General features: G+C 47.5%; 45 protein-coding genes. 10 read left to right on the top strand and 35 right to left on the bottom strand.

What is annotated here, in order from left to right:
• Nucleotides 1–161 precede the first annotated feature (161 nt).
• A complete protein-coding gene (locus BIZ37_RS06970; protein WP_187460887.1) occupies nucleotides 162–1,043 on the top strand; it encodes a hypothetical protein in 882 nt (293 codons plus the stop codon).
• A 66-nt stretch (nucleotides 1,044–1,109) separates the two neighbouring features.
• On the opposite strand, the gene ppsA is transcribed toward BIZ37_RS06970, so the two are convergent.
• Nucleotides 1,110–3,476, bottom strand: a complete 2,367-nt coding sequence (gene ppsA / locus BIZ37_RS06965) for a phosphoenolpyruvate synthase (protein WP_187460886.1) — start codon at nucleotides 3,474–3,476, stop codon at nucleotides 1,110–1,112.
• Nucleotides 3,477–4,231: 755 nt separating this feature from the next.
• On the opposite strand from ppsA, the gene BIZ37_RS06960 reads away from it, so the two are divergent.
• Both BIZ37_RS06960 and BIZ37_RS06955 read left to right on the top strand, forming a co-directional pair.
• Nucleotides 4,232–5,065 (top strand): pyruvate, water dikinase regulatory protein, encoded by an 834-nt coding sequence (locus BIZ37_RS06960; protein ID WP_187460885.1) that lies wholly within the window; start codon nucleotides 4,232–4,234, stop codon nucleotides 5,063–5,065.
• 245 nt (nucleotides 5,066–5,310) lie between these two features.
• Entirely contained in the window at nucleotides 5,311–5,991 is a 681-nt protein-coding gene (locus BIZ37_RS06955) for a hypothetical protein (protein WP_187460884.1), read from the top strand.
• Between the two features lie 254 nt (nucleotides 5,992–6,245).
• Here BIZ37_RS06955 and fruA read toward each other — a convergent pair whose 3' ends face one another.
• From fruA to fruB, 3 genes are read right to left on the bottom strand one after another with little or no spacing between them, the layout of a single operon-like run.
• Nucleotides 6,246–7,988, bottom strand: coding sequence for a PTS fructose transporter subunit IIBC (fruA, locus tag BIZ37_RS06950; protein WP_187460883.1), 1,743 nt, complete (start codon nucleotides 7,986–7,988; stop codon nucleotides 6,246–6,248).
• A 21-nt stretch (nucleotides 7,989–8,009) separates the two neighbouring features.
• Entirely contained in the window at nucleotides 8,010–8,969 is a 960-nt protein-coding gene (pfkB, locus tag BIZ37_RS06945; protein ID WP_187460882.1) for a 1-phosphofructokinase, read from the bottom strand.
• 2 nt (nucleotides 8,970–8,971) lie between these two features.
• Nucleotides 8,972–10,090, bottom strand: a complete 1,119-nt coding sequence (gene fruB, locus BIZ37_RS06940) for a fused PTS fructose transporter subunit IIA/HPr protein (protein ID WP_187460881.1) — start codon at nucleotides 10,088–10,090, stop codon at nucleotides 8,972–8,974.
• Nucleotides 10,091–10,475: 385 nt separating this feature from the next.
• Between fruB and cra the strand changes: the two genes are divergently transcribed.
• Nucleotides 10,476–11,474 (top strand): catabolite repressor/activator, encoded by a 999-nt coding sequence (cra, locus tag BIZ37_RS06935; protein WP_187460880.1) that lies wholly within the window; start codon nucleotides 10,476–10,478, stop codon nucleotides 11,472–11,474.
• Nucleotides 11,475–11,549: 75 nt separating this feature from the next.
• On the opposite strand, the gene BIZ37_RS06930 is transcribed toward cra, so the two are convergent.
• The 14 genes from BIZ37_RS06930 to BIZ37_RS06865 form a co-directional block, all read right to left on the bottom strand.
• Entirely contained in the window at nucleotides 11,550–13,106 is a 1,557-nt protein-coding gene (locus BIZ37_RS06930) for a GTPase family protein (protein ID WP_187460879.1), read from the bottom strand.
• Nucleotides 13,087–14,220 (bottom strand): YcjF family protein, encoded by a 1,134-nt coding sequence (locus BIZ37_RS06925; protein ID WP_187460878.1) that lies wholly within the window; start codon nucleotides 14,218–14,220, stop codon nucleotides 13,087–13,089. The genes BIZ37_RS06930 and BIZ37_RS06925 overlap by 20 nt, the downstream gene beginning before the upstream one ends.
• Nucleotides 14,221–14,363: 143 nt before the next feature.
• Nucleotides 14,364–15,314, bottom strand: a complete 951-nt coding sequence (locus BIZ37_RS06920) for an NAD(P)-dependent oxidoreductase (protein ID WP_255526693.1) — start codon at nucleotides 15,312–15,314, stop codon at nucleotides 14,364–14,366.
• Between the two features lie 135 nt (nucleotides 15,315–15,449).
• A complete protein-coding gene (locus tag BIZ37_RS06915; RefSeq protein ID WP_187460877.1) occupies nucleotides 15,450–16,580 on the bottom strand; it encodes an AI-2E family transporter in 1,131 nt (376 codons plus the stop codon).
• Nucleotides 16,573–17,244: a potassium channel family protein gene (locus BIZ37_RS06910; RefSeq protein ID WP_187460876.1), complete on the bottom strand. Its 672-nt coding sequence runs from the start codon at nucleotides 17,242–17,244 to the stop codon at nucleotides 16,573–16,575. The genes BIZ37_RS06915 and BIZ37_RS06910 overlap by 8 nt, the downstream gene beginning before the upstream one ends.
• Nucleotides 17,245–17,253: 9 nt before the next feature.
• Nucleotides 17,254–18,177, bottom strand: coding sequence for an HlyD family secretion protein (locus tag BIZ37_RS06905; RefSeq protein ID WP_187460875.1), 924 nt, complete (start codon nucleotides 18,175–18,177; stop codon nucleotides 17,254–17,256).
• 8 nt (nucleotides 18,178–18,185) lie between these two features.
• Nucleotides 18,186–18,395: a DUF1656 domain-containing protein gene (locus BIZ37_RS06900; RefSeq protein ID WP_187460874.1), complete on the bottom strand. Its 210-nt coding sequence runs from the start codon at nucleotides 18,393–18,395 to the stop codon at nucleotides 18,186–18,188.
• Nucleotides 18,396–19,997, bottom strand: coding sequence for a TolC family protein (locus BIZ37_RS06895; RefSeq protein WP_370577316.1), 1,602 nt, complete (start codon nucleotides 19,995–19,997; stop codon nucleotides 18,396–18,398).
• 58 nt (nucleotides 19,998–20,055) lie between these two features.
• Nucleotides 20,056–22,278 (bottom strand): FUSC family protein, encoded by a 2,223-nt coding sequence (locus BIZ37_RS06890; protein WP_187460889.1) that lies wholly within the window; start codon nucleotides 22,276–22,278, stop codon nucleotides 20,056–20,058.
• 238 nt (nucleotides 22,279–22,516) lie between these two features.
• Nucleotides 22,517–23,149 (bottom strand): HAD family hydrolase, encoded by a 633-nt coding sequence (locus tag BIZ37_RS06885; protein ID WP_187460873.1) that lies wholly within the window; start codon nucleotides 23,147–23,149, stop codon nucleotides 22,517–22,519.
• 67 nt (nucleotides 23,150–23,216) lie between these two features.
• A complete protein-coding gene (locus BIZ37_RS06880) occupies nucleotides 23,217–24,554 on the bottom strand; it encodes an amidohydrolase (RefSeq protein WP_107298357.1) in 1,338 nt (445 codons plus the stop codon).
• A 37-nt stretch (nucleotides 24,555–24,591) separates the two neighbouring features.
• A complete protein-coding gene (locus BIZ37_RS06875; protein WP_187460872.1) occupies nucleotides 24,592–25,695 on the bottom strand; it encodes a lipocalin-like domain-containing protein in 1,104 nt (367 codons plus the stop codon).
• Complete coding sequence (locus tag BIZ37_RS06870) at nucleotides 25,695–28,160, bottom strand: ABC transporter permease (RefSeq protein ID WP_187460871.1); 2,466 nt, start codon at nucleotides 28,158–28,160, stop codon at nucleotides 25,695–25,697. Before BIZ37_RS06870 ends, BIZ37_RS06875 begins: the two co-directional genes overlap by 1 nt.
• Nucleotides 28,141–28,812 carry an ABC transporter ATP-binding protein gene (locus BIZ37_RS06865; protein ID WP_187460870.1) on the bottom strand — a complete coding sequence of 224 codons (672 nt, stop codon included), beginning with the start codon at nucleotides 28,810–28,812 and terminating at the stop codon, nucleotides 28,141–28,143. Before BIZ37_RS06865 ends, BIZ37_RS06870 begins: the two co-directional genes overlap by 20 nt.
• A gap of 258 nt (nucleotides 28,813–29,070) precedes the next feature.
• Between BIZ37_RS06865 and BIZ37_RS06860 the strand changes: the two genes are divergently transcribed.
• A complete protein-coding gene (locus BIZ37_RS06860) occupies nucleotides 29,071–30,534 on the top strand; it encodes a DUF2867 domain-containing protein (RefSeq protein WP_187460869.1) in 1,464 nt (487 codons plus the stop codon).
• A gap of 55 nt (nucleotides 30,535–30,589) precedes the next feature.
• On the opposite strand, the gene BIZ37_RS06855 is transcribed toward BIZ37_RS06860, so the two are convergent.
• The 9 genes from BIZ37_RS06855 to rsuA form a co-directional block, all read right to left on the bottom strand.
• On the bottom strand, nucleotides 30,590–31,594 hold the full coding sequence (locus BIZ37_RS06855) for a substrate-binding domain-containing protein (RefSeq protein WP_187460868.1): 1,005 nt from the start codon (nucleotides 31,592–31,594) through the stop codon (nucleotides 30,590–30,592).
• Nucleotides 31,587–32,354 carry an MBL fold metallo-hydrolase gene (locus BIZ37_RS06850; RefSeq protein ID WP_187460867.1) on the bottom strand — a complete coding sequence of 256 codons (768 nt, stop codon included), beginning with the start codon at nucleotides 32,352–32,354 and terminating at the stop codon, nucleotides 31,587–31,589. The genes BIZ37_RS06855 and BIZ37_RS06850 overlap by 8 nt, the downstream gene beginning before the upstream one ends.
• Nucleotides 32,344–33,384 (bottom strand): ABC transporter ATP-binding protein, encoded by a 1,041-nt coding sequence (locus BIZ37_RS06845; protein WP_187460866.1) that lies wholly within the window; start codon nucleotides 33,382–33,384, stop codon nucleotides 32,344–32,346. Before BIZ37_RS06845 ends, BIZ37_RS06850 begins: the two co-directional genes overlap by 11 nt.
• A gap of 13 nt (nucleotides 33,385–33,397) precedes the next feature.
• Nucleotides 33,398–34,210 carry a carbohydrate ABC transporter permease gene (locus tag BIZ37_RS06840; protein WP_187460865.1) on the bottom strand — a complete coding sequence of 271 codons (813 nt, stop codon included), beginning with the start codon at nucleotides 34,208–34,210 and terminating at the stop codon, nucleotides 33,398–33,400.
• Complete coding sequence (locus BIZ37_RS06835; RefSeq protein ID WP_187460864.1) at nucleotides 34,207–35,076, bottom strand: carbohydrate ABC transporter permease; 870 nt, start codon at nucleotides 35,074–35,076, stop codon at nucleotides 34,207–34,209. The genes BIZ37_RS06840 and BIZ37_RS06835 overlap by 4 nt, the downstream gene beginning before the upstream one ends.
• Before the next feature lie 63 nt (nucleotides 35,077–35,139).
• Entirely contained in the window at nucleotides 35,140–36,360 is a 1,221-nt protein-coding gene (locus BIZ37_RS06830) for an extracellular solute-binding protein (RefSeq protein WP_187460863.1), read from the bottom strand.
• A 222-nt stretch (nucleotides 36,361–36,582) separates the two neighbouring features.
• Nucleotides 36,583–37,248, bottom strand: coding sequence for a DUF2913 family protein (locus BIZ37_RS06825; protein WP_107298368.1), 666 nt, complete (start codon nucleotides 37,246–37,248; stop codon nucleotides 36,583–36,585).
• Between the two features lie 9 nt (nucleotides 37,249–37,257).
• Complete coding sequence (locus tag BIZ37_RS06820) at nucleotides 37,258–38,448, bottom strand: Bcr/CflA family multidrug efflux MFS transporter (protein ID WP_187460862.1); 1,191 nt, start codon at nucleotides 38,446–38,448, stop codon at nucleotides 37,258–37,260.
• A 192-nt stretch (nucleotides 38,449–38,640) separates the two neighbouring features.
• The gene (gene rsuA, locus BIZ37_RS06815) at nucleotides 38,641–39,336 is read right to left on the bottom strand and encodes a 16S rRNA pseudouridine(516) synthase RsuA (RefSeq protein WP_187460861.1); all 696 of its coding nucleotides are present in this window, start codon (nucleotides 39,334–39,336) and stop codon (nucleotides 38,641–38,643) included.
• A 298-nt stretch (nucleotides 39,337–39,634) separates the two neighbouring features.
• On the opposite strand from rsuA, the gene BIZ37_RS06810 reads away from it, so the two are divergent.
• The 3 genes from BIZ37_RS06810 to traF all read left to right on the top strand — a co-directional run bounded on the left by BIZ37_RS06810 (nucleotide 39,635) and on the right by traF (nucleotide 43,341).
• On the top strand, nucleotides 39,635–40,129 hold the full coding sequence (locus BIZ37_RS06810; protein WP_187460860.1) for an N-acetyltransferase: 495 nt from the start codon (nucleotides 39,635–39,637) through the stop codon (nucleotides 40,127–40,129).
• A gap of 112 nt (nucleotides 40,130–40,241) precedes the next feature.
• Nucleotides 40,242–41,987, top strand: coding sequence for a DEAD/DEAH box helicase (locus BIZ37_RS06805; protein ID WP_187460859.1), 1,746 nt, complete (start codon nucleotides 40,242–40,244; stop codon nucleotides 41,985–41,987).
• A gap of 202 nt (nucleotides 41,988–42,189) precedes the next feature.
• A complete protein-coding gene (traF, locus tag BIZ37_RS06800) occupies nucleotides 42,190–43,341 on the top strand; it encodes a conjugal transfer protein TraF (protein WP_187460858.1) in 1,152 nt (383 codons plus the stop codon).
• A 69-nt stretch (nucleotides 43,342–43,410) separates the two neighbouring features.
• Here the strand turns inward: traF and BIZ37_RS06795 are convergent, their stop codons facing one another.
• Nucleotides 43,411–45,558 (bottom strand): TonB-dependent hemoglobin/transferrin/lactoferrin family receptor, encoded by a 2,148-nt coding sequence (locus tag BIZ37_RS06795; RefSeq protein ID WP_187460857.1) that lies wholly within the window; start codon nucleotides 45,556–45,558, stop codon nucleotides 43,411–43,413.
• A gap of 360 nt (nucleotides 45,559–45,918) precedes the next feature.
• Here BIZ37_RS06795 and rplY point away from each other — a divergent pair, with 360 nt between their 5' ends.
• A complete protein-coding gene (gene rplY / locus BIZ37_RS06790) occupies nucleotides 45,919–46,197 on the top strand; it encodes a 50S ribosomal protein L25 (protein ID WP_107298375.1) in 279 nt (92 codons plus the stop codon).
• Between the two features lie 158 nt (nucleotides 46,198–46,355).
• Here the strand turns inward: rplY and BIZ37_RS06785 are convergent, their stop codons facing one another.
• The 4 genes from BIZ37_RS06785 to BIZ37_RS06770 all read right to left on the bottom strand — a co-directional run bounded on the left by BIZ37_RS06785 (nucleotide 46,356) and on the right by BIZ37_RS06770 (nucleotide 50,072).
• Nucleotides 46,356–47,582, bottom strand: coding sequence for an ABC transporter permease (locus BIZ37_RS06785; protein WP_187460856.1), 1,227 nt, complete (start codon nucleotides 47,580–47,582; stop codon nucleotides 46,356–46,358).
• Nucleotides 47,579–48,280 (bottom strand): ABC transporter ATP-binding protein, encoded by a 702-nt coding sequence (locus BIZ37_RS06780; protein WP_187460855.1) that lies wholly within the window; start codon nucleotides 48,278–48,280, stop codon nucleotides 47,579–47,581. The genes BIZ37_RS06785 and BIZ37_RS06780 overlap by 4 nt, the downstream gene beginning before the upstream one ends.
• Nucleotides 48,280–49,683: an efflux RND transporter periplasmic adaptor subunit gene (locus BIZ37_RS06775; RefSeq protein WP_187460854.1), complete on the bottom strand. Its 1,404-nt coding sequence runs from the start codon at nucleotides 49,681–49,683 to the stop codon at nucleotides 48,280–48,282. Before BIZ37_RS06775 ends, BIZ37_RS06780 begins: the two co-directional genes overlap by 1 nt.
• Before the next feature lie 134 nt (nucleotides 49,684–49,817).
• The gene (locus BIZ37_RS06770; protein WP_107298379.1) at nucleotides 49,818–50,072 is read right to left on the bottom strand and encodes a DUF1289 domain-containing protein; all 255 of its coding nucleotides are present in this window, start codon (nucleotides 50,070–50,072) and stop codon (nucleotides 49,818–49,820) included.
• A gap of 267 nt (nucleotides 50,073–50,339) precedes the next feature.
• On the opposite strand from BIZ37_RS06770, the gene BIZ37_RS06765 reads away from it, so the two are divergent.
• Nucleotides 50,340–50,651: a hypothetical protein gene (locus BIZ37_RS06765; protein ID WP_187460853.1), complete on the top strand. Its 312-nt coding sequence runs from the start codon at nucleotides 50,340–50,342 to the stop codon at nucleotides 50,649–50,651.
• Nucleotides 50,652–50,707: 56 nt separating this feature from the next.
• On the opposite strand, the gene cobT is transcribed toward BIZ37_RS06765, so the two are convergent.
• From cobT to BIZ37_RS06750, 3 genes are read right to left on the bottom strand one after another with little or no spacing between them, the layout of a single operon-like run.
• Nucleotides 50,708–51,736 carry a nicotinate-nucleotide--dimethylbenzimidazole phosphoribosyltransferase gene (cobT, locus tag BIZ37_RS06760; RefSeq protein WP_187460852.1) on the bottom strand — a complete coding sequence of 343 codons (1,029 nt, stop codon included), beginning with the start codon at nucleotides 51,734–51,736 and terminating at the stop codon, nucleotides 50,708–50,710.
• An 18-nt stretch (nucleotides 51,737–51,754) separates the two neighbouring features.
• Nucleotides 51,755–54,133: a DNA polymerase II gene (locus tag BIZ37_RS06755; RefSeq protein ID WP_187460851.1), complete on the bottom strand. Its 2,379-nt coding sequence runs from the start codon at nucleotides 54,131–54,133 to the stop codon at nucleotides 51,755–51,757.
• Between the two features lie 29 nt (nucleotides 54,134–54,162).
• On the bottom strand, nucleotides 54,163–54,933 hold the full coding sequence (locus BIZ37_RS06750; RefSeq protein WP_187460850.1) for a nucleotidyltransferase domain-containing protein: 771 nt from the start codon (nucleotides 54,931–54,933) through the stop codon (nucleotides 54,163–54,165).
• Nucleotides 54,934–55,285 lie beyond the last annotated feature (352 nt).

The following is a 55,285-nucleotide window of genomic DNA, read 5'->3' as shown; positions in this document are numbered from 1 at the left end:
TATAGGAGGAATATGCACTTGACTCGTGAATAAATATTCAAGAAATATCCAAACAAAAATACAATAACTACAATAAAATCAAACCTTTCCGGACGGAAAAAGTTGAAATCCTGCCTTGCCATCGTAGTGAGCTGGCAAGAGAAAGTTACGAAGATGTAGATATGAGAAAGACCAAAGCGATGTTCGTTGACGAGTCACGGGCTTTTCATAATGGAAAATACTCTTATGAAAATTTCGTGTATATAAACGCTAAAACCAAGAGTTTCATCACCTGCCCTATCCATGGCGATTTTGAACAACGCCCTGACGCCCATCTCGCAGGCAGGGGTTGCCCGAAATGTTCAGGTAAAAAGAAGCGGACAAAAGAAGAGTTCGTTGAAAAGGCGCACACTGTTCATCAGAACAAATACAACTACGAGAAGTTCATTTACCTCGGGTCTTTAGAAAAAGGCATTATTATTTGTCCAATACATGGTGAGTTTGAACAGCGACCAAACTCTCATCTCGCAGGTAAAGGCTGCCCACAATGCTCACGGTCTAGTCCGGTGACTCAAGAGCAATTTGTTCAACGTGCCAATGCCATTCACCATGGTAAATACCGATACGATAATTTTGTCTATGCCGGAGCGCTAACCAAGGCAACCATTACTTGCCCATTACATGGGGATTTTGAACAGCGACCAGATACCCACCTTCGTGGTGCAGGCTGCCCTGTATGCGCTAAACATAGCCGTAAAAAAACCACTGATGAGTTTGTGCTCCAAGCACTACGCTCACATCGACAGCGCTATAGTTACGAACATTTCGAATACGTGAATGCCAGAACAAAAGGTAAGATTACCTGCTCGATTCATGGTGTTTTCGAACAGCACCCCTATAACCATTTAGCGGGGAACGGTTGTCCCCATTGCGCATCAGAAAGCCGCCAGTCACCAATAATGAAGCCATTGTCATTGGCAACCTTTAAGCCATTAAAGGATTACCCATTGGTTGCATTGTGTTTAAGGGCTCTGCCATCGCGTTTAATGCAGATAACCACTTAATCTAGAATACCGGCCAATAAAAAAGCTCGCTAAATAGCGAGCTTTTTTATTATTTCAGCCTGTCGATTATGACTGCTCACCCAAGTGCAGCCAGGTCTCAACCACAGTATCAGGGTTCAAGGAAACCGAATCGATCCCCTGCTCCATCAACCATTGTGCTAGGTCATCATGATCGGATGGGCCTTGGCCACAGATACCGACATACTTACCGGCTTTGTTTGCAGCCGTAATCGCCATTGCCAGCATTGCCTTGACGGCTTCATTACGCTCATCAAACATATGGGCAATTTCGCCGGAGTCACGGTCAAGGCCAAGTGTTAGCTGGGTCATGTCGTTTGAGCCGATAGAGAATCCATCAAAATACTTGAGGAAGTCATCAGCCAAAATGGCATTTGATGGCAATTCGCACATCATGATCACCTTAAGGCCATTCTCACCGCGTCGCAGATCGAACTTCGCCAACAGATCAATGACCGAGGCTGCTTCACTGACGGTACGGACAAACGGGATCATGATTTCAACGTTCTTCAATCCCATGGTTTCACGAACGCGCTTGATAGCTTCACACTCAAGGGCAAAGCAATCTTGGAACTGCTCGGAAATATAGCGTGACGCACCACGGAAACCGATCATCGGATTTTCTTCCGTCGGCTCGAAGTTCACACCACCTACCAAGTTACGGTACTCGTTTGACTTGAAGTCAGACATACGCACGATAACGCGTTTTGGCCAGAAGGCCGCAGCCAGGGTTGAAATCCCTTCGGTCAGTTTTTGGATGTAGAACTCAACCGGATCAGGATAACCGACAATACGCTGGTTGATTTCAGCTTTGAGCTCATCCGATTGCTGTTCGTAGTTCAGCAAGGCTTTAGGGTGGATACCGATCATCTTGTTGATGATAAATTCCAACCTTGCCAAACCAACCCCTTCGTTTGGAATACAGGCAAAGTCGAATGCCCTATCCGGGTTACCGACATTCATCATCACTTTAAGTGGCAAGTCTGGCAGATCGTCTACCTCAGAGCGGCGGATTTCAAAGTCCAACTCACCCTCATAGATGTAACCTGTTTCACCTTGGGCACAAGAAACCGTGACTTTCTGACCGGTTTGCAACAGATCAGTCGCGTTTCCACAACCGACAACTGCAGGGATACCCAATTCACGGGCAATAATCGCAGCATGACATGTACGGCCACCACGATTAGTCACAATCGCCGCCGCTTTTTTCATTACTGGCTCCCAATCAGGGTCCGTCATGTCAGCCACCAGCACATCACCAGCTTGGACCTGATCCATCTGAGACAGATCGGACACGACACGAACTTCACCACTACCGATACGTTGACCGATCGCGCGGCCTTCGATAACCGCATGCCCGGTATCGTTGAGGTGGAAGCGTTCCATCACGTTGGCATCGTCGCGTGAACGCACGGTTTCTGGACGGGCCTGAACAATCAGTAGCTCACCAGTGATACCATCTTTTGCCCACTCGATATCCATTGGACGGCCATAGTGCTTCTCGATGATCAGCGCTTGCTTGGCCAAAGACTCAATTTCTTGGTCAGTTAGGGAGAATTGCGTTTGATCTTCCTTGCTGGTATCAAGGATTTCTACCTGCTTGCCCAGCGAAGTGTCTTCGGTGTAAACCATCTTCAATAGTTTAGAGCCGATGGTACGGCGCACTACTGCTGGGTTACCCGCCTGAAGCGTTGGCTTGTGAACATAGAATTCATCAGGGTTTACCGCACCCTGAACAACCATCTCACCGAGCCCCCAAGAGGATGTGATAAATACCACTTGGTCAAAACCAGATTCAGTGTCTAGGGTAAACATGACACCAGATGAGGCTTTATCAGAGCGCACCATGCGTTGGATACCCGCCGATAGAGCAACACCCTTATGATCAAAGCCCTGGTGGACACGGTACGAGATTGCACGGTCATTAAATAGCGAAGCAAAAACGTGTTTAACCGCTTCGATGACCGCATCAATACCACGTACATTGAGGAAGGTTTCTTGCTGGCCTGCAAATGAGGCATCAGGTAGGTCTTCTGCTGTTGCCGATGAGCGAACAGCCACAGACAGCATCTCGTCACCCTGAGCCAGTTCAAGGTAACACTCGCGAATATCCTGTTCCAGATCCTGTGGAAGCGGTGCTTCTAGAACCCAATTGCGGATAGTCTCGCCAGCTTGCTGCAAGGCATTTACATCTTCAACATCAAGTTCATCAAGAAGTGTATAGATACGCTCATTGAGCGAGTTAGCTTCCAAGAACTGATTAAAGGCATGGGATGTGGTCGCATAGCCATTAGGGACTTTTACCCCCGCATTAGCCAGATTCGCCACCATCTCGCCTAGAGATGCATTCTTACCACCGACTTTATCAACATCGTTCATTGACAAAGCATCGTACCAAACAACATTCTGTTGCACGGCAATTCTCCTTATTGGATTCAACAGTTTAAAGCAGGTAACCCATTAGTAAACGATTGCTTTTTGCTGCAAAAAAAAGCGAAAAGTGTCAATTTTCAGAGCAAAACGCTAATCATGTCTCCTTATGTGTACTTTACTGACAAATAATCCGTCAGCTAAGCACAGTTACCCTGTAGGTTTTTGTTATAAATTTAATTGCTAAAATTCTGTCAAATCTTTTTCATTTTCAATTACTTGAAAACGTATATCTATATGCGATACAGCCATATACACACATACATAGACATTTTCTTATTCGAATTACAGATACATCACCCTTAAAGTCATACCCTGTAGCACCGAATTGCTATATTCAGTTTTCCACCTCTCATAAAAATTATCTAGCAAGTTATCAAAAAAATTTGAAGCGCATCAGATTTTTGATCTGGCTCAACATTGGTAGGCTATTTGCAAAAGCTAGAACCAAAACTAACTTAATTATTATATTTCAACATCTTAAACATCAACCAACCCTGAAATCACTAGATAACTCATCAATGATGGATTTATCGACAATTTCAAATTCGGTTAAGGTACCGTTGAAGCTCTGGCTCCCCAAATACAGTTTTGTAAAAACCTCTAAAACAGGATGTGACCAAGACAAAAACAAGATTGCAGCAAAGTGTGACAACAAATCTGGAAACTTGTTTATCAGATGATTATATTGAGTGCACTAATGCTTTTAGCTAAAAATAATTTCAAGGATTAAAATTTTCATGCAATCCAAGTCCAATTTTCGTGACGTGTTTTTCGTATCTGACGGGACAGCTATCACCTCTGAGACCCTTGGCCACGCGGTCCTTGGCCAGTTTGATATCACAACGCGTCAAACCACCCTACCTTTTGTTGAAAGCATTGAGCGTGCCAACAGTGTTAAACAGCAGATTGATAGAGCCTATGAAGAAACCGGAGCGCAACCTTTGGTGTTCTACTCGATCGTCTTACCAGAAGTAAAATCGGTCATCGAGCAGAGCAAGGCCCATTTTTACGATGTGCTCAATGCGCTTGTCGCCCCATTGAGCGAAGATTTACAGATGGCACCGCAGCCTCAACTTCAACGCTCGCATAGCATCGCCAAAGATGCCGATAGCTACCAGGATCGCATTGCAGCCATTGAATATACCCTGGCCCATGACGACGGCGTTTCACTCAATAACCTCGACCAAGCCGACATAATTCTATTGGGTGTCTCGCGTTGTGGCAAAACACCGACCAGCCTCTATCTTGCGATGCAATTTGGTATTCGGGCCGTTAACTACCCGTTCATCGCTGAAGATATGAGTAAACTTCGCTTGCCAAAAGCGATAGAACCCTACCGGTACAAAACCTATGGCCTAACGATTGATACCGAGCGATTGGTTGAGATCCGCCACGAGCGCTACGCCAACAGCCACTACGCCAGTATTGAGCAGTGCGAGAGCGAACTCAGCAAAGTAGAGTCGATGTTCCGCCGTGAGGCAATTCCCTACCTAAATACCAGCCGGTTATCGGTTGAAGAGATTGCCACCCGCCTACTCGACATCAGTGGTCTAAAACGTAAGATGTGCTAACTCTTTTGAGTTAACTGTCTCAGTGGTCATTTATCGGCGAGTATTCTGTTTTTTGCTACTCGCCATTGTTAATGAGGATGAATATCACTATCTTACCGCAAAATCTCAATATTGAGAGCTAAAAAATTACAACTATTCAATCACTTATTAATTTCTTATTTTTCTCCCTATTATTCATCAAAAAATTATCAATTCTTGAAATATGCTTATCCTGAGCTTCAGAAAAATAATAACGAGGTTCCAAGATGATTAGGGTTGCGCTTACAACATTATCAACATTATTTTTATTTGCTTGTGGTGGAGGGTCTTCAAGTGATTCACCTGAACCTACCGTTGTCACAATGGATGAAGTCAGTGTTAGAACACTTGGTATAGATCTTGTCAATATATCTGGCGCGGCTGCAGACTTCTTTGTTAAAGAGTCGAGTGGTTCTAGCCCATTATTTGACGAAAATAACAAAGTTGCATCAGTGCTTAATTTTAGCTCATATTATCATTCTGTTAGTTGGACAACATCAACACCAATGAAACTTGATATTGGTACGACAGATAGCAACAATCAAACATCCAACTCTTTAGAAGAAGACATCCTACTGAATAACAGAGAAAAGTTATGGGCTATCGCTTGGAGCGACGAAGGTAAGTTAACCCTGTCTACAGGCGTTCAAGAACCTTCTCCGGTAGAAGATAAATACCGTCTAAGGGTGTTCGCAACTGAAGATGTTACTGTAACTGTTAATTCTACAGCCTTCTCAGTAACGAATTTATCTAAAGGTAATTTTTCAAACCAATTACTTGTAGATAATTGCAACAAAGAACTTATTCTAAGTGCAAATCAAATAGATATATGTGAGTTAGAAATCGGTAAATCTTATTTACTGATTGTTGATGGGGAAGATGTGCTAGTAGCAGCAGAAGAAAAATAAAACAATAATTTTAAAACAATAACTTTAGGGTAAATTATAAACATAAAATGCGCTTTTTATAACACGCAGGGAAAGCCTACATAATATACGTCTGTCTTAACAGAGATACTAAAAAAATCTTATTTCATGGAAAGATAACTCTGTTAACCTGTTGAAGGTTTTGGGGCAAACGCAAAAAATACCGTAGGCAGCGGTGGCATCAGCCCCGGCATTTATGCCGGGGCTTTCTTTATCTTATTGATGTCACACAATAGTTATTTTGCTTCAGCAACTGCCATTTGCTCTTCGTCAGATTTCTTCAAGAATGCATAGGTCACACCGGTTACCACTGTACCTGCGGCAATAGCGACCAAGTACATCAATACTGGTGTAATCGCATTCGGGATGAACAGTACAAACAGACCACCATGCGGAGCCATCAACTTAGCACCGAATAGCATTGATAGTGCGCCTGTTAGAGCACCACCCGCCATACAGCTTGGGATAACACGCATTGGATCGCGGGCTGCAAACGGAATTGCACCTTCAGAAATGAAGCATAGGCCCAGAACAAAAGAGGCTTTACCTGCTTCTGCTTCACTGGCGTTGAACTTACGCTTCGCGAGGAAAGTTGCCAAGCCCATACCCAGTGCTGGAACCATACCTGCCGCCATTACTGCCGCCATTGGCGCATAAGTCTGAGAGGCTAGCAAGCCAACACCAAAGGTGTATGCCGCCTTGTTAACCGGGCCGCCCAAGTCGAAACACATCATACAGCCAAGAATGATACCCAGTAGTACTGCGTTTGCAGAGCCCATGTTATTCAAGAAATCAGTCAGGCTAGTCATCGCCGTCGATACAGGACCACCGACGACATAAATCATGATTAGGCCGGTGATCAAGCTTGATAGCAAAGGAATGATCAAGATTGGTTTCAACGCTTCCATAGATTGCGGCAATTTAACATGCTCTGCCACAAACTTCGCGCTATAACCAGCCAAGAAACCGGCAACGATACCACCAAGGAAACCAGCACCAGTCGAACTCGCCAACATACCGCCAATCAAACCCGGAGCCAGACCTGGGCGGTCAGCAATCGAGAAAGCAATGAAACCAGCCAGTACTGGAACCATCAAGGCAAACGCTGAGCCACCACCGATAGTCATCAGTGCAGCAGCTAAGGTCCCCTCTTGTTCGAATGCGGTAATACCGAAGACAAATGAAAGTGCAATGGACAGACCACCAGCAACCACGAGTGGCAACATGTGTGATACACCTGTCATCAAGTGTTTGTAAGCTCCGGTTTTCTCTTGCTTAGCTTCACCTTCAGACGAAGAGCCAGCTTGGTGCTGATACGGTACTGCTGTCGCAAATGCTTTTTCAAATTCCTCTGTTGTTTTCTTTAGCGCTGCGCCCGTACTGGTTTTGTACAGCTTCTTGCCAGCAAAGCGAGAAAGATCAACCTCGATGTCAGCGGCAATAATCACCAAATCAGCGGCAGCGATTTCTTCAGCCGTCAGTTGGTTCTTTGCGCCTACAGAGCCACGGGTTTCAACCTTGATTTGATGGCCTTGACGCTTACCTTCCTCTTCCAAAGCTTCTGCAGCCATAAAGGTGTGTGCGACACCAGTTGGGCAAGCAGTGATTGCCACAATTTTCTTGGCAGAAGAATCGTTGCTTTCTACTGCAGAAACAGAGGTGACTTCAGTGAGCACTGTCGCTTGGCTAACAGCTTGTGAAAGAGCGGCTTTCGGATCAGCCAGTACATCTTCGATAGTAATCTGAGACAGCTTTTTGCCTTTGAACCGGGTTGTATCTACCGCTGTATTTGCGGCGACAACAATACAATCAGCGTCATCAATGACGGTTTGGCTTAGTGCCTTTACCGGTACCACTGAAGACTGGCACTCTACTGCTGCTGTCCATTTAAGATCTGCTGCTGCCTTTTCAATCAAGCCAGCGGCAATAATGCTATTTGCGATACCGCTTGGGCACGCTGTTATAACTGCAATTTTCATTTCAACACCCTCTGATCCGAATCAGCTCTTCACGTTATTGACTTGGACATTTTCTTTTACTTTCAGCACTTGGTTGATATCTTCAACCCCGACGCCAACCTGGCTGACTGCCAGTGCCGACAGTGCTGTGGCAAAGCCCAATGTCTCTTCTTTATTCCACTGATTAAGCTGTCCCCAGCACAAACCAGCTACCAATGTATCCCCTGCACCCACGGTGCTCACGACGTCCGTTTTTGGCGGTTTAGAGCGAAGCCACCCTTCGCTGTTTAGCCACATCACACCTTCAGCACCCAGTGAGACCACCACATTGGCTATCCCTTTGGCTGACAGCTGCTCTGCCGTTACCAGCAACTCTTGCTCTGACTTCAGTTCACGGCCAGCCCAGTCGGCCAGTTCTTCGTCGTTAGGTTTCACTAGCCAAGGTGAGGCATCTAACCCTGCAGCCAATGCTGCTTTGCTGCTATCAAAGAAGACTTGTTTGCCGTTATCGTGCAGCCATTGGATCCATGCAGCACATTGTTCAGGGGTAATACCGCGAGGCAGGCTACCGGCAATCACAAATACGTCATGGCTTTCAGCCAGGTTCTTCAGTGTGGTTTCAAAAGAGGCCAAATCCTGTTCGCCCACCTCCACACCGGGGAAGTTGATATCACTGACTCGGCCATCTTGCTCAACCAATTTCACGTTGATACGGCTTGCACCTTTAACACGCACGAAGGCATCTTTGGCGCCCAGTTGTTCGAACAACTGGCAAAATGGCTCTTGGTTATCCGCCCCAAGCAAACCCGTTACAGTCACCTCCGCGCCCAACTCAGCAAGCACCTTGGCAACGTTTACGCCTTTACCTGCGGGGTGCAGTGTTCCAGTATTAACAAGATTGACGGTGCCTGGGTTAAGTGACTCAAGGCTACCTGTTAGGTCCAATGCCGGATTGAGTGTTACCGTGACAACTTTCAGCGGCGAATTGCTTGTATGAGTCATAACTATTTACCCTCGCCAAGGCCGTCAGCAATAGCTTGGCCAATTGCTGCCAAGGCTTCATCAGCGTCATCGCCTTGGGCGGTGAACTGTAATTCGTGACCTTGCTTAACACCCAATGCAATCACTTTCATCAAGCTCTTGGCATTGACCGCTTTGCCTTCGCCGTTAAGGTTGGCAACCAGAATGTTACTGTTAAATTTCTTGGCAACGCTGACCAGCATCGCGCCCGGACGGGCATGCAAGCCGTGTGGGTTGCGGATTTTGAAGACTTCGGTATTACCTTCCAGCGCTTCTTCGGTTAGCAACGTCACGACCTGATCGGCAGCGGCGTTAAACAACTTACCCGCTTGGTTCTTGAATAGCAGTTGTGCCAAATAGTTCATGTTATTCACATGGGCACCATTACACGCAGCCACGAATAGAAGACCTTTTACGGGCGAGCCAGCTTCTTCAAAAGGTTCTGTCGGTGTGACAAATGACAATGCTGTACGGCTTACGTCTTTATGGCTTTTTGCAATCCATAGGCCTTGGCCTAGGTGCGTTGCACCAGAGGCAATCGCATCAGCAACCGTTTCGTTGCTGGCTGATTGGTGATTTTTCACTAGGCCAGCGGCGACTGCGGTCAACTGAACAAGGTCAGTGGCTGGGAAAGCAAGTTGGACGTAACTCTCATCAAAATCAGCTTCTAGTTGCGCTTCACCATTAAGGATGGCAATAAGGCCTTCAGCACTATCACTCGTCTTCAGTTTGTCCTCAACGCCGTCAGCAGAAAGCACCTTCGTCAATTGCTTTAAAATGCCTAGGTGTTCATCAGATTTAGCCGCAATACCGATAGCAAGATAAACCGTTTTGCTATCTCCCCAGTTAACGCCCTGCGGAAAATGATGAACCCTGACACCCGTCTCTTTCACCAAACCTCGGGTGTCGGTTGTCCCGTGTGGGATAGCAATACCGTTGCCAAGGAAGGTTGAGTTCTGCGCTTCACGATCAAGCATGCCGTTGACATAGCCGGTTTCGACCAAACCTTGTTGCTCAAGACCCGCAGCAATCGCCTTGATGGCTTCCTGCTTATCCGCTGCTGATTGTTTAAGCTGAATATCTTTTGTTGAGAGTGACAGCATGTGTTTACTCCAGTTTCGTTAAACCTGGTGAAGACCGATGGCCTTCTCTCCCCGTCTACACAAATATAAACCTAAATGACCAACTTGATACCTTGCTGACTGAATCGATTCAGCTATTGGTCAAAATAAAATTCCAGCACAATCTAGTTCAAAATTATATCGATGCTGAAACCATTCAGCTGACATGCTGAATGGTTTCAGCTAATATTGCAATTGTGCTCTAAAGATCATGAGTGTTTTTATGATCCGCCGCACAAAACAGTGGCTATATCCCTAGGTAATCGGGATATAACGCGCATATTATTCACCGAGCCTGCCTCTTTCTGTTCTGGGTATGAACCAGTAGAATGAAGGCGCCCGCTAACTGTAACCTACAAGAATCACAATGAAGCTAGATGAAATAGCCAAGCTTGCCGGCGTATCGCGCACAACTGCCAGTTACGTGATCAACGGTAAAGCACAGAAGTACCGGATCAGTGAAAAAACCCAGCAAAAAGTCATGGCTGTGGTGAATGAACATAACTTCCGGCCTGACCACGCTGCAACCTCATTGCGCGCCGGCAGTAGCCGATCATTTGGTTTGATCATTCCTGATCTGGAAAACAGCAGTTACGCAAAACTGGCAAAATTGCTGGAGAGTAATGTGCGCAATGCAGGCTACCAGCTGATCATCTCGTGTTCTGATGATGACCCTGACACCGAAATGAAGGTGGCTGAAACCTTACTTAGTCGCCGTATCGATGCCTTGATCGTCGCCAGTGCCCTACCCACCGATAACGACTTCTACGCAAGAATTCAAAAAGGTGGTGTACCGGTCATAGCAATTGACCGTGCAATGAATGATGAAATGTTTGCCAGCGTGATCAGTGAAGATCTCGATGGTGCGTTTGATCTTACCCAGAGTTTATTGGAGAAAGGGGTAAATAGTATCGGGCTTGTCGGCGCTGTCCCCGAGCTAGGCGTATCCAAGGAGCGTGAGCAGGGCTTCCTTTCAGCAATTCGCTCTTACAGCAGCAAGAAACATGTGGCCGAAGCCCATACTTTGATTGCCAATGGCGATCACTTCAGCCAGCAACAAGGCCAACAACAAGTACAAAGCTGGATTGACAAAGGGTGTATGCCAGAGGCAATTCTTGCCACCTCTTATACCCTATTTGAAGGCGTTCTCGATTGCCTGCTAGCTAACCCTGATCTAATGCAAAAAACTCATCTTGCGACCTTTGGTGACAATCGCCTGCTAGATTTCTTACCAATCAAAATCCAATCACTTCCTCAGCAATTTGAACTGATTGCCGATAATGCATTAGAACTGGCCCTTAACGCGATTGCTGGCCGCTATCGTAATGGTGTGGAAGTGATCCCTCGAAAAATTAAGCGCCGATAGCGCTTCGCAGTCACATAAACAAAAGCCCAAGCTGTTTTGCTTGGGCTTTCTGTTATCGGCTAAGTTAATGTCGGGTCATGATGTATAGCGTTTCACCGCAACCTTGCCAAGTCGATACAAGCGCTTAGCCTGTTCGGTTAATGCCTCACTTTTATGCTCTAACCTCCGGCGATTAAGCTGGGTATTCACCCCCTCTTGAAAAGAAGCTAATAGCGCTTCAGCGAGGCTATCCATATTGTAAGGCTGCTCATCCGGCGGCATAGCGACAACGACAGCATCATCCGGCTTTAGCTGCTGTGAATTAAACGTCAATGCCGCTTTGATTGTTTTGCCTTTTGCAGATTGTGCGTTGTCTAAATCATAAGGGGGTTGCCACTCCTTAATAGGCGTTAGACGATCCACCTGATTGAGCACCATAATGATCTTCGGTTTCTTTCGGCTACGGTTTTCTTCCTGCAAGTAATACTCATCGAGTTGTTGACGCAAAATCGCATCACTCTTTCTCGCAGGCTGGTTAGCCTTAAGCACCCAAAGCACAATATCACTTTGCGCCATCTGTTTGACCAACAGTTTGTTTGTTGAATCACTCCCATCGATACCCGGCAAATCCACCAGATGAATAATATCAATGCCATCTACATAACAGCGGTGAAGGACAATGTTTTCGGTTGAGGGAATAGCACTGACCTCTGCGACGATATTGCCAACAAAGGTATTTACCAGCGACGATTTACCCGCACTGACCTGACCAACGATAGCAACCCGAAGCGGTTCCAACTCCTCGGCAAACTCATTATCCGATTCACTACTCTTCAACTCGCCTTCGGCCGCTTTGTAACGGCCACTGTATAAGTCGATTGCCACAGACAAGACTTCCTGAAGCAGTACTTTTTTCAATGTAAACTGTACTTCTTCGTTCACCTCATCAAATAAACGACCGAGTAATTGCCCCCTCGCCTCAGCAATCAAGCCTGCAGGTGTCATCGCCCGGAACACCCGGTACACATCGTAAACCTTTTTCGCAGCCCCTAGTTTATCTTTGTGCTGATAGCCTTGCTGGAAGTGCGACAGTTTCAAAGTCTCTGCAAATGGCACATGGTTAAGTAGAAAGCGGCGGTAGCGGTGACTGACTTTCTCTAGCATCAGAAGAAATTCTGGTGCGGTAAATGACAGGGCTTTCGTATCACGTTCTGGATAATATTGGCTGGCAACCTCCATAGACAACGCTAATGCATGCTCCCTAAGTACAGTCCAGCTATCATCTTTAGAAAGGTAACTTCCTATCTCGGGGTTCAGGGTATCCCAAACTTTACGGTCAAACTCCCCCCATTCACCAGATGGAGCGACCTCATAGTCGCCTTCAAGTTGCCCAGCTTCACCAGAGACACTTCGCCGAGTTTCACTGAAAGCATTTCGCCGGATACGCCTAAACCAGATGGCCCCCGTGATAACCATTAACGATGACAAAGCAATAAGGAGAGACAAGAACAACCAATGGTCATCCTCTATGATCTTCACCAGACCCCAGCCCGCCAATACCAACACAGGTATGATCATCGAAGCCAAGAATAAAGGGACAAAGCCAGCTGAGAAACGGCCCATCAGGCTGACACTACTGATTGTCTTTTTCATGGCTTTCCTTTGCCTGCTTTAAAGCTTGCTCGAAGATTTGGCGAATATCTGTTTCATCAATCGGCTCTCCCCGGCTGATGTGATAGAGGTACTTGCATCCAGCCCTACCAATGGCGTAAGTCATACCAAAACTGATAGCGACAGCAACGGCACTTCCGACGGTTTGCCCATAAACCGGAATAAACTTCGCCAATTGGCGCACCCCAAGTTTAGTGGCATATTTCAATGCAAAGCTACTGCCCAACAAACCAGCAAATTCGGTGAACCGCTTTCGATTCCACTCTACCCCATATTGCCGGGCCAAACTGTGCAGCATTTTGCCTTGAATAGCAGGAACAGACACTAATCCAACACCTGGCAACGCATCTGAAGCTGCAGCACTGCCCGCATACCACATAATCTCTTGCTGTAGTTTGAGAAAGTTATGGTGTTCCGCATCACCATGCTGTTTGGCTTGCTGCATTAACTGAATGATTGGCAGCAGCTCAGCCAATTGTGTGTTTAATGCTGATAGCCCAAACAGCTCATTATTATATCCTGCAACGCTATCAGCCGATTCTTCATGGAAATCGACGTGAACCGACATCAATGTGGTTCCCCAGACTTTTTCCACTTGATCTTGGTTATAGCGAATAGCCTGAAGTCGCTGCTCAGGGTCGATAATGGACAAACAAGCCGTATGAACCAGCAGCACACTGTCTATCCGGCCATCTTTTCGGATCTTCTTGAGTGCCGCCAACACATCACTTTGCTCTGGCTCTTCAGCTTTCATGACAATAACCAAAGCATGGCTCTGAGCCTGGCAAGCTTCAATGTCATCAGATGGGTCGTAGTCAGCTTCTGACAGTCCACGGGTATCTAGGAAACGTAACACCGGGTTTTCTTCAGGAAACGCGTATTCAACAGCAGTCTGGGTGCAAGGCTGAAAACCATTGCCCACCTCAACAAGTTCGTTGCCAGTAACGGTTGCAACAAGGGTCGACTTACCAGCTCCCGTTTTGCCCAACAGCCACAATGTAGGTAGGGATGACTCCCATTCCTGATTTGCAGCTTGAAGCGCAGGGTCCTTATCTGGGTTGATATACTGGTATATGTTTTTGAAAAATCGCTGCATGCCTATGGTGTAGCCTATTGATTTTTATATTCACGGATATAAAGGTGACAATACCATATTCAACTGAATATTTAGGGGCAATTAACAAAAAGTGTTGAGAAATAGGTCAGTCAGCCCTCGTGGTATGAGGGCTTAAAATGAGGTCAACTTAAAAACAAATCCCGCTGCAAAGAGGCTCCAGGCTTGCAGGCATAGTCGGAAAAGTCTGTAATACCTTGGTGTTGCAACACCTCCTCATCAATAAAGAACCTTCCTGTGCACTCTTTCGCGTCTCTAGTGATAATTTCATAACACGCATCGGCCATTATCGCAGGGTGGCGTGAGTGCTCCATAATTGTCTTGCCATTCTTCATGTGGGATATCGCCGAAGTGGCGATGGTGGTTTTTGGCCATAGCGAATTGGCTGCAATACCGTACTCTTTGAGTTCATTGGCAAACGTCATGGTCATCATCGACATGGCATATTTTGAGCTGGTATAAGCGCCATAGTTCTTGAACCACTGCGGGCTTATGTCAATCGGTGGGGACAAAGTAACTATATGTGCGTTGGTGGATTTACGAAGATAGGGTAAGCACGCCTGGGTCAGCAAGTATGTACCACGGACATTAATTGAAAACATCAGGTCAAAACGCTTGCTGGGTGTATTCTCCATATTCTGCAAATGAATACTGCTAGCATTATTGATCACCACATCGATTCCACCCGTCTGTTCAACGGCCTGCTCTACCGCACTAACAATGGCTTCCTCATCGCGGATATCCAATACAATAGCGATTGCCTTTCCCTGCCCTGCCTGATTAATTTCTTCTGCTGCGGTATAAATGGTGCCGGGTAATGTTGGATGAGGCTCGGTGGTTTTGGCGGCGATAATCACGGTTGCCCCTTCCTGTGCACAACGCTTGGCAATAGCGAAACCGATACCCCGCGAGCCACCACTGATAAAAACGGTCTTGCCATTTAATGAGCTAGATTGTTGAGTCAGTGGTTCACTGTTATTCTTTTCTCCCGCTTTCACCTTGGGCATGGAGATGGTGTTAACCATCACTTCTAGTTGGTTTATCGCGCGTCTTGCTTTATCAAAAAAATTACCCATTACCTTCAATCCTTTAGGCTTATGTTCAATCTAGTATAGAGTAAACATTCGAATTACAAGCAAAGAAAAGCTGGAATACAATAGCGACCTGCACTATCGATATTCCAGCAATCAAAGATGGACTGTTATGATGAGTTAATCCGTATTCGGCTGCACTGTTGCAGCTTGCTCGGTGTCACTGCTGCTGTCGTGTTCCTCCGAAGGTAACTTCATCCATGTGGTAAAGAGTTCGTACCAGATAGCAAGGATCACTGCGCCAAGGAACAAACCGATAATACCAGCCGACATCATCCCACCAATGGCACCTATCAATATAACAGGCATTGGGATCTCCACCCCACGCCCCATCAACATAGGTTTTAGGATATTGTCAGATAGCCCTGCCAGTAATACCCAAACAGTAAATATTGCCGCTGGTGTGGTATCCATATACGAGAACACGTATACGATAACAGGCAACACGATTAACAAAGCGGGCAGTTGGGCAATCGCCAGAATAAACACAATAAAAGTGATTAAGCCTGCCGCAGGGATTTTAAACACGAACATCGCGGCACCAATCAGAATAGATTGGATAAAGGCGACACCCACAACCCCCAGTAATACACTGCGGATTGTCGCTGCTATCAAACCGGCCCATTCTTCCCCGTGCTTACCCACAACGCGAACAGATACCTGTTCTACGGCCTTAGCCATAGACTCAGAGTGAGCCATAAAACCGGCTGCGATAATCAAAGAAATAATAAACATCACAACCGTTGCCAAACTACTTCCCAAGGCCCCGGCAAAAGCTGCCACCGCCGCTTTTACCTCCTCGGAATACTTCATCAAGGCATGCTCCATATTGGTAGCGAACAAAGCCCAAGTACTGTGCAGCTTTTCACCGACCATGGGGATTTCTGCCACCCGGGCCGGCGGCCCTGGGAGTTTCACTGTCTCACTTTGCAGGAAGTCAGTCATGGCAACAATGCCATCAAAGATAGACCCCATGACAATAACTAATGGCACCACTAGAATGGTAATTCCCACCAATGCCAAAATGGTTGCGGACAAGCCCCGCCGCCCTTTCATCGCCCCTTCCAACTTCAAGGTCAATGGCATCAAAGCGACCGCGATAATGGCCCCCCACAGCACGGGGATAACAAAAGGTTTGATAATGTCATATGTCCAGACCAGCAGGATGACCAACAAGCCAATCCTGATGAAAGACTCTAACATGTTATTGATAAATATCTTGCTCTTGTACTTTTCAAGTTGTTTATCCATCGTTGTTTTCCTGACTGTTTTGGCTGGCGCCGACCAGGCTGGCTACAACAATCGCCATATAGAACACACCAGCAATCGCTTCTAAATACACAATGACCTGAGCAACGGGTGAAATTGGGCTGATGTCGCCGTAGCCCAATGTCGTAAGGGTGACAAAACTAAAATAAGCGGCATTGGAAAAGTTATCCCCCCAATTTTTAGCTTCAAGCCCAGTAAATGAGCTTGGGGAGAATTCCAAAATCAACAAATAGGCAATGGCCCACATCAAACCCAGTAGTAAAAACAGGGCCAAGGATCCGACCACCTTGTTATTATCTATCGAGCCAGTGAAAAGGATTTGCCGCATGATGGACTTGAACGTGCCGAAAAAGAAACTCAGCATTAGTACCAACATGGCGATATCTATCTGTTTGAAGTCTAATAACTCTTTAATAATGACGAGCGCAATCCATGTCACAGCAAGAGACAGTAGAAAGCGATACCAGCCTGAATCAAACCGCAAACTGACCAAACACACGACAAAGGTCAGCAAGGTTATCCCCTGCATGATCTTATCGAGCCATGTAATGTGCAGCACCTGATCCAGTGACGAGCTCACCAACAGAATAATTAAAGCGACAGTTAGGTAATAGAAATTGTTTTGTTCAGTAATTTTTTTCCCCATGATTCACTCCTAATCCGCTGTAGAATTTCTCGCCAGTTCATCGCCAGATTCTTGTTTCTCTTCCATTACCATGATCGACGCCGTCATACCGAAACGCAGGTTCACCCCATCGGGTAGTTGTGACAGTGTGATTTTCACCGGTATACGTTGCGCCAGACGGATCCACTGGAAGACAGGATTAACGCTCGGTAGCAAGTTATAGCCGACAGCACCGTTTTGTGGTGCTATCCCCCATCCCAAGGAATCGACTACAGCTTCAATAGGCTGTTCAGGGTAGGCCATCAAGGTCACTTTGGCCTCATCACCAATCTGGATATTGGCGAGTTGGTTCTCCCTGAAATAGCCAAATACCCAGAAGCTGTTTACATCCACCAGCGCCAGCAATGGCTGGTTGGCGACCGCCTGCGTACCCTCGCGAATATCTAAGTTAGAGACATAGCCATCTACCGAGGCAAAAACTTGGGTAAATTCCATATTCAATTTAGCCGCTTGCAGTTTCTGTTCTGACACCTTTATCTGGATCAACGACTCTTCATAAGAGATCTGGCGTCGGGTAATGTCTTTTAGCGACACTGCCCCTCTGTCTTTGCGTTGAATATCAAGCAATCTGTCTAACTCGATTTTTTTGCCTTTCGAGCTTATTTTGGCCCGCTCTAATGACGATTCGGCCTGTAAGAGGGTATTCTCGTAAGTCGTTGGGTCAATTTGAAATAGCAGTTCGCCTTTTCGGACAAACTGGTTATCGACCACGGCCACATAGACCACAGGGCCCGATACCCTTGGCGCGACTTTGATAATATTTGCCCTTACCTGTCCGTTACGGGTCCAAGGGTTGTCAAAGTACTCTTGGTATTTCTGGTAGCCGAAATACATGGCCCCGCCAATGATGATAAGGTTAAGCGCAATCACGAATAGTTTTTTTAGACTCTTCATTGGCACACCTAAAACTGAATAAAGTAAGCATCTATCGCCACGGTATAGAGCACCGTAATAGCAATAAAGGTCATCGATGGATAAGCAATCAAGCGGGATAACCGAGTCTTATTCATAATGACAACGGTTATCCAAGTCGCTATCACAGCTAAGACGATGACCAATAAAAAGGGTGAGTAATACACGTCTCCCCAGGACAGTTCGTGCGGTACTTCCATTTATGGCCCTCCCGGATAACTCTGTTTGGCCGGGTCGATGGGTTCGCCAAACGGTGACTTCGCCTTTTGCACCTCACTCGGCGCTAATACCGGCAACTGTGTTTCCTCAAGCATCTCGCCCCAATCAGTCCGGCTTTCCATCTGTGAGCGTATTGCATCATTGAGGTAAGAACGCCCTGTCTCCGCCTCCCAACCTCCACCCAATGACTTGTAAAGCGCCACAACCTGGTTGGCGACATTCCCTTTCACAACCGCATAGGCATCTTCGCTTCGGGTCATCTTCTCCAGCGAGTTGAGTAAGCGCTCGAAACTTATCTGGCCATTTTCATACTGGGTCAAAGAGATGTTGTAAGCACGTACAGAGGCATCCACCGAGCGGAAAGCCAACTTCTTCTGAACTAGGTTGAGTTGGTACGACTCCAAGGCATTGGTAACTTCCTGCACTGCTAGCAGTACTTGTTTGTTGTAATTGGTTAATGTCTCTTGGAAGCGGGCGTCTTGGGCGCGGATTGAACTTTCTACCCGTCCGTATTGGAAGATGTTCCATGAAAAAGACGGCCCTAGCGTCAGGTTTAATGAGTCACTGAAGCTAAAATCATTACCTGCAGGTACGGTGCTGTTGAGGCCAATAACCCCAAACAATGAAAATTGTGGGTAAAGGTCGGCTTCTGCAATGCCGATTTGGCTGCTCTGGGCATGGGCCTGAAGCTCTGCAAGCTGTAAATCGGGCCGACGTAATACCAAGCCCGCTTCTATCTGGGTACTAATGGGGACCGTTGCCGGGATCAGCGAGTATTGATCATAATCGCTCGTCAACCGGCTGTTGCGGGTCGCTTCGTATTTGTTGTCAAACGCTTTTACCTTGGCATTAATCCAAGGGCTATCAAGCAGTACCATCGCTTGTTCCGGTAAAATACCGAGCAAAACAGCAATCGCGTTGCGTGATTGCATCATACCGATTTTCAAACTCGGCAATGCCGACTCAGTATTATAAAGCTGAGTTCTCGCCTGTTGGACATCAAGCTCGGTGACATCCCCTGACTCATATTGGATCTCGGTGATCCTTTCAACCCGGCGCTGGATCTCTATATTGCGCTCGGACAGCATTACCCTTTCTTGAAAAGTACGGTAATTAATATAGTTACGGGCGACTTCAGAAGTGATAGTGACCAAAATATCGTGATAAGACGCAATAGAGGCATACAAGGTTGCTTCGGCAGATTCGACTCCCAATGCATAGCGCCCCCAGACATCCAACTCCCAGGCAGCATCAAAACTCAATGAAGCGTTATCAAAGGTATTTTCGTTTTGGTAGATTTTCGCCACACTGCCCGACACATTTTGCCGTTGCGGGTACTGAAACGACTCAGCGACACCAACTGCAGCACGGGCCTGCAGGATACGAAGCCCCGCCGCTTCCAGATCCAAATTCTGCTGACTGGCTTCCTCCACCAAGTCATTGAGTATCGGGTCATTAAATTGCTGCCACCAACGTGCCGTTTTGGTTTTACTGTGCTCGAGGTCCCATGTTGTCCACGATGTTGGTAAGGTAGCCGGTGCTACGCCCTCGAATTTTGGCCCAAGCACAGTACAGCCTGACATAACAAGCAAAGACATCACTGTTACACAAACCCTGATCTTACTAACCACGCATCGCTCCCTAAAACCGCTTCATCTGCAGTTCACCCCAAGCAACCTCATCACTCGCCTGCTTACAGTCGAGCAATGATTCAAATATATTTTTCTTCAAGTTTAGAAAGATATAAAAACCGGCAATGTCTGAATTCGAATACTTCTCTAGTTCGAGATGGGAAAAATACTCATCCAACGCCGCTTCTAACGCTTGATAGTCTTGTTTCAATAACTCGGTGCTCACTTTATCCTTTGCCGTCGTTTCGATTTGCCATAAAGCCTGAGCCAATTGCGGGATAATCGTGTCTCTGTTGGCTTTTTGGGTTTGAACCAGCAAGGGGTTCTGATTGAGTTTTTTACGAGCTTTGATAAGCGTCATCAGATGATGATGGAAGAGATCGCACTGCTCGATGTACCGATTTAGCTTCTCGCTTGTTAATGACGGGTAGCCATCGGTTTTGAATTTCGAGCCCCAAACCTGCATTTTTTTCAGTGCCACCACCATAGTAGTGATCCGCCAAACCAATTGGAGTTTCTGCCACAGAGGCAATTTATCCGCCTGCAACAATCGAATAACCCCAGTCGCATGACGGAAAAAACGCTCGCGAAATACCAACAACAAATGTTCAGGTCGGCTAGAAAAAGGCAAATAAAACGAAATCACCACCGACAGTACAGTCATATAAAACAGGGTGACAACCGTCAGGGTGATCCCGAAGTGATATACCATGTTGTTATCTATGCCTAGGGTAAACATCCCCAGTAAAAAGAAGATGGTTATCGGCCCTTTCAGTACATAGAACCCGACAAAGGTATAAGTGAAGATGAATAAGGCTAACTCTGCGCCCAAGGTTAGCTGCGGTAACAAGAACACATAGGCCGGAATGGAAAAAATAAAACCCAGTGTAAATAAGATAAACAGCATCACTGGGTGAAAAGGCATGAATGAGAGGATAGAAACAAACAGGGTACTGAAGATAACGAAGTTATACCCACCGGGTGGATTGAACTCGATCCAGAAGATCCCTGCAACCCAGTAGGTTACAAACACTTTGATCGCAGATTTAGCGTTTTCCGCATCCCACCAGTTGAAGTTAGGTTTGGCTTTGAGCGGCGGTAAAGCAAAATTCACCGTGCCGGTTAGCGAATCGATACTACTAATACAGCTCTCTAGTTTAGCCAGTCGCTCGAGCAGTTGGTTAAATAAATAACCGGAGGATAACGCCTCTCCACGGTATAAGTGACCTGCCTGTTTGAGCTTCTCCCCGTCATACTCGACAGGTTCCATCTGTTGAGGTGAGTGGGCTTCTTGTTTTTCCCAGGCATCAGGAAGCCGATCAAACAGGGTGAGCACCTCGGCTCTTATTTGTTCAAACTCAAGCAGGTACTCAACAGGGTGACCGCCAGATCGTGAATGATCTTTAGCCCAAAACAATAGTAATTCGGTGATCTGGCTATACAGCGCTACGGTCCCATCCCACTCTTTCTTATAAGCAGAAATCTCACTGCACTCGCTGTTGAGGGCCTGGTATCTGGTTTCAAATGCTTGCTGGGCGGCAAACAATGCCTTGCTCAATTCCGCTAGGGTCGGAGGCATTTCCTCTTCTTCGCCCGTCTTTCCCTCTTCACGAAGGTTAGACTCATGCGGTGCTTGCTCTTCTGGTTTATCAGAATCCAGTTCTTGTTGTTGAGCTTCTGGGGTTTCCTCAGGCGGTTGGCTCATCGCTTCAAACAGCGCTCTTTGTGCCGAAGCTAAATTATCACCGAGTTGCCGGAGGTTCTGCTCAACCTTTGGCGGGAATAAGAAAACACCAACCAAGGTATACACAACAACGCCGAACACCGTCATAAAGGTACGATCTAAACCGTAAAGAAACGCCCCTTCAGGGTCACCACCGTTGTACATCATGAGGATCATGACGCCAGTCAGCATAAATAAGGTCGGATCGTTAAGGTAGGCAGACCGGATATAGAAAACAACGACGATGACCAAAGAGACTGCGAACATATACAGCAATCTGTCCTGGGCGAAAAAGCCGACTAATATCAAGCCAATAATACCGCCCGCGATGGTACCAAGCACACGCAATGTGCCTTTTGCCAGCGACTCACGGCGACTACCGGTAGAGGCGATTAACATCACTGTTGTCGCAGCTGTTGAAGGCTGTGTCCATCCCAATGCCATCGGGATCATGTACGCGAGAGTTAGACTGACTGCGACCCTGAAAGCAAACTTGAACTTGTCGCTCAGGCAAAATGGGATCAGCCAGTTCCCCAATTGGAAAACCGACAACCTATCTCTGATGCGAAGTATCTGAGTATTGGTGTTGCTCAAGCTGCGCCCCTAAATCTCGCCCCGTAAAGACGGTTATGCCCCTGTTGGCATAATTAATAATCCTAGGAGGTTTTTGATAAAGCGCAGCAAAAATTTGTCTTATCTCTCGAACTGTTAGGCCTCTAAAACAGTTCATGCATCATTGAGACGCCACTCATATCTGAGTCAGTTCACTGGGTTCAGAAAACAAGAAGCGGGGAGAGTGCTGTTCAAGCTCTGCTCTTGAACCATAGCCCCACAATACGCCAGCTGACTGCAGACCATTGCGATGGGCAGCCGTCAGGTCGACATACCGATCACCAATCATCAACGACTTTTCTGTTATCACACCTTTTTCTTTGAGCACTTGTAGCTGTTGCCACTTCTCGATCCCGACATCACCACCATCAACAAAGTCAAAGTGCTCATGCAAATCAAACAACGCGAGGATCTGGCAGGCAAAATCAGCCCGCTTGGAGGTACAGACTCCCAACCGATATTTCCCCTGTTGCTTCAAGTTATCTAGAGATTCTCTTATCCCTGCATACAAGTGATTCTCCGCATAACCGATTTCGGCATATCGCTGACGGTAGGTATCGACAAGGACACGGATCAATGTAGGTTGTTTGGAATCGACTATCTCCATAAACGTCTGATCAAGAGGCGGGCCGATATATCGGGCGATTTCCTCTTCGCTACGTGTGTCATAACCATGCGCTGCCAAAGCATGGTTCATTGAGCGTACTATTCCCTGTTTGGGATCGCTGATAGTACCGTCCAAATCAAAAATGAGTGTTTCGTATTTCATTGTCTCTCCCTGTTTAGTAGATAAATACCCAGATAAAAAAAGCCCCAGTGAAATACTGGGGCTCAAATCAATTACTGGTTATCGACGGCTCATCTATTGGCTCTTCCACCAATGGCGGTTGCTGTAGTGCATTCACCGCATTGAGTAACAACTTCACCGCCGGTAGCATACGGCTCTCATCGATATCAAAGTCACCATTATGATGCCCTGCTGTTAAGTCAGAGCCGACAAGGCAATAAATCGCCTTACCACCACGGGACTGAACACGATCGACTAAATAGCCGGCATCTTCACTGGCGCCGAAATCTTTCTCTCGAACGACTTCACTAAAACCACTTTCAAGGCCAATACACTCAAGCAGCTCGACAAGTTCAGTGTCATTTTCTAGGCCAATCGCTTCGCCCTGAGCACACAGTTTTACTTTCACTCCGTGCATCATAGCTGCCGCCTCGGCAATGTTCTCGACTTGCTGGAACATATAAGAGTTCAAAGCACGGTTCTCACCACGGGTTTCACCCAGAAGAACAGCACTGGCAGGGATGACATTTCGGCCGTCCCCAGCGTGCATCTGCCCAACGTTAATACGGGTCATACCGTCACGGTGACGCGGAATCGCTAGCATTTGACTGACTGCCGTACAGGCCGCCGCCAAGGCATTCTGGCCTGCATTTGGCTCTATACCTGCGTGGGCTGGTTTCCCCGTAAAGTGAAGGTCAAATTTAGAACTGCATAAAAAATGCTGGGGATCACAAACCAAAGTACCACTGGGTACATTCATACCGATATGGGCGGCAAAGAAATAATCGACATCATCCAACCAGCCACTTTCGGCAATCGCCTTACCGGCACGACAGCCCTCTTCAGCAGGTTGGAACAGAAGCTTGATCTTACCTTTTAGCTGATCTTTATTTTCAGCCAATACCTCAGCAATGCCCAAACCAATTGAAGCGTGGGCATCATGGCCACATGCGTGTGCAACACCAGGGGCTAGCGAAGCAAAGCCTAGGAAACGGGGACGGTGTGCGTCCTCTTCACTTTCCATCACTTCAACGGCGTCAATATCAAAGCGCAACGCGATAACAGGACCTGGCTTACCGGTGTCCAATACCGCACCTACCCCGGTGACCCCATCCATATGGGCCAGATAAGTAATATCAGCACCCCAACTGATCGCGCGTTCTTGAGCTTCAGCGACCAACACTTCATCACGCCCCATTATCGAGGAACGAAGAATGATCTCATCGCTGAAATGCAGCGAATAACCTAAGTTTTCAAGGTGACTAGCGATACGGCTAGTCGTGAAGAATTCTCGCCATGCGGCTTCCGGGTAGCGATGGAACTCCCGGCGATGATTCATCAAACGCTGTGACAACGTCTGCTCATCGAATTGCAAGTTACTTGACACTATTTGTTCCTAATCATTTTTACAAAGCTCGTTGGGCTCAGTAGCCTGTCAGCTCCATAAATCCTTGTCCTGTGTGACTTCCCGAAACCCTTATCGGCCCTTCCCAATAAGAGAAGATAAACGGCAGCCATTGCTCCTTTCGAACCACATCCACTTTAAGCTCAATGCCTTTAGAAGGCACTTTTACCTGCCACACAATAGGATACGTTTTACCGCCATAGGTTGAAAACGTTATTGGTGACAATTGAAGATCTTCCGCTGATAAAACCTCTGTTTTACCATCAGGCCAGCTTAACGAACCAAAATAATATGGTCGCACATCTTTTTCCCTGATCTGGTACAGCATTAGTGCACTTCCGTCGTCCAAATGGATAGAGAGCCAATCCCAACCCTGTTGGTTCTCGGCAAGCCCACGGCTACTCCACTCGCGGTCATACCATGCATCACCACTGACGGTAAACTGCTTACCATCCAGTTCCAGCCGCCCTTCTATGTTCAAAAACGGCGCACTGTAATAGTAAGAAGCGATGTCTTCCGTTGCGTGCTTTTTACTGTAGCCTTTATCACCCTGAAACACGATCGCCCCCGTTTGTTGGATGGCTAGCTTACCCGCCATACCACTGGCATCCGCAAATGATAGCACCCCGGGAAACGGGGAATCAGAATAAGAACGCCACTCCCAGTTATCCAACCATGCTCTGTATGGATGGCCTAACACTCCCGCTTGGCCAATACCTCCGCGAGCGAAACGCTCAGCTGACCACACTTTATCTTTGCTGGTTACGACCAAATGGGCCATGTAACGCTGAGGGCTTTCCCAGCCACGTCCTTCTTCAGTGGTTGAGCGAAAACGGAACAAAGTCCACTGCAGGCCAAACTGCTCGCCATCTTCGGCTTGTAAGTTTGCAGTCAGGTACCACCACTCGGCACGGAAATCAGGATGCGGTAAATGATCGCGGGGAAATTCGAACTGATAGCCCGGCACGACCGGAGCAAACTGCGCATTATCAGGGTTCGTCATCATAGAGACAGACGGACTATCGCTGATTTCTTCTTGATCGTAGCTAAGCAGAACCAGTACGGTTGCAACAGCAATGACCGAAATAATCAAATACCAACGAGGAAAGCTCGCTCCCTTCATCAGAACGACTCCCTAAGTGACATAATCGCCGACTGTTTTACCAAGCGCCAAACAGGCCATGCACCGGCTAACAACAATACAACCAAAGCAGAGCCCAAAGAGAATAAATAATTGGTCGGGAAATACTCTATCGGCATTGTCCAGCCAAATGAGTACTTCAAGACAACATCAATCAGCAACTGAGCCAGCACCAACCCAAGTGGCAATGCAATTAATGCTGTCAGAAGGCCGATCATCAATAACTGACCACCGCCCAACAAAGCGAGTTCCCGCCCGGTCATCCCCATGCACCGCAATAACGCAAACTGCCGCAGGCGTGAAGTCTCCCCGGCAACGGTAGCGAAGAACAAACCACAAACCGCAACAAATAGCGTCAGCTTGCCAAGTGTCGCCGTCACAATGAAGGTGCGGTCAAACACATTCATCGCTTGGAGCATCAACTCATTGTTATTCCTGATCCTCTCCGGTGGTAGCCGGAATGTTTCACCAAGCGAGCGGATCATTTGCATTGCCTGCGAATGGTCATTGAGATGAATGGCTAAGCTCACCTGCCCTTTATAAGGCCAAACTGCTTTCCACCGTTTCTGCGACATGATGATCTGCCCATACGGGTTACCATAGTCGTAGAAAACCCCTGCAACCAACCACTGTTTATTAAGTGGTGGGGGAAGGTCAATCACTTGCCCAGGCTTGAGGTTCTGTTTCAGTGCCATGGATTCACTGACCAAAATTGCCCTATCATGATGAAGCTTTTGCCAGTATTCAGGCATCGCAACTTTTATAGCCAGCGCCTGTTTCTCGTCGGATGTGCCACCAATACTCACTACCTGCAATGTACCCGCTTCCGTCGGCAGCATTTTTCGCCATTGCCACCACACCTGCTTGACTTCATCCTGGTTTTCCAACCATTGGGTCATTCTTGGAGCCATATTGACCGCTGGACGAATATAGATATCGGCAGCCAAGCGTTGCTCTAGCCAGGTTTGGGTCGTATTCCTAAAGCTCCCGACCATGGTTTCCATGCCGATATTCGATGCTAGCGCCAGCATGAAGGCCATTGAAGCCACACCACGGTAGCTCAAACTTGCCGCTGCGTCTGAGAAGAACCAACGCAAACGCGCTGATCGCACAACAACACCTAGCAGGCGGAACAGTTGCCACAAAAGGAATGGCATCGCGAGTGCTGAGGCAATCAAGATACAGGCGATTAGGACAAAACCGGCCTTTTGCCCATGCGGCAATTGGTAGACAGCTATCGCCGCACCAATGAACATGCATGAAAAGATCGCTTGCAAGGCAAATTCGTGACCACTGAAACGTACAATGGACATCCGGCTTGATAACCGAGCAGGCTGAGTGCGAATAAGGCGAACCAGCGGCCAACCACAGGCGAGTAGACAGCCACCGACGGCAATCAGTGCAGAGGCTAGCCCCCACTCCCACTGCCAACGGACGATCAAGCTGACATTTGCCCCATAAAGATCGTTGAGTGTCTCTGCAACCGAAGGCAACAGTTTTTCAGCCAGTAACAAGCCAAAGAGGTTACCGCCAACCAGTCCCACGATAATCCAAACAATGAGTTCCAAACTCAAGGCGCGAACCAACTGACCAGAAGACACACCGGCCTGCCGCATCAAGCCAACTAGAGGCTGACGCTGGGAAAACGACAGTGACATCGCCTGATAGAAAATAAACAGACCGACCACAAACGCCAACATCCCCATCGCAAACAGGTTGAGGTGGAAGGCGTCAGTCAAAGGCTCAAGCCCTGCGGTTTCTTGTTTTTCCAGCTTGAGCGCTACAGGTAATTTATCTTGCAGCCGGCTCAGCGATTGCGAGTCTAAATCGCCACATAAGATGGCCGTTAAGCCGGAGCCTGGCTGAAGTTGCCTTACCAACGACATATCAGCAATTAACCGAGGGCCTTTTATCCGCTCTTCATTGACCACTTGCAGAGGGCCAAGGGTTCGACCTGACTCCAGTTTCAACGTCTGGCCGTCTTCAAATCCCATATAGTTGGCAAGCTGATCACCTACCAGCACGGGGTATGGCGGCTGCATTAAAGACAACATCTGTTGCTGATCGTCGTTGCCCGACATAGTGCTACGACGGAAACTTGAGAACAAAGCAATAGGATCAACGCCAACAACTTCAATGCTTCGACCGTTTTCCAGCACAATACGCTGCTCTTCCAACGGTACACATTGATTGAAACCATCTCGGCGAAGCTGCACATAAAAGCCTTGGGGAACTTTCAATGCAGGTTGGCTGTGACGAATGCGATAAGGAAAAGGATTTGAAAACAGGAGCTCGCCGTCACGGTAGCTTTCTCGGGCTTGTTGATTAACCCCCATTACCCCGACTAGCAAGGCAATACCCAAGGTTAACCCCAGCCATACAAGAACAATTTGAAGAGGGTGACGCTTGTAATGTCCCCAGAGCGCTTTAGCTACGGGGCTTGACATGCAACAGCCCTCCCTGCAGGCGAATACAGCCATTCATATAGGCGGCAACCTGTTTACTGTGCGTCACTAATAACAAAGTACAATCCAGTTGTTTGGTTAGGTTAGTCAGCAAGTTAATCACTGCAGATGCATTTCGTTCATCGAGGCTACCGGTTGGCTCATCGGCCAATAAGATTTGGGGTTCCATGTATAGGGCCCGGGCGATCGCCGCACGTTGCTGCTGGCCACCCGACATCTCTTCTGGGTAGCGACCAAGCAATGGCATTAAATCTAATGCTGCAATTATCTGCCGCCAAAGCGCCGGTTTTTCCGGCAGCCCTTTGAGCTGGCGGCAAAAACGGATGTTGTCGGCAGTAGTCAATGTTGGCAGTAGATTGAATTGTTGGAATACCAAACCGATATTGTTACGACGAAAAGCCGTTCGCTCCCGCTCAGATATAGTATGTATGGGCTTGTCACCCAACCATACCTCACCAGAATCGACAGTATCTAGCCCAGCAATCAGGTTCAGCAACGTACTCTTGCCTGAACCACTCTCCCCCATTAGCGCCAGTTGATCACCTTGCTTTAAATTCAGTTCTGCACCCTGCAATACCGAGTGGTACTCGTCGCCATCCATATAGCCTTTGCAAAGGTCAACCAGTCGTAACATTGTTATCCCCAGAGATAGGAAGTCTTTGAACTGAAATTTACAGTAAACCAATTGTTCTATAAAGCCCTTTACGGAACATCGATATAAAATACACCTAATGCGTTACATTCGATCTACATTTCCGTCAAAGCCCGAACATGCCCCTCACAAATTCGCTCTACACAACCCCATTTGCTGTTGTATATTTTTATTGTATACCTTTGTTTGGAAACCAGTCTTTGTTTCCTGCTTTTTACCCGCTACATGGAGCAGTCATTTATGGACAAAACAATTTTAGTTGTCGGCGCATCAGGTTACATTGGTAGCCACCTTGTGCCCGAATTGGCCAGTGCCGGCTATAAAGTCAGAGCAACGGGCCGAAACCTGAAATTGTTAGAAAAGCGAGGGTGGCAGGACTTAGACAACGTCAGTATCCACCATTTGGATCTCAACGATGCTGCAAATCTTCCTGCACTACTCGAAGGAGTCGACAGCGTATTTTTCCTTGTTCACGGCATGAACCACGGTCATGACTTTATTGATATAGAGCTGCAAGCAGCCCACAACTTCAGTGATGCTTTAAAAGGTTCTAGCGTCGAAAGAGTTATTTACCTTGGCGCACTTCAGCCTTCCGATGGTGAGCCCTCTGATCACCTCCAGGCCCGCAAGGCAACCGGTGAAATTCTGCGGGAAAGCGGAAAACCGATTACCGAATTACGGGCTGGTATCATTGTTGGCCCGGGATCTGCCGCCTTCGAAGTGATGCGTGATTTTGTTTACCACTTCCCAGTTCTTGTTACGCCGAAATGGGTTCATTCGAAGAGTTCTCCGATTGCACTACGCAACCTGCTTTATTACTTGTTAAAGCTGTTAGAATTCAAACCGACCAAGCACCAGATTATGGATGTTGCCGGACCTGAAAATATTACTTATGCCAAGCAACTCAGAACCATTGCCAGGCATTTAGGTAAAAAGGCCCGGATTCTTGCGGTCCCCTTCCTGACTCCGCAATTTGCCGCAAGGTGGCTGCACCTTGTCACTTCTGTACCAACCAACATTGCCCGGGCACTCATCGGAGGGCTTGGCCATGACTTGCAAGCCAATGGTAATGCCCTACAGTCCCTTATCCCCCAACGGCTTCTCAGCTATGACGAAGCAGTAGAAGAAAGCCTTGGCCACGAAAGTGAAGTCGTCAGGAGTGATATTTGGGGGTTTGATCCTGACGCCCTCGCCCGTTGGCAATCTGGTTTCGGTTACTACCCCAAACAAGCGGGGTATCGCCTCAAAACCGATGCCACTGCCGAGCAGCTGTGGCGGCAGGTACAACTCGTCGGAGGCAAAGAAGGTTACTTTTACGCCAATTACCTATGGCGGATAAGGGAATGGATGGACTTTGCCATAGGTGGTGATGCACTCAAACGCTACCGCCGGGATCCTGAGCAACTTGAGCTAGGCGATAAAATTGATTCATGGAAAGTGATCAACATAGTACCAAACCAATTTTTATCCCTGCTATTTGGTATGAAGGCACCGGGACTGGGCCGGTTAGAGTTCACCATCGAGGACAAAGGCGACCATCGTGAAATCGATATTCGAGCATGGTGGCACCCAGCAGGCTTCTCTGGCCTACTCTATTGGTTTGCCATGATGCCTGCCCACCTGTTTATTTTCAGGGGAATGACCCATGCACTGGTCGAGCGCTGTCAGGCCAAGGCGCAAGAGGGGAAAACCGAGACGGTTTAAGGTTAATTCCTCAGAGGGCCATCAAAAATGATCATCATTATTTAGGTTGCACCCCTCACGTTTTCCTATCAATGAGGGCCGGTTTGATTCGTACTATGGTATTTGTTTCTAACTGGCCCTGCCATACCTGCTCCAGACAAACATAGGCTTGCTCTGCAATTTCCTCGACGGGTTGGGCAACGGTAGTCAACTGGTAACCCTGCCAGTTCGCCAGAGGAACATTATCGCACCCGATTACACTCAACTGACCGGGTATAGCCAAGCCCAACTCCTGGCGGCAGTAATCAATTAAACCCAATGCCAATGCGTCGGATGCACAAAACACCCCCTCCAACCGACCCAAAGCCGTGCCTTCCTGCTGCGCGATATCATAACCTGCACGATAACCATAGCGACCTGCTTCCAAGCGAACAATCTCGCTGATACCACTCTTGCAAAGCGTCTCGTAAAATCCCTTAAAACGTTCATTCGATGCTTGCCCATCCGTTCTACCGGCAACAAACCCAATTCGAGAAAGTCCTTTTTCAATAAAATAGTTGGCAGCTAGATGGCCGGCATAATAGTTGTCAGTTTGTACTGACGGACTTTGTCCAGCAGGGTCCGAACGTCCCAAAGTGACTAATGGGAGGGACAATTTCTGGCACTGGGCAACACTTTCGATAGGTAGTGAACCCATCACAGCAATCACGCCATCAACCTGATAACCAGACAGCCTCATCAATGCCGCCTCCAGATCTTCGGCTTGTTTTACATTGAGCAACATAGGTTGCTTACCGTAGCGCTGCAGCACAGAAGATAATGTCTCGAACAAATAGGACTGATAAGGATTGGAGAAATCACTTATCAATATCGCTACCAAATTCGATCGGGCCTTTTGTGCAGGTGTACTCAGGGTCCTAGCAAAAAAGTTGGGCTGATAACCCAGCTTTTGCGCAGCCTTTAATATCTCATCCCGTTTCGTAGCATTAATACTTGCCCCTTCGGTAAACGCCCGGGATACCGCTGAACGCGATACCCCGACATATTCCGCAACATCCAATGCTGTAACCTTTTTATTCATGGAAGATTAAATAGTCCTTCTTTGCAATGCCTTTAAAAATATATCCATCTTCAGCAACATCCAACCCGACCTTCGATTGTACCTGCGCCCTCAATACCTCACGACATTGTGGGTCGATATGATAAAGCCACCATGAACTTCCGGGCTTGCGGAGATAAGCCTCTATTTCCTGCCAAGAGCCGTGGCTAGGATGGTTTGCCAAGGTCTCGCATTCAACGAACACCCAATCGGACTGTGCAGCCAGATTTCTTCCGTGCTCCAGAAGTTTACCGTCACCGGAATAAAATAGCGCCTGCCCCGAGGGCAGCCTCAATTGCACGCTAAGGTTTGACACCGCATGTTGAGTCGGAGCGACTTCAACCGCCCAAGGACCGATCGTCTCGACACTTAGGCTGTCACGCCAGTCAACCTCAAAACCCAGCGTTGCCTGGGGCCAATGGGCAAATTCAACCAAAGGCTTTAGCACCTCCCATTGGGTTCGCTGCGCAACAATAGTCAGCGGCTTCTTGCGCCCTTTGGCATCCATCCAATTAAGCAGCGTCGTCAGCCCCGAACAATGATCGGGGTGGCTATGGGTTATATAAATGGCATCTAATTGATTAGGCTCTAGCAAGCCCGCCAGAAGTACTTTAGGCACCCACGGCCCGCAATCAATCAACAGCGAAAAATCGAACTGCTGCACCAGCAGGCTGGCATTAGTTCGTTCGTTATCATAGGCATCACCGCTACCGACAACCCGGAAAGAAAAGTCATGCGGCATTGGCAACCTCTGACCGTTCAATCCTTTGCTCTTTCTGATCAAAAAAATGGCAAACCGACTTTGACAGGCTCAACGGTAACTTGTCACCTTGAGCGTATGCATATTCACTTTCAACGACAAAGGTTTCTCCGGCCAATTCACCGTAATACAATCTGGCATGGCCGAGTGGCTCAACCACATTGATGGTCATTTCGCAATCATAAGCCGTTGGGTCTACGACGACCTGGTTCGGTCTCAGCCCGATGCTTTTCACTCCTTCGGGAATTGACATATTCGGTGCAATCATACCCAGAGCAGTATGTGGCAGGAAGTTCATCACCGGTGTACCGATAAAGGCGGCAACAAAACGGTTTACCGGGCGGTTGTAGAGTTCTTCCGGTGCGCCAACCTGTTCGATGTTACCTTTGTTGAGTACCACAATTTTATCGGCTAGCGTCATCGCCTCAACTTGATCATGGGTTACATAAACCATAGTCGCATTGAGCTGCTGGTGGAGTTGCTTGAGGTAGACACGCATTTCACCTCGAAGCTTGGCATCGAGGTTAGATAATGGCTCGTCAAAGAGGAATAGTTCAGGGTCACGGACTATCGCCCGTCCAATAGCAACCCGCTGCCGCTGGCCACCAGATAGTTCCCCGGGAAGGCGGTTCAATAGCGCCTCGAGTTGAAGGTGACGGGCTGTCTCTTTGACTTTGTTGCTAATGTCTGACTTGTCGACACCTGCCATCTTCAGCGGGAAGCCTATATTCTTCTCGACGGTCATATGTGGATACAAGGCATAGGACTGGAACACCATAGCCACTTCCCGCTCTGAGGGGTGAACCCCATTCAGGCACTTACCATTAAGCTTGATCTCACCACCACTGATTGACTCGAGGCCTGCAATCATCCTCAGCAACGTTGATTTACCACAGCCCGATGGTCCCACGAACACCACAAACTCACCATCATTGATCCCCAGATCAACACTTGGGATCACCAGGTTGTCGCCGTAGGCTTTCTTTAGGTTGTTAATTACTAATTTCGTCATTCTCTTCTTCTCTTTATTTCAAACCCATCGAAAAGCCGCGTAGCAAATAGCGCTGCATATAGCCTGCCAGCGCCAGCATTGGCAGCGATGAAACAATTCCAGCAGCCATTAATTCACCCCATGCAGTACCGTCTTCGGTCATGAAGTTAGAAATGAACAGCGGGATGGTGAATTTATCCGGGGTATGGATGAACAGCAGCGAAAACAGAAACTCATTCCAGCCAAGGATCATGGCGAAAATGGCTGTAGCCACCAAGCCAGGTGCGCATAGCGGGAACACGATATGCGCTAGGCGGTTAAACAAATGGGCACCATCCATTGCTCCAGCTTCCTCAATTTCCAACGGAATATCGCGGATAAAGCCAAGCAGCATCCAAATACAAAACGGTAAAGTATACACTTGGTAAGCAAGGATAAGGCCCAGTTTGCTGTTGAGCAGGCCAAGCTGATTCATTAATGAATACAGCGGGATAGCAACAACAATTGGCGGCATCATTTTAATCACCAATACCAACAGCAAAAACACATTGTCGAGCTTGGCTGGAAACTGGTAACGGACCAGTGCATAGGCGGCAAAGAAGGCGACAATCACAGACACCATGGTTGCCGAAAGCGCAATCAATACCGTGTTGCCGATCAATATTTGGAAATCACCCTGCCATAAGGCCTTAAAGGCCTCAATACTCAGCTGGGATGGCAGCAGTGAAGCTCCCGAACGCAGGATTTCTCCCGGTGGTTTGAATGCCGTACCGAACATCCAGATGATTGGCAAAAGAAACAATCCCACTGCCAGCCAAACCAGTACCGAATGGACAAAACGGTTCATGCCTTACCTCCTTGCAGTGCTTTGCGAGCATAGAACAGGGTCATGGCTAAAGAGATGGCCAACATCACCAAGGCTGCAGCACTTGCCATCCCGAGGTTGAAAAAGCGGAAGCCATACTTGTAAACAAACATCGACAAGGTTTCAGTCGCATTGCCAGGCCCGCCCCCTGTCATGACATAGACCTTATCGAACAACTTGAAGGTATCGATCGAGCGAAGCAACAGTGCCAGCATCAGTTGCTTTTGTACCAGAGGTAAAGTGATATAAACAAAGCTGCGCCAACCTTTGGCCCCATCAACCATTGCTGCTTCGCCGATATCCTTCGGTATTGACTGCAGGCCAGCTAAGATGATCAAAAATGCCATCGGCGTCCATTGCCATGTGTCAACCAAGGCGATGGCATAAAGAGCGAGGTCAGGGTTAAACAACCACTCCTGCGCAGGTAACCCAATCGACACCAGCACATTGTTCAGTAGACCGAAGTCATAGTGATACCAAGAACGCCAGATTGACGAACATACCAAGGTCGATAGCATCATCGGGTAAATGATCACCGGTAAAGCGAATTTGCGGCCCGGAAACTGACGTTGAAACAACAAGGCCAAATAAAGCCCCAGCAAAACCTGAGCAATAGAAGCAACAAGGGTGAAAACAAAAGTATTCTTGATTGCTGATATAAAGAAAAAATCTTCCAGTAGCTCGGTAAAGTTAGCAATGCCGACAAACTGATAGGTTTGATTGGCGTAATCCACCTCACCAAAAGCGTTGTAAATCACACTCAAAATGGGATAAACCGTCAGCAGTCCCAGAATGACCAGAGCTGGAGCAAGCAATAAACCCAACTGTTTACGGTTTTCAAATAACATAAGACACCTTAGTAACGTAACACCCAATCGCTGCCCCGCACCGAGGCAGCGACTAAGGTTAAATTACACTTTGATAATGCGCTCAATTCGGCGCTGTGCTTGGTTTAGGGCTTGCTCGGCAGTCATCTGGCCCATCATGGCCATTTGCAGGAAGTCTCCCAATACGCTTTCTACCTCTGCCCAATTATGAATGCGAGGACGGGCCTTGCCCGTTGTCAGGGCTTTTGCCTGCTGCGGGTACCAACGGTATTTCTCCACAACCTCTTCATCCATGTAGACGCTTTCACGTGTTGGCGGCATACCGTGTTCCAGTGCTAATGCTTTCTGGATAGCTGGACTTGTTGCAAACTGCAGGAAGGCTTCCGCTTCTTGTTTGTTGTTCGAATCTGCCGGAACGGCCAGCTGCCAGATACCCAGCATAGGAGCAGGCGCACCAACCTCGGCAGGCGGTGCCATAATTTCCATATCACCGACAACATCCGACATATCAGGGTTATCGAGATTTGGCACCCATGCCGGCCAAACTTCTATCGCCATTGCTGCAGTACCTTTTTGCAGCGAATCCCGAACTTCATCCGCGTTGTACACATCGACACCTCGCGGGGCGTACTGCTTCATTGCCAAGAATGTTTCAAGCGCTTGCTTGGCTTCGGGAGTATTGAGCGTTGCTTTGCCATCGCTACCTACCACATCGGCACCGTAGCCCCATAAAATTGGCAAGAATCCTGTCACGATCGGGTTCCCCTTCACGCCACGGAATACCACACCGCTGGTCTCGGATGCGGCATCAATTTTTGCAGCAGCCTGAAGTACATCAGACCATGAGCTTGGTTCATCCAGGTCATGGGATTCAAAAGTCGCTCGGTTCCAGGCAAACATTGCTACATTACCAACCATCGGCATCGCGTAGAGGTTGCCAGTTGCATCAGGGTAGCGGCCAATATCAAAAGGGGCTTTGACAAAATCGTTATCAACCACTGCCTCGGACAAAGGAGCTAGCCAACGGTTGGCCATGAACTCCGGCGCCCAGGTGTCATCCATCAAGACCACATCGTAATTACCCGTCTTTTCTCGCATAGACAACACAATGCTCTCGTAGAGGCCATTGTTTGGTCGCTGCACCAAGGTCACCTTTGCATCAGGGTTTTCCTTTTTGTATTCGTCGACAATGTACTGCATGGCTTGACCATAACTACTGTCGCGCCCCGCGATAACGAGTTCTCCGGCAATAGTGGTGAATGATGCTCCGATCATGGCTGTCGCCAGTAATGTGCGTTGCAGCATGGAATTCGCTCCTTGTTCCGTCTTCAACTAAACGGCATTGGTATGTGAGTGTGCTTTGAAATTTTGCACGCGCGTGCAAAATCAATGCAGACAAAGTTAACGGCGGAACATGTCACTTACATGAAGCAATAGTGAAGGTTTTACGAGAGGTAATGGATACAAAAACGGGAACCGATAGGTTCCCGTTTGGCATTACTGTAATAATATGCAGGCAGCGTTAGCTTACTGATTGCTTGGCAACTCAGGCAAATGGGTACCTGCGTTACACGGGAACAGCTTGTACTCGCCGTGGTATTTCACAATCGATTTATAGTCCGTCACTTTGTAAAGGAGCATGCCTTGGGCATAGGCAAGATCAATCAAGGCACGGATATCACCGCGAACAAACAAGGACAACGGTTTGACCATCTCCCCTGCCTCGTCGAAAGCTGCAGCATACTGGGCTGAACACACAACAAGCGACGCCTGACCATCGGTATGGTGAGTCACTTTACGGTTAACCTCATACTCTGTGGTAACCAGCCAGTCTTGCTCGTCCAGTTGCTCGTAGAGTGCTTTTAGCTGGGCATCATTCAAGTTATTGGCTTGGATTGTATCAGCGGATTCGCCATCTTGAGGGATCCCTTCATAGCAAGATTTGATTTGCTCGAACTGGTTCTTGAGCTGGGCATTCTTACCCATGCTTCGCGCCTGTTTCTGCCAATCAACCAGTGTCTTGCCAACCACGTGGTCATAGCGCTGCTGCTTGATAACCTTGGTCACCCAAGCATTGAGGTACAGGGTCTCGCTGACTGGGTTTTTCGGGGTTTTCCCAGCTTGCTGTGAGTCTGACAGCTCTTGCAGACCTTGTGATACAACCTTATAGATTTCTTGATAAAACGTAGCCATTGATAACCTTTATGCTTCTCGTGAAAGGAACCAATAAAACAAGGCTGAAAGTACTGCACAGGCAGCCATTGTCATTGCCATCGGCCACGGCGTGTTGTTGTGCATCAATGCCACCAGCCCGCCGACAACAGTACCGGTACCAAAACGCAAGGTGCCCGCCAACGATGAGGCCGTACCCGCCATATGAGGATAGCGAGCAAGTAAGCATGCCATGGTGTTACTGCCGATAATTGAGATGGTTCCGACAAATAGCATGACAGGGATCACTACCCCCCACAAGCCTAGACCCAACAGCTGGCCACAAACCAAGCCAATACCGGCGATTAACTGTACAGTCAGGCCAAATCGTAGCATCCAGTGTGAACCAACCTTTTTCACCATTCGGCCATTGATACTGGTCATCAGGATCAAACACACCACATTCAGGCCAAACAACAAGCCAAAGTGCTGGGTACTCACATGGTAAATATCAATGTAGACGAATGAGCCAACAGTCAGGAAAGTAAACATACCGGCGAAAGAGAAGCCGCTACTGAATACCAGCCCCACTGCCACCGGTGTGGTTAGCATCTTGGCGTAGTTACGTAACGTCGAGCCAAGATGGAACGGCAGACGTTTTTCCTTTGGCAGGGTCTCGGGAATTCTAGTCGCAACCGCCAAACCGATCACAACGGCAAACAGAGCCAATACCCAGAAAATCGAGCGCCAGCCGAACCACACAGCCAGAAAACCACCCAGCATAGGAGCAATAAGAGGGGCAACTGTCATCACCAAGGTAATAAATGACATCATTCGTGCGAAATCTTCACGCTCGAACATATCGCGTACCAGCGCTTGGATAATCACCGCAGCCGCTGCTCCAGCAAAACCCTGGGCGGCACGGATCCATGTCAGCTCGATAATGTCTCCAGAGACAGCACAGAATACGGCAGCAATGGCAAACAGAATAATACCGACAATCAAAATAGGCTTACGGCCATAACTGTCAGCAAGCGGGCCATGAATTAACTGCCCGATAGCAAAACCGGCGGTATAGGCAGTCAACGTCGCCTGAACCAAACCCGGATTGACCATCAAATCCTTCGCGATCGTTGGCATCGCCGGAAGATACATATCAATGGCCAGCGGTGTGAGTGCACCAATTGCCCCCAATATGATAATGAGTTGAATACTTAGTTTCTGGCTGTCTGTCGCAGTCATGTGTTCTCTGTAGTGCTGGGAAAAGTCAAAGACTTATATTGTACGATGAATTAACTGAATACACTCTTTCCCCCTAGGAAATAGTGCGTTTCTGTCATGTCATAGGGTTAAGACTGAAAATAATGGAGAAAAGTATAGAAAGCAGAGGGATCACTAGCATGATCCCTCTTCGGGTAATCGCAGAATAAAGTGTTAATTGGTAAAAGAGGCCACTTCTTCAGGAGTGAGTGCACGGTATTCACCCGGTTCGAGATCTTCATCCAACTCGACGCTACCAATTTGCTCGCGGTGCAAGGCTTCCACTTTGTTACCGACGGCGGCAAACATACGCTTCACTTGGTGGTACTTGCCTTCAGATATAGTGATCAAGGCTGCTTTCTCATCGAGGATTTCCAGCTTGGCAGGACGAGTCAGATCCTTTTCGCCACGCAGTTGTACACCTTCAGCAAATTGCTCAACGGTTTCCGGGGCGATAGGATCAGCTGTCTCTACGTAATAAACCTTTTCACAGACATGGCGTGGCGAGGTAATACGGTGAGACCATTGGCCATCATCTGTAAGCAGCACCAAACCAGTAGTGTCACCATCCAGGCGGCCTGCTACGTGCAATTTTTCTGGGCTGACAACGTCGAGCAGGACAAACACTGTCGGGTTGAAATCGTCAACATGGGAGCACACAAACCCTGACGGCTTGTTCAGCATAAAATAACGTGGACCGTCAAAACGTAACGTACGGCCGTTGAACTCAACGTCGCAGTCATCGGTCACTTTCTGGGAACCGTTCTTAACAATCTCGCCGTTAACTTCAATTTGTTTGTTTTTTAATAGTTTACCGGCTTCTTTACGGGTAATTCCAAGTGTTGTGCTAAGAAACTTATCAAGCCTCATGGTTGGCTCCAGATGGTACAAAAGCGCGTATCATATCAAGTCTAGCGCCCTTGGGCATTATCCCTTTCTTGTTATGGGCTAAAATAGAAGCATCTGAACAAAGAATCCACGAAGTGTCTCTTCGTGAAACAATTTGATCCTAAAAGTTCAGTGCAAAATCTCAGAACGTAACTAACCTCAAAGTCTCGAACATTTTTCAATGTATCTTTAAAATTCAATGGACGTATTCAGGCAATAGTTACGTATAACAAGTATCATCTACGCATTGGTTATACCGACTAACTGTGAAGGTTACGATATGAACATCTCACTTGTTGCGCCAAGTATTTCATCAATGGATATGCTACTCAGTTTGGTTGAGGAGCTTTTTGACTATGAAGTACTGCCAAAAAAGAAAGAACAAACTCAACTGGCTATCCAACACCTGCTCACTAACCCTGAGTTAGGACAAGCTTGGTTTATCGAAGTCGATAACGATGGTGAAAAGCTTATTGCTGGTCACATCATCATCAGTTACAGCTTTAGCTTAGAACACGGGGGACGCGTCGGGTTAATTGACCAATTCTACCTCAAGCCCGAATGGCGCCAGCAAGGGATCGGCACCGTCCTTATCCCTCAGGTAGAAGCGCATGCAGCCTCCGCCGGCGTTCATGCCCTGTCCCTTGAAGTGAATATTGGCAACAAAGGTGCGCGTAAGTTTTACGAAAAGCATGAATTTGTGCCGCGTCGCCAATTCTGCATGATGACCAAAATCATTGCTCCTCAAGAAGTACCATTGAATATTGCTTCTTAGACACCATCCGGTATATCACACCCGCTGACAAGCTTTTGTTGGCGGGTGTTTTCTTTCACCCTTCCTACCTGTACACTTACACAGTGTTTTTAGCCCTGGCCACTACACCCTTATGTATACGCTTCGCCCTTACCAGCAAGACAGTGTCAATGCGACCATCCATTACTTTAGAAAGAACACCACACCAGCAGTACTCGCTCTTCCTACAGGGGCAGGTAAAAGCTTGGTCGTGGCGGAGCTTGCCCGTATTGCCCGAGGCCGTGTTCTGGTGCTAACCCATGTGAAAGAGCTGGTAGAGCAAAACCACAGTAAATACGAAAGCTATGGCCTCAAAGCGTCGATTTTCTCAGCCGGTCTGGGACGGAAAGAAACGGATAAGCAGGTCGTCTTCGCCTCGGTACAGTCTATGGTGAATAGCCTCGACCAGTTTGCCAATGAATTTTCCCTACTGGTTATCGATGAGTGCCACCGTGTTCCCGATGATGAAAACAGCGCGTACCGCCGGGTGATTTCCCATGTCCAAAAAATCAATCCCGGTATAAAAATCCTTGGCCTCACCGCCACCCCTTATCGTCTTGGGATGGGCTGGATTTACAAATACCATACCCGTGGGCAGGTCCGTACCGAGCAAGAGCGTTTCTTCAGGGATTGTATTTTCGAACTTCCTATCCGCTACCTGCTGGATGAGGGCTTCTTGACCGAGCCTAAAATGATGGACATGGCCGTGATGGGTTATGACTTCTCCCAGCTCAAGCCCGGCAACAATGGTCGCTACAAAGAAGCAGACCTTGATAGCGTGATTGAACAGTCTGGTCGAGCTACGCCGATGATCATCGATCAGGTTATCGATTATGCCAAAGACCGCCGCGGAGTGATGATTTTTGCCTCTACCGTCAACCATGCCAAGGAAATTATGGGCTACCTTGAAGGTGAAAATGCCGCCTTGGTTATTGGCGATACGCCGCTTGATGAACGTGACCGTATTATCGAACAGTTCAAGCAAAGGGAGATCAAATACCTGGTCAATGTGTCGGTGTTAACTACCGGCTTTGACGCCCCCCATGTCGACCTTATTGCTATTCTGCGCCCGACTGAATCCATTAGCCTTTACCAACAGATTGTTGGCCGAGGGCTACGCCTTTTCGAAGGCAAAAAAGACTGCTTGGTGTTGGAGTATGCGGGCAACTGCTATGACTTATACCAACCTGAAGTCGGCGATCCTAAACCAAATAGCGACAGTGAAGTGATCATGGTGCCCTGCCCGGCCTGCGGTTTCAAAAACAGCTTTTGGGGCAAGCTCGATCCTGCTGGGTTCCTTATTGAACATTATGGGCGACGCTGCCAAGGCTATTTCGAAGATGACGATACCGGTGAACGTGAAGAATGCGGATACCGTTTCCGGGCTAAATATTGCGAAGAATGCGGTGCAGATAACGACATCGCTGCAAGGCGCTGTAATGTCTGCGACGCCGTAATGGTCGACCCAGACAAAAAGCTGCGTGACGCCCTCAAGCTTAAAGATGCCATGATCATGAACTGTCATGATCTGCGCCTTGAACCGGGCAAAAATAAGTTTGGCAAACCCCAGCTCAAAGTCATTTATGTCGGTGATGAAGGTGCCGAAATTAGCGAAGTGTGGCCACTGTCGACCAAAGGGCAAAAAGATAATTTCATGAAGAAATTTGTCAATCCGCACCTCGCCGATCGCCACCGCCCTTTTACAGACACAGCCCCAACCAAAGTGGCCAACAACGAGCATCGATTCCGTCCGCCGGAAATCGTTATTGCCCGTAAGAGCGGACGCTTCTGGGCCATTCGCGACAAGCTGTTCGATTTAGACCAATACCAAAGCAATTAATAATCATACACTTAATATGTGCAACAGCTTACTTTTCGTTACACGGTGTCGATTAAGTTACAAATTCAAATATAGGCTTACTTTTTCAATGGTAAAAGCTATCTAGCTGTTCAGTTTCCAATCAAGGAAACATAGATATAGCTTTTTCAATCATTAGAATGCCCCGACTCATAACACATAATAATGAATCAGGGATAACACATTGAAATTTAATAAGGTTATTTTTCCGCTCCTAGCAGTAGCCACGCCTTTGACTACCAATGCAATGACAGCATTTGATACTCGGAGCGTGGGTATGGGAGGCACTGGTGTCGCCTCAGCAAACTACCTAACCTCTAGCTTCCATAACCCAGCCTTAAGTGCCGCTTATAGCGAGCGCGACTCATTTGGCATGATTCTTCCTATGGTTGGTGCCCGAGTTCATGATGGTAATAACACCATAGATAAGCTCGATGACTTCCAAGATTTGGATGGCAACCTTGGCTCAAACCCGAGTGAGGAGGAACTTGAGCAGTGGCGAAATGCACTCCGTGATCTGGACAATGGTACCGTCAATGCTGAGGCTAATTTAGGGATGGTTTTCGCTATCCCTAACCGCTACCTAAGTACAAACTTTTTTGTTAAGTCACAAGCTTCAGTGATAGCGGCATTTGATATTGATGAAAATGACTTAACCTTGGATGACCCTGCAAATTCAGAACTCAATTCGCGAGGACAAGCCATTGGTGGCGCTACAGTCGATGTGGGCTTTACCTTTGGTAAAGAATTTGAGCTAAACGACAAACCGCTATACCTAGGTATTTCACCAAAGTACCAACGTATTTTTGCCATCAACTACATAGAAGCTGTCGATGATTTTGATGACGAAGATTTTGACTGGGCTGATGAGTACGTTGAGAAATCAGCTTTCAATATTGATATCGGTGCCGCATATAAACTCAATGACAAAACAATGGTAGGCCTAACAGGCCGCAACCTTTTCAGGCAGACACTCAAAGCCAATCCTCAGCACGGCATGGATGCAACCTATATCGTAAACCCCGAATACGTGCTAGGCGTTGCGCATAACCGTGGCTGGGTAAACCTTGCTGCAGATGTTGACCTTAATGCCAAGAAATATTTTAAAGAATATGGTTATAAAACCCAATATGCGCGTCTAGGCGTAGAGTTTGATGCTTGGGGTTGGTCACAACTGCGTATGGGTTATATGCATAGTATGACTGACTATGCCGATGATTTAGCTACCCTTGGCTTGGGCTTCCGCCCATTTGGTTTACTGGGTATCGACTTGGGTGCACAAGTTGGCAAAGATGACAATTACGGCGTCTCAGCCCAAATGACCCTTACTTTCTAATCTCTCAATCTATACCTATAAAAAAGGTCTAGCCACTCTGGCTAGACCTTTAATTTAGTCATTACAGAATTAGAAACTGTAATCTAGGTTGATACCCCAGTTACGACCAGGCTGTGTACGGCGATCGATACCCTCCGTCGATGCTGTTGTACCCTCAAGATCTTGGTACTGCCAGTACTTCTCATCAAAGGCATTGAATAGGCCAGCACGCACAGTTAGGTCTTGAGTTGGACGGTAGTAACCGGTCAAGTCAACAACGGTGTAGCTTGGTGCCTTAAGGTTATCGCTATCTTCCCACTCATCCTTAGCAGCAACAGAAGTAACAGTCAGAGCTGTACCCCAGTTCTCTGAAGGGGCATCGTAACCAACGCCAGCAACAGTGGTGAACGGCGCAATCGTATCAAGCGTGTCACCTGTTTCTTTATCTTCACCATCCAAGTAAGCCATCGACAGGCGAGCGTATGTCCCCATTGGCGCACCAAAGGCTTCATCTAGCCATAGGCTACCTTTGAACTCTGCACCATAGATACGTGCTTCATCGATGTTCTCATTGGTCGTAACATCGATACCGTTAACTTCCTCAGTCTTTGACTTAATAAAGTTATTGTAGTCGTTGTAGAATGCAGCCAACTCAAGTGCACCTAGTCGGTTATTAGCACGCAGGCCAATTTCATATGACTGACTTTCTTCTGGTTTCAGATTAGGGTTAGAGACAATCTTGTAACCATGGGCAGCATTGTCTTTGTCGTAGTAAAGCTCATAAATTGTTGGAGAACGGAAGCCTTCACTGTACTGAGCATACGTGCTGAAATTGTTATTCCAATGATAAACAGCACCTAGTCGTGTCGTTAGAGCGTCGCTGCTGTGCTCTTCAAGGCCAGAAGAAGAATCTGGTTTCGCCTTATAATCGTCGTAACGAAGGCCTGCCGTCACAACCAGTTTCTCATCCATTAGGAATACCTGGTCTTGTACGAATACAGCCCACTTCTCCTCGTCAGATTTTGGAACCTCTGTGGAGCCTGGCTGGCTGGTGCCTGAATCCAAGAAGTAATCGGTGTAATCCAGCTCAAATGATGCGTCAGATGCTGCAAGACCGTATGTCAGTTCATGGCGACTCGTTGCCAGTTGCAGCTCTTTTTGCATTTGAACATCAAGCTGCAAACTTTCATCTGTACCCGATCGGGAGCGGTTACGGTTGCCATAGGTATCGGTATGATCGAAGTTATTATGATCTGTTTCACTCTTAGACCAGTTAAGCTTCCACTCCAAAGAGTCAAACGTGACGTTTCCAGCTAGCCACTCATGCTCGAAACCAAGGCGCACGCGTTCATCCTTATCGTCACCTTTAACGTTGGTGTAGACAAAGCCCGGCATAAAGCCACCACCACCGTCGTAGCCTTCGCGGCTTAATGTGGTTACCTTCTGATCGCGTGTGTAAAACTCACCAGTTAAACCAACGCGGTGATCTTGATTGATCTGATAAAAAATCTTACCCAGCACATTATGCGATTCATAACTCAGTGGATCTGCAGCACCACGCTCAGGTCCATTGATATTTGCCCCATCACCGTGGGTTTCAGTTTCATTACCGTCGCGATAGGTGTAAATCACCATGGTTTCAACATCGCCGGTGCGATTTGCAACTTCAACGGTTGCCTTATATTCATCGTTAGCACTGGCGTAACCTGTTTTCAGGCCTACGTGGGTATCATCACCAGCACCTAATAAATCTTCAGGGTTCTTGGTGCGCATCAACACCGTGCCGCCAAGGGCATCACTGCCGTAAAGTGTTGAGGTCGGTCCCTTATTCACTTCAATCGCAGTCAGTGTATCAACTTCAAACGTATTGGCGTTTTTACGCATCACGTCAGCACCCGGATTGTAAGATGCTGGCTGTTCCACTCCATCCACCAGCACCTTCACTCGGCTGCCGCTCATACCACGAACGGTAAAATCTTCCATACCAAACCGGCCTTGGCCATTTACCTGTACGCCCGGTTCGTATTTCAGCGCTTGCTTAACATCAGTCGCCAAGTTTTGTTCGATATCTTCAGAAGACACTTTCGACACTGACGATGGAATATTTTTGATGCTTTGTTCAGAGCGAGTCCCTGAAACAACGACTTCATCAAATACTGAAAACTCATCTTGAGCGTGTAGTGAAGGTGAAAGTGCAAGCACCACTGAACTTGCCACTAAAGTAAGCTTGTAACTCATATTCCCTGCTTATTAATATTTTAGTTGGTAACGAAACTGGCAAGGATTATTACAAATACAAACGAGAATTACTATCATTATCATACATATTTTTCTTTTTAATGAGATCTTTGCTCAAGTTCCATCCAGTCTCCTCCTCTTCTTTACTCTTGTCGCTCTGATTCTCTTTTCGAAATAGTGCCGGGCTTTTATACTAGGCAAAGGCTTTTCATGCTAATTGCTTAATTTTTAAGTCATTGAATGAAAGGTGCGGTTTTTTCACTTGCTGCACTGTAGGATCGCTGCTAATATTCGCGCTCGTTTTTACGACATTGAGTAAGGTCGCATTACTCAGTGAATTTAATTGAAAGAGTATTTAACATGAAATTTGAAGCAGTAGTACGTACTGACCTAGGTAAAGGTGCGAGCCGCCGCCTACGTCACGCAGGTAAATTCCCAGCAATCGTTTACGGTGGCGAAGCAGCTCCTGTATCTATCGAGCTAAACCACGACGAAGTGATCAACCAGATGGACAAGCCTGAGTTCTACGAAGGTATCGTTCTAGTGATCGACGGTCAAGAAGTTGCTGTTAAGCCACAAGACATCCAGCGTCACGCGTACAAGCCAAAAGTTGAGCACATGGACTTCAAACGCGCTTAATAGCCGTTGATTCATACTCGATATTGAAAAGCGCCTTTATGGCGCTTTTTTTATACCTGTTGCCCCATATCCCGAAGATTCATGTCGATCGACATTGCAAAAAAAGACCGGTGATAAATCACCAGCCATTTCTATTGCATTACTGCCAATCAACGTAGTTATTCATGCCTCAAGGCTTCAATAGGGTCGAGCTGAGACGCCTTGTAAGCTGGGTAAAATCCAAACCCTACCCCAATCATGGCGGTTGCAGTAATGCTCACTAAGATAATCATAGGTGACACCACCATCTGCCAACCTAGGCCATGCTGAAGCACCAAGACTGCAAGCAGTGACAACACAATACCAATAAAGGCCCCGAGCAAACACAGCACCACACTCTCTATCAAAAACTGGGTGAGAATATGCTTTGGCTTGGCACCTACCGCCATTCTAAGGCCGATTTCGCGGGTACGCTCGGTCACACTCACCAGCATAATATTCATGACCCCTATTCCGCCCACCAGCAAAGAAACGCCAGCGACCCCAGAGAGCAGTAAGGAAAAGACCTTGTTGGCCTCGGCGCGAGTCTGCAGCATAGCTGTCAGGTTCATAATGGTAAAAGGACTTGGCAGGTGAGAGGCAACACGATGTTTTTGCAGCAGTAGGCGTTCGACCTCTTCCGCCACCATATCCATGTCATTTTCATCCTCGACCGACAATGTAATGCGGCTAACACGGTTAGCATTATTGTCATTACGGCCAATCACCCGGCGGTTAGCGGTAGTAAGCGGCAAAATTATCAAGTCATCCTGGTCCTGACCGCGAATATCTTGCCCTTTTTCATCCAAGATACCGACTATCCTTAGCGGTACTTTATTGATACGGACCACTTCATCGAGTGCAAGATCGGGGTGGTCAAACAACTCCTTGGCAACCGTCCTACCAATAAGGGCAACCTTAGCGTTACGGCGCAGATCCTCGTCGGTAAACGCCCTACCCTGGGAGATTTCCCAGTTACTGGCTGTCAGGTAGTCTGCGTTGGTGCCCTGGATCGAGGTATTCCAGTTCTGGTTGCCAAAAACCACCTGTGCCTGCCCTTGTACATTCGCACCTGCAGCAATCACTTCCGGGATCTCAGCCTTGATTTGCGTAACATCGGACATAGAGAGCCGGTTGGTTGCGCCAGCGGCAGACGATGCCCCGCCACTGCGGATAGCGCCCGCCCTAACCATCAATAGGTTGGTACCATGGCTCTCGATTTGTTTCTCGACTTCGCGCTGGGCCCCCTCACCCAGTGCAAACATAATCACAACGGCGCTGATACCAATGATAATCCCCAACGTAGTCAGGATAGAGCGCAACAAATGTGTTCGGAGCGACGTTAATGCCGTTATCAAAGTCGTCATGCGATTGCCTCCAGCCTATTTTGCTGATCTGCGACCAACTTGCCGTCTTTGATATGCAAAATACGGTTGGCTTGCGCGGCTACTTCATTATCGTGGGTAATGATAACAATCGTCTGCCCTTTGCTGTTTAGCTCTTTGAACAACTCAACAATATCTTCGCTGGTTTTGCTATCCAGCGCACCTGTCGGCTCATCGGCCAGCAAGATATCCGGCTGGTTGATCATTGCCCTTGCTATCGCAACCCGCTGCTGCTGGCCGCCAGAGAGCTGGTTCGGGTGTGAATCCAGTTTATCCCCCAATCCAACGAGTTCGAGACAGTATTTCGCCCTCTCGTCAGCATCCACGACTTTTTGCTGCTGATACATCAGTGGCATTTTGACGTTATCCAATGCACTAGTACGGGACAGCAAGTTAAACTGCTGAAACACAAAACCAATATGGCCTTGCCTCACTTCAGCCAGTTGGTCTTTGGTCATTGCAGGTGTCGGATTGCCAAGGATCTCGATGTCACCTTGCTCTGGCGTCATCAAGCAGCCAATCACATTCATCAAGGTCGATTTGCCCGAGCCAGATGGCCCGATAATCGCCACCATCTCACCTTTGTTGATCTGAAAACTGATATTGTCCAGCACCTGAAACCGCTCTTCCCCCACAGGAAAGCTATGGCTCAGCGCTCGACAAACAATAGCGGCGTCCATTAGTTATCCCTTACCTGAGTGATGATTTGCATTCCGGAAATATCCGGGCTCAACACCGATGAATAACTGTCATCGCTCACACCGAATTCTGCCTGGATAACTTCAAGCTCACCGTTGTTGAGTACCAGCAGCGGACCTACCTTAACCTCACCGTTGCGAATCCTTCTTTGCAGCTCACGTTGCTCGGCAGTCAGAATCGAAGACAGCACTTTCTGCATTTGCTGGCGCTGTTGTCTCATTGCCGTATTTGACTGTCCGCCCTGACCTGAAGGCGCAGTTGGCATCGCTTTTTTCAGTTCGGCTTTTTGATCATCGGTTAAATTAAGATGTTCGAAGCGGGAAAGGAAATCTCCTGGCCCCCCTTTCTGCTGGTTACTCGGCGCGTATCGGCTGGCGGCACGCACCGCAGCATTACTGACTCTTTGAGCATCACGGATACTATCAATGGAAATATCCAGATTTGCCGTCATTCCCGGTAGCAAACTGTTGTCGGCGTTACGTGCCGAAACAATAACGATATAACTGATCACACCGCTATTATCTTGGGGAGCCTTACGGATCTGGCTCACTTTGCCATTGAATTGGCGCTCGGGGTAAGCATCAACAGAAAATTGTACCCCCTGATCCAGCTTCATCAAGCCAATATCAGACTCATCGATAAATGCTTCGATTTCCATCTCAGACAAATCTTTCGCCAGTGTGAAGAGCTCAGGTGTGTTGTAGCTGGAAGCCACGGTTTGACCGGCTTCAACCGTCCTGTTGATAACAAAACCAGAGATAGGTGCGACGATACGGGTACGGTCCAAATCAATCTGCGCTTGCTTCAAGCTAGCTTCGTTCGCATCGTTGGTCGCCTTAAGAATGGCTAACTGCGAAGTGCTTTGTTCCCAGTCAAGCTTGCTCAGCTTGGAGTTAGTTTCAATCTCATCAAGCGCATCTTCAGAGATACTTTTGTTGTTGTAGAGAGTACGAGATCTCGACAGCTCCCTCACCGAGCGCTGGTAATTGAGCTTTGCACGTTCTATTACCAGTTTCTGGGCTTCGATATCAGCTGTACTTTTGTCCCTTAACGCTTGGGCCTGTGCTACTTTTGCCGCGAAATATTCAGGATCGATCTCCGCCAACAATTGGCCTTCTTCTACTGTGTCATTGAAGTCAGCATGGATCTTAATAATCTGGCCTGATAACTGGGCGCCGACAACAACATCATTGACAGCAGTCAGTGAACCCGTGGCACTCACACGGTTACTGACATTACCAATAGTCACTTGTTCGGTACGAAAAGTTTGTGCAGAAGAGCGGTCCGAACTGAAGCTATCAGGGGAAAGTGTATAGAAAGAAATGGCACCTGCTGTTACCAGTGCAGCCACAGTCACTGCAATTTTTGATCGCTTGGTTTTCATCAAGAAAGGTTCCAATATTTATTATTGTATTGAAAACCTTAACAACTGTAAGTGCATAGGAGAACGGTATTTACAGTGTTTTACTCACCAATAAAAAACAGAAACAACTCACGAGAATGGGTAAGCAGCCGTTATCAGAAGAGTTCTTGTTGCGGAGATGCGTCGTTACCTGAGTCATCTTGCCTAATTTGCTGCGCTTTAGCGCGCATGACTCTCTGGTAGCGCTGTTTACAGAGCCTGATAACATTGCGTTTTTGTTCATTGGTCAATTGCTGCCAATAAAAACGTTCATCTCGGCTACGAAAACACCCTTTGCAATACCCTCTATTATTCGCCTGGCAAACCCCAACACAAGGGCTTGGAATCGTGAAAAAGTCGAGTTGTTCCATTCTCCTCCCCCACAGTTCGTAAAGTGGTAACTATTAATGATAATAATCCCTTAGGACTGATTACCCAAATTCAAAGAGCGAAATATAGATATAGAGATAATTTAGGATATAAGGCGAATTTTCTCACTAAAAATGAATGCCCATTCACAGCCTTGTACTTTTGCTGATAATTTTGCTAGTCTTTTGTGGTTATCAGGATCGATAGCACTATCTAATTTGCAGTCAAATCGTCTTTTCCAACGACTGCTGTTCAACCAGGAGGGAACCATGGATTTCTTTGTACCATCGGCATCTAGCCCGCAGCAAGCAGAAGCAGTATTCAACTCAATCGCCACCCACGTTTCTGCACCAGAGCAAAACCAACGCATTTACAAACTTGTTTGGCAGCATGAAGGTGCCGAGTGTTCTTGCGAGATTGGCAAACCTCTTCCTGAGATTTTCAGAACCGACGAAACCGTTCTGGCCATTTTCGAGTGCGATGAGGTTTACAAAATCTGTACTCCAAACCGGGGAGCGATCGCATTTGATCCTATCCATGCGATGAAAACTTCGGTATCTAGCGTCGAATACTTCGGCTGATTACGCCAACCGTCAGATACAAAAAAACCGCATTTCCATGCGGTTTTTTATTGCTTTTATACGGTGACACCCGCTTCGGCGAAACTGGCCATATTGTTGTAAAACTCAGCCGCTGCTTTAAGCATTGGAACGGCTAACACCGCACCGGTTCCCTCTCCAAGACGCATTGAAAGGTCCAACAACGGCTTTGCATCCAATCGCTCCAGAGCAATACGGTGGCCCGATTCATGAGATTGATGGGCAAAGATAAGGTAATCGCGGCAACGAGGGTCAATTTGGTTTGCCAGTAATGCTGCCACCGTAACAATAAAGCCATCAACCAAAACAGGTATCCCTAGTTTCGCAGCCGCAAGGAAGCCACCTACCATTTGTACAATTTCAAACCCGCCCAGTTCGGCAAGCAACTCAACTGGCTCTGAGGTCGTACATCGGGCGACACCTTGGCTCACTAGGCGCTTTTTCTTCTCCAGTTGCTCGGTTGAAACGCCGGTACCATAGCCGACACATTGCTCGACGGGCTCACCCGTTGCAGCCGCCAATAGCGCCGCTGCACTGCTGGTATTACCGATCCCCATTTCGCCGAACATGATCAAGTTACAACCTTGGTTGATCACACCTTCTACCACTTCCTGACCCAACGCCAATCCTTGTTCTACTTGCTGCTTAGTCATGGCTGGCTCCACCGCAATGTTCGCCGTCCTCTCACCAAGGCGTTGCTTTACCAGTAGCGAGGAATCCTGCTCTACCGGTAATAAGATACCGCAATCAACAACCTTGATCGCCACATCATTGGCACGGCAGAAACAGTTAACGGCTGCGCCTCCGGCCAAAAAGTTCAGCACCATCTGCTGGGTTACCGCGCTCGGGGCTATGCTTACACCTTCTTCGGCAATACCGTGGTCACCAGCGAATACCAGTACTGTAGGCTGCTTAATTGTGATTTTATCAACAGCCTGGCTGTTGCCCTGACTCTGGATCAAGGCTAACTGATGGGCAACACTTTCCAACTGGCCCAGTGCACCCAAAGGTTTGGTCTTTTGGTCAATACGCTGTTGGATTTCAGCGCTAAAACGGGTGTCAAACATGCTATATCCTTGCTGTACTTAAAATAATCCCAACTGTGGTGCAGTAATGTCATCAAAGTGCTTACCGATGAAAGGCAAGATCCCGTCAGCGACCGGCCGCAGTTGTTTATCAATGTAATGTTCGTAGTCGACTGGGCTTTGTTGCGCTTCAACAGGCTCCGGGCCATTAATGGTGATCACATACTCAATCCAACCGCCGGTCTGATATTGCAGCGGACGCCCCTGACGTTGGTTCATTTCATCGGCCATTCTTGCCGCCCTAACATGAGGGGGGACATTTTTCTGATACTCCGAGAGGTTACGGCGTAACCGCTTGCGATATACAAGCACCTCATCATATTTACCAGCCCGTGTTTCTTCTACATATTGTCGAACGTACTCTTCGACTTCCTGATCATGAAAGACACGATAGTAAAGGGTCTGCTGGAAGGTCTGTGCCAAACGCGTCCAGTCAGTCCTTACCGTTTCCAGGCCCTTGTAGACCATTTCCTCTTCGCCATTGTTGATCACCAAACCCGCATAGCGCTTTTTGCTGCCCGTCTCCTGGCCACGAATCGTTGGCATCAAGAACTTGTGGTAGTGCGTCTCATATTCCAACTCCAGTGCTGATTCAACACTGTACTCATCATGCAAATGCTCAGTCCACCACTGGTTGATATAAGCCACCAGCGAATGACCGATTTCATCAGCTTTGTCGGCTGAATGGGCATGTTTTAGGGAGACAAACGTCGAGTCGGTATCACCATAAATGACCTCGTAACCTTTAGCTTCGATCAGTTCACGGGTCATTTTCATGATCTCATGTCCCCGCATGGTAATCGAAGAGGCCAAGCGATGATCAAAGAACCGGCATCCCGAAGATCCCAGAACACCATAAAACGAGTTCATGATAATCTTGATCGCCTGCGAAAAGGCATTTTCACCGTCACGCTTGGCTTGATCCCTCGCCGCCCAAAGTGATTCGATCATTTTGGGTAGAAAATGCTTGGTGCGGTGAAAACGACCGCCCCTAAAACCGGCAATAGCTTGCCCGTCCTCTTTGCCTTCTTCTTGTAGCAAGCCTTCGACCAAACCCAGTGGGTCGATACGGAAAGTACGAATAATAGAGGGGTATAGTGATTTGAAATCCAGTACCAATACCGATTCGTACAAGCCGGGCTTGGAGTCCATTACATAACCGCCCGGGCTGGCTATCCAGTTTTCGCTATCCAAACTTGGGGCAACATAGCCGGCACGGTGAAGCTGTGGCAAATACAAATTGGTGAAGGCCGCCACCGAGCCGCCTACCCTATCTAGCTCCACCCCAGTCAAACAACTTCTCTCAATGGCAAAATCGAGCAAGTGGGTATGGTCAAAGATGCGTGACACTAACTTACAGTCTTGTAGGTTGTACCTGGCGAGCGAGACTTTATCTTCACGAAACATCTGGTTGATTTCAGCCATCCGGTCGTGAACATTGTTGATCTCCTTTCCTTCACCGAGCAGCTCGTGTGATACCGATTCCAGAGACCAAGAGCGGAAATTGTAGGTAGCGGTTTTTAGCGTATCGATACCATCCAAGACCACCCTACCAGGAATGGAAATAAACCCTTGGTTAGGGTTCTGGTTAGACTGACGCCAATGAGGCGGCTGCTTTCCCCTTCCCATCCTCAGTGTGATAGCATTCCATTCGGCGCGTTTGAGCAACAGGCGAAAATCAAAGTCAATGACATTCCACCCGATAACAATGTCGGGATCAAACTCGAGGAACCATGCTTCCAAGGCAAGCAACAAGTCTTTCTCGGAGTCTACCCACTGGATCCAGTCATGGGCACCTTTATCGCAAGACGCATCCCCGACCATGATGACACGGCTATCTTTATGGCAATGCAGCCCAACAGAATAGAGTACCCCTTTCTCTGAACACTCTATGTCCAACGACACAACAGAAAGCTGGGGTTTATACTCTGCGGCTTTGGCTTTAACCTGATGGTATTCTTCAAAGCCCGCTTTCTCGACGCGTTCGCCTGTGAAGGCGATACCTCCACAGATAAACCTCTCCATTAGAAAGCGGTCAGCCAAGCGAATATCGGATTCAAAGGCTTCTATACCCGCAGCGGCAAGAACCTGAGGTACTTGAAGGCTATCTTTTATGGAATGGCTATAACAAGCGACCATAACGTCATGCTGAAAGTTTTTCAGGGTAAGTGGCTTACATTCGACACGGATACCGGCCTTGTGGAGTTCAGCTTGCACTGATGCTTGGTCTTGCTGGCGAATAAAGCACACGGGTTTATCATTGCTCACCACCAACCTCGCAGGACCGTTCTCGGTGCTCACCCAGAGGACAATTTCTGTTTGGCCGCGTACATCACGGCTTTGCCTTGTTAATACAAAGCCTTTTGACTGAGTTTGCAAAAAAACCTCATTTACTTACTGGTAAACGCTTAACCAATCTTACGTTCAATCTTATCAAATTCAGAGACGATCCACTGTCCAAAGCCATTGATCATAAAAAGCACTGCTTTTTTGGGTACTTGCTGACCTGAAACAAGAAGAAACAAACGCTCAATCGACACTTCGTGTTGGGGGTAATACAAGAGAAATTGCTGTGCGGCTTGATCCAGTGATAAGGCTAGCTTTCCAGAGCGATGGAAGACCAGAGAATAGCAAGACCAAATCATCTTTTTAGCGACCTCCTGACAGAAGCCCAAATAATGAGATACAACCCGGGTGGCCATGATTTTTCGACGATAATCATTCAGTTGATCCACCAAATCATCATTCATTGCTTTGCCAATATCCCAACTCGGTTCGAAGCAACCAAAACGACTAGAGAGATCATCGCCATAAACACACGTACAGCAATGTTTAAGCCAGAACCCCCACTTGAAAATCATTGCAATATCAAGCGCCTCTCGCTTCAAAATGATGGTCATATTGATCGCTGTTACTTGCGGATACTGACTTTCAACTCGGCTAGTGATGCTAGTTAGTATCGCTTGTTCAGACACTTCAAGCGGCTTTGACACCACCATAGTCACATTCAAATCTGAACGTCCGAGAAGAGCCTCAAGTCGTGCAACACTGCCCGCGATATAAAGGCTATGTAGCCCTGAAAAGCAATGCTTGAGCTGATACACCAATTCATCAACAACTGCATCGAATGCAGGTTGAAGTGATGGCGGAGAAGCGAAAGCAGGTAAAGCACGAGTCACAGGTTTTCCTCTTAGTATAAAGCTGCAGTGTTCTAAAAATACGTCAAATCACTTTTCTACAGATTATACCAAAACATACTCTTTCATTATCTATACCGGACTCTAAGCGAGCAATTAATGTACAGTTTATGCCAGATAATTGGCAAGTGTATAAATCAAAGCGACAATATAATGACCACGCTAAAAAATGTTCATAAAGTGACACATTTCCATGTAATTGCTCATGAAACTATTATAGTATTCGCGTAATTTTTCGCTTCCACTCAATATAATGAATATAAAGAATCAGTTTTTTATTTTTATTTGCATGATATTCATAGGCTTCGTTACATTCTTTGCCTACATTGATGCG

The sequence above is a fragment of the Photobacterium sp. BZF1 genome (assembly GCF_014349205.1).
In the GTDB taxonomy this organism is placed as follows: domain Bacteria; phylum Pseudomonadota; class Gammaproteobacteria; order Enterobacterales; family Vibrionaceae; genus Photobacterium.
The sequence above is the reverse complement of the archived record's forward strand: the minus strand, read 5'-3'. Positions and strand labels throughout refer to the sequence as shown.

Coding starts and splice junctions, on each gene's coding strand:
- BIZ37_RS06970 (WP_187460887.1), top strand. CDS start 162: ATGAGAAAGACCAAAGCGATGTTCGTTGACGAGTCACGGGCTTTTCAT.
- BIZ37_RS06960 (WP_187460885.1), top strand. CDS start 4,232: ATGCAATCCAAGTCCAATTTTCGTGACGTGTTTTTCGTATCTGACGGG.
- BIZ37_RS06955 (WP_187460884.1), top strand. CDS start 5,311: ATGATTAGGGTTGCGCTTACAACATTATCAACATTATTTTTATTTGCT.
- fruA (WP_187460883.1), bottom strand. CDS start 7,988: ATGAAAATTGCAGTTATAACAGCGTGCCCAAGCGGTATCGCAAATAGC.
- pfkB (WP_187460882.1), bottom strand. CDS start 8,969: ATGACTCATACAAGCAATTCGCCGCTGAAAGTTGTCACGGTAACACTC.
- fruB (WP_187460881.1), bottom strand. CDS start 10,090: ATGCTGTCACTCTCAACAAAAGATATTCAGCTTAAACAATCAGCAGCG.
- cra (WP_187460880.1), top strand. CDS start 10,476: ATGAAGCTAGATGAAATAGCCAAGCTTGCCGGCGTATCGCGCACAACT.
- BIZ37_RS06930 (WP_187460879.1), bottom strand. CDS start 13,106: ATGAAAAAGACAATCAGTAGTGTCAGCCTGATGGGCCGTTTCTCAGCT.
- BIZ37_RS06925 (WP_187460878.1), bottom strand. CDS start 14,220: ATGCAGCGATTTTTCAAAAACATATACCAGTATATCAACCCAGATAAG.
- BIZ37_RS06920 (WP_255526693.1), bottom strand. CDS start 15,314: ATGGGTAATTTTTTTGATAAAGCAAGACGCGCGATAAACCAACTAGAA.
- BIZ37_RS06915 (WP_187460877.1), bottom strand. CDS start 16,580: ATGGATAAACAACTTGAAAAGTACAAGAGCAAGATATTTATCAATAAC.
- BIZ37_RS06910 (WP_187460876.1), bottom strand. CDS start 17,244: ATGGGGAAAAAAATTACTGAACAAAACAATTTCTATTACCTAACTGTC.
- BIZ37_RS06905 (WP_187460875.1), bottom strand. CDS start 18,177: ATGAAGAGTCTAAAAAAACTATTCGTGATTGCGCTTAACCTTATCATC.
- BIZ37_RS06900 (WP_187460874.1), bottom strand. CDS start 18,395: ATGGAAGTACCGCACGAACTGTCCTGGGGAGACGTGTATTACTCACCC.
- BIZ37_RS06895 (WP_370577316.1), bottom strand. CDS start 19,997: ATGTCAGGCTGTACTGTGCTTGGGCCAAAATTCGAGGGCGTAGCACCG.
- BIZ37_RS06885 (WP_187460873.1), bottom strand. CDS start 23,149: ATGAAATACGAAACACTCATTTTTGATTTGGACGGTACTATCAGCGAT.
- BIZ37_RS06875 (WP_187460872.1), bottom strand. CDS start 25,695: ATGAAGGGAGCGAGCTTTCCTCGTTGGTATTTGATTATTTCGGTCATT.
- BIZ37_RS06870 (WP_187460871.1), bottom strand. CDS start 28,160: ATGTCAAGCCCCGTAGCTAAAGCGCTCTGGGGACATTACAAGCGTCAC.
- BIZ37_RS06865 (WP_187460870.1), bottom strand. CDS start 28,812: ATGTTACGACTGGTTGACCTTTGCAAAGGCTATATGGATGGCGACGAG.
- BIZ37_RS06860 (WP_187460869.1), top strand. CDS start 29,071: ATGGACAAAACAATTTTAGTTGTCGGCGCATCAGGTTACATTGGTAGC.
- BIZ37_RS06855 (WP_187460868.1), bottom strand. CDS start 31,594: ATGAATAAAAAGGTTACAGCATTGGATGTTGCGGAATATGTCGGGGTA.
- BIZ37_RS06850 (WP_187460867.1), bottom strand. CDS start 32,354: ATGCCGCATGACTTTTCTTTCCGGGTTGTCGGTAGCGGTGATGCCTAT.
- BIZ37_RS06845 (WP_187460866.1), bottom strand. CDS start 33,384: ATGACGAAATTAGTAATTAACAACCTAAAGAAAGCCTACGGCGACAAC.
- BIZ37_RS06840 (WP_187460865.1), bottom strand. CDS start 34,210: ATGAACCGTTTTGTCCATTCGGTACTGGTTTGGCTGGCAGTGGGATTG.
- BIZ37_RS06835 (WP_187460864.1), bottom strand. CDS start 35,076: ATGTTATTTGAAAACCGTAAACAGTTGGGTTTATTGCTTGCTCCAGCT.
- BIZ37_RS06830 (WP_187460863.1), bottom strand. CDS start 36,360: ATGCTGCAACGCACATTACTGGCGACAGCCATGATCGGAGCATCATTC.
- BIZ37_RS06825 (WP_107298368.1), bottom strand. CDS start 37,248: ATGGCTACGTTTTATCAAGAAATCTATAAGGTTGTATCACAAGGTCTG.
- BIZ37_RS06820 (WP_187460862.1), bottom strand. CDS start 38,448: ATGACTGCGACAGACAGCCAGAAACTAAGTATTCAACTCATTATCATA.
- rsuA (WP_187460861.1), bottom strand. CDS start 39,336: ATGAGGCTTGATAAGTTTCTTAGCACAACACTTGGAATTACCCGTAAA.
- BIZ37_RS06810 (WP_187460860.1), top strand. CDS start 39,635: ATGAACATCTCACTTGTTGCGCCAAGTATTTCATCAATGGATATGCTA.
- BIZ37_RS06805 (WP_187460859.1), top strand. CDS start 40,242: ATGTATACGCTTCGCCCTTACCAGCAAGACAGTGTCAATGCGACCATC.
- BIZ37_RS06795 (WP_187460857.1), bottom strand. CDS start 45,558: ATGAGTTACAAGCTTACTTTAGTGGCAAGTTCAGTGGTGCTTGCACTT.
- rplY (WP_107298375.1), top strand. CDS start 45,919: ATGAAATTTGAAGCAGTAGTACGTACTGACCTAGGTAAAGGTGCGAGC.
- BIZ37_RS06785 (WP_187460856.1), bottom strand. CDS start 47,582: ATGACGACTTTGATAACGGCATTAACGTCGCTCCGAACACATTTGTTG.
- BIZ37_RS06780 (WP_187460855.1), bottom strand. CDS start 48,280: ATGGACGCCGCTATTGTTTGTCGAGCGCTGAGCCATAGCTTTCCTGTG.
- BIZ37_RS06775 (WP_187460854.1), bottom strand. CDS start 49,683: ATGAAAACCAAGCGATCAAAAATTGCAGTGACTGTGGCTGCACTGGTA.
- BIZ37_RS06770 (WP_107298379.1), bottom strand. CDS start 50,072: ATGGAACAACTCGACTTTTTCACGATTCCAAGCCCTTGTGTTGGGGTT.
- BIZ37_RS06765 (WP_187460853.1), top strand. CDS start 50,340: ATGGATTTCTTTGTACCATCGGCATCTAGCCCGCAGCAAGCAGAAGCA.
- cobT (WP_187460852.1), bottom strand. CDS start 51,736: ATGTTTGACACCCGTTTTAGCGCTGAAATCCAACAGCGTATTGACCAA.